Here is a 57,671-nt window from a genome sequence, read left to right as displayed (position 1 = left end):
TTCGTACTGGCTTGCCTTCAAACAGAATCGTGGTACAGCCATGAATCAGTGGTGCGTACACAATATAAGAATGCCCAACCACCCAACCCACATCAGAAGCCGCCCAAAACACACCATCTTGCGGCATATCGTAGATAGTGCTCATCGAGTATTTCATCGCGACCGCGTGACCGCCATTATCGCGGACAACCCCTTTCGGCTTCCCTGTCGTACCCGAGGTATAGAGGATATATAACGGGTCGGTTGCCAAAACAGGCACACACTCATGAGGCTCAATACCAGCCACCGCTTGTTGCCAATGCAAATCACGCTCTTTGTTTAACTCAGCAAGGCATTGCTCTCTTTGAAAAACTACGACTTTTTCAGGCTTCCAACGGCTATCCATGATCGCGCGGTCAACCATCGGTTTATAAGGTAGAACCTTGTTGATTTCGATACCACATGAGGCGGTGATCAAGACTTTGGGTTCGGCATCTTCAATTCGAACCGCAAGCTCATGCGGAGCAAATCCGCCGAACACCACAGAGTGCACTGCGCCTAGTCGTGCACAGGCTAGCATTGCCATTGCCGCTTCAGGAATCATTGGCATGTAGATAACCACACGATCTCCTTTGATTACACCCTGTTGAGCCAACATACCCGCTGTCTTAGCCACTTGTTCACGAAGCTCATTGTAGGTGTAAGACGACTTGATACCCGTGACTGGCGAATCATAGATCAGCGCGACCTTATCACCACGGCCATTTTTACAATGATAATCCAACGCCAACCAACAAGTATTCATCACCCCATCAGGAAACCAGCGTTCAATACCGTTATCGTCCGTTTGTAATATCGTTTTTGGAGACTCAAACCAATCAATGGCTTGTGATTGTGTTTCCCAAAATGAATTTGGGTCTTCCCTCGCCCATTGATACTCGGTGATGTAATCGGTTTTTCTGTTCATTCGATTCGTAGCAGACATAGTGCCTCCTCCATGATTTATCCATTTTCCAAGCGGCTAGTCTTTGGCAGTAACACTTGGTTGCACTCTTTTCTCAGCGTTGTTTTCGGAACATTTAACCGCTCACGACAATCGCTTTACTTGGGAAAAGGCACACGAATGGCACCTTCCATGATCACTCGGGCACTACGACTCATGATCGCCCTCTCAATTTTCCATCCGCTTTCTGTCTGCAAAGCTTTAGCACCCACCTTCAAGGTCCCTGATGGATGACCAAAGGTCACAAAGTCACGAGAGCTTCCTCCCGCAGCTAAATTCACTAAAGTTCCCGGGACACTTACGGCTGAAGCAATCGCAACCGCTGCTGTGCCCATCATGGCGTGATGCAGTTGCCCCATAGACAAAGCTCGTATCAGAACGTCAGTATCATCCGCAGCAACCAACTTGCCACTTGAAGCTTGATACGCTTGAGGCTTAGCAACAAAGGCGACTTTAGGTGTGTGTTGGCGAGATTCAGCTTGTTCTAACGAATCAATAAGCCCCATCGCAACTGCGCCATGTGCTCGGATGGATTCAAACAGTGCCAAGGCTTTTGCGTCACTGTTGATATCCGATTGAAGCTCAGTGCCTTGATATCCGACCGATTCCGCATCAACAAAAATGGTTGGTATTCCTGCATTGATGTATGTCGCTTTGATGCAACCTAGCTTTGGAACATCTAAGAAATCGACAACATTCCCTGTCGGAAACATTGAACCACTCGCATCAGCTGGATCAAGAAAATCAACCTGAATTTCAGCGGCGGGGAAAGTGACGCCATCGAGTTCAAAATCACCCAACTCTTGAACTTCACCATTAACGATGGGCACGTGAACAATGATGGTTTTCTCTATGTTCACTTGCCATACTCGCACCTCGACCACACCGTTTTCTGGAATACGACTTAAATCGACCAAACCACTGTGAATGGCGAACGGACCAATTGCCGCAGACAAGTTCCCACAGTTACCACTCCAATCGACAAACGGCTTGTCTATCGCCACTTGACCAAAGAGATAATCAACATCGTGATCGGCCTTACTGCTTTTCGAAACAATCACGGTTTTACTGGTACTGGATGTTGCACCACCCATACCATCGGTTTGCTTACCATAAGGATCTGGGCTGCCAATCACACGCAGAAGGAATTCGTCTCTCGCAGATCCCGCAACTTGCGCCGCTTCTGGCAAGTCATTCAAGCAAAAGAAAACACCTTTACTGGTCCCTCCACGCATATAAGTTGCCGGGACTTTTATCTGTTTAATGTCCATCACAGGCTCCTATTGCGCGAGAAAGTCTTTGGCAAAGCGTTGTAATACGCCACCAGCGCTGTACACACTTACTTCGTCTGCCGTATCCAATCTACAGGTCACTGGCACATCAAGTTTTTCACCGCTTTTACGAGTGATTACCAACGCCAAATCTGAACCCGCTTGGATGTCGCCATACACATCGTAAAGCTCAGTGCCATCGAGTTGTAAGGTGTTGCGATCCGTTCCCTCTTTGAATTGCAAAGGCAAAACGCCCATACCGACTAAATTGGTCCTGTGGATTCGCTCAAAGCCTTCAGCAACAATCACTTCAACACCCGCTAAGCGAACTCCTTTGGCCGCCCAATCGCGTGATGAGCCTTGCCCATAGTCTGCGCCAGCCACAACAATCAAAGGTTGTTTACGGTTCATGTAGGTCTCTATCGCTTCCCACATGCGAGTTACTTGTCCCTCAGGCTCAACTCGTGCTAATGAACCCTGTACCACGCTTCCTGATTCCTTGACCATTTCATTGAACAGTTTCGGGTTAGCAAAGGTCGCTCTTTGTGCCGTAAGATGATCGCCTCGGTGAGTCGCATACGAGTTAAAGTCCTCTTCTGGAACGTCCATTTTTGCGAGGTATTCACCTGCCGCACTTGAAGCTAGAATCGCATTTGATGGCGATAAGTGATCGGTGGTGATGTTGTCACCTAAGATCGCTAAAGGTCTCATACCAGAAAGGCTTCGCTCACCCGCCAACGCACCTTCCCAATAAGGTGGTCTGCGAATATAGGTACTTTGAGGTCGCCAGTCATAAAGCGGTTCAGTCGTTACCTGATCCTCATCTGGCTGGAACATTTTCACGTAGATTTGTTGGAATTGCTGAGGCTTAACATGTTCACCGACAACAGCATCGATCTCGGCATCGCTCGGCCACAAGTCACTTAAATAGATAGGGTTGCCATTGTTATCATTGCCTAAGCTGTCTTTCTCGATATCAAAGCGAATCGTGCCAGCTAAGGCGTAAGCAACTACCAATGGCGGTGAGGCTAAAAACGCTTGTTTCGCATAAGGATGGATTCGACCATCGAAGTTTCGATTCCCCGATAACACAGCGGTTGAATACAGGTCACGGTCGATGATCTCTTGTTGGATAGCAGGATCCAACGCCCCGCTCATACCATTACAGGTAGTACACGCATAACCGACGATACCGAAGCCTAGCTTTTCCAGCTCAGGTAGCAAACCTGCTGACTCGAGATAGAGTTTGGCAACTTTAGAACCTGGCGCAAATGACGTTTTCACCCACGGCTTGCGAACTAATCCAAGCTGATTGGCTTTCTTAGCCACCAATGCAGCGGCGACCACGTTTCTTGGATTACTGGTATTCGTACAAGAGGTAATCGCCGCAATGATTACGGCACCATCTGGCATTTGCTCGTCGCTGTACTGCTTAGCATGCTGCTCTTTCCAAGATGCTTGACTGATGCCTTGTTCAGCCAGCTCTCTGGTTGGCAAACGACGATGGGGATTGGATGGCCCTGCAAGATTGCGCTCGACCTTCGACAAATCAAACTCAAGTACGCGCTCATATTGAGCAGAATCGAGATCGTCAGCCCATAGCCCAGTTTGCTTAGCGTAGCGTTCAACTAATTCAACCTGCTCAGGTTCACGACCTGTAAGCTGAAGGTATTGAATGGTCTGCTCATCGATGTAAAACATCCCCGCAGTCGCGCCGTATTCTGGCGTCATGTTGGAGATGGTTGCGCGGTCACCAATGGTCAGTGCACGAGCCCCTTCACCAAAGAATTCTAAGTAACTCGAAACCACTCTCTCATTGCGAAGGAACTCTGTAATCGCAAGCACGATATCCGTTGCGGTTATCCCTTCTTGTCGTTGACCCGTCAGCTTAACGCCGACAATATCAGGCAAACGCATCATTGACGGACGACCGAGCATCACAGTCTCAGCTTCCAAGCCACCCACACCAATCGCAATCACGCCCAGAGCATCAACGTGCGGTGTATGGCTATCGGTACCGACACAGGTATCAGGAAACGCGATGCCTTCTTTAGATTGAATAACTGGAGACATTTTCTCCAAGTTAATCTGGTGCATGATCCCGTTACCAGCAGGGATCACACTCACGTTCTTAAACGCGGTTTTACACCATTCGATAAAGTGAAAACGGTCTTCGTTTCTGCGCTCTTCAATCGCGCGGTTTTTATCAAATGCTTCGTTATCAAACCCGGCATGTTCCACTGCCAAAGAGTGATCAACAATCAGTTGAGTTTCGACCACTGGGTTCACCTTGGCAGGGTCTCCGCCTTGGTCGGCAATAGCATCGCGTAAGCCAGCTAAATCAACTAAAGCGGTCTGACCTAGAATGTCATGACACACCACTCGCGCAGGATACCAAGGAAAATCTAAGTCGCTCTTGCGTTCAATGATCTGCTTTAAGCTGTCTTCAAGGGTTTCAGGATCACAGCGTCTTACTAATTGCTCTGCCAAAACTCGCGACGTATAAGGCAAGGTTTTATAAGCGCCCGGGGATATTGCTTCTACCGCTTCGCAAGCGTCGAAATATTCTAAACCCGTTCCCGGTAAAACCTTTCGATACTTGTTTTCATCAACCTCTTGGTTTCTTTCAAGTTTTACATCAGACATACATCCACCATTACCTGTTAAATTCTATTCGTTGTTTCTTGAGGCCTTGTCGTATGAAGACGGAAGTCACCTCAGACATAAGTCGGCTCGTTATAGAGGACTAACGTAGATGAATAGGTAGCCAGTCATGATGCTCTGGCCCTGTGTAGTCTGCACTTGGACGAATGATGCGATTGTTTTCTCTTTGTTCGAACACGTGTGCCGTCCAACCTGTGAGGCGGCTCATCACAAAGATTGGCGTAAACAGTTTAGTTGGGATGTCCATGAAGTGATAAGCCGACGCATGGAAGAAGTCAGCATTACAGAACAGTCCTTTCTCGCGTTTCATTACCGCTTCAACACGCTCAGAAACCGCGTAAAGCTGCTTATCTCCCACCTCTTGAGCTAGCTCTTTTGACCAACGCTTGATTAGAGCATTTCGTGGGTCGCTTTCACGATAAATGGCATGACCGAAGCCCATGATCTTGTCTTTGTTAGCAAGCATATTCATGATGTTCGTTTCCGCTTCATCGGCGGTTTGCCAATCTTGGATCATTTCCATCGCAGCTTCGTTTGCACCGCCATGTAAAGGGCCTCGCAACGTACCAATCGCTGCTGTGACACACGAGTGAATATCCGACAACGTTGATGCACACACACGAGCCGCAAAGGTTGAAGCATTAAACTCATGTTCCGCGTAAAGGGTCAGCGAGCAGTGCATCACCTTCTTATGAAGTTCACTAGGCGCTTTATCCGTTAGCATCTTCAGGAAGTAGCCACCTAAACACTCTTCACTTTGATCTTCAGTATCAATTCGCACACCATCATGGCTAAAGCGGTACCAATAACAAATAATGGCAGGGAAAAGCGCAAGCATGCGTTCGGTCGCAGACAGTTGTTCAGAAAAATCAGTCTCTTGCTCTAAATTACCTAGCATTGAACAACCCGTTCTCATGACATCCATAGGATGAGCGTCTGCTGGAATAAGCTCTAGTGCTGCTTTCAAAGGTTGAGGCAACCCGCGCAGACCAATCAACAACGTTTTGTAATCGTCTAGCTCTTTTTCACTGGGTAAATGACCTCTTAGTAGCAGATGCGCCACTTCTTCGAACTGAGCATGATTAGCAAGATCGGTAATATCATAACCACGGTAGGTTAAGCCGGTTCCTGATTTTCCTACCGTACATAGCGCCGTGGTTCCCGCACTTTGACCACGTAGACCAGCACCACCGATTGCAGGGGGGCTTAGGGGTGCACTTGCTGTTTTTGCGCTTTGTTGTTGGTTTTCTGTTGAAGCCTTATCGATAGCTGCTTTATCACTCAAAGATACAGACATGGTGAACTCCTTTTCTGTGTTAGCCGCCTGCACTCTTTGGTGCTACCTGTTTATGTGTCCGATGATCTTTATCATCGGTACTGGATATGGCGACTAACCATTTCACGTTATTGGATTAAGTTGATTTTTGATTAATTGAAACTGGTTTACCCTTCACTTGAAAACAACTGATCAAGCTTGTTCTCGTAGTCGTGGTAATTCAGATGTTCGTAAAGCTCTTTGCGAGTTTGCATGGAATCCAGCAGTGCTTCTTGATTGCCTTCAACTAACAAGTGTTTATAAACATTCTCCGCCGCTTTGTTCATCGCACGGAATGCACTGAGTGGATAAAGCACCATGTCGACACTCGATTGCGCCAGTTCTTTACAGTTGTAAAGTGGTGTTTGGCCGAATTCAGTGATGTTTGCGAGAACAGGCACGTGCTTACCCGTCGCTGATTTCAGCGCCGCCGAGAGCTTCACGTATTGGTCGAGTTGGTTCATCGCTTCAGGGAAAATCATGTCCGCACCCGCTTCAACACACGCAATCGCGCGTTCAATCGCTCTGTCTATGCCTTCCACGGCCAGTGCATCGGTACGAGCCATGATCACAAAGCTCTCATCGGTTCTCGCATCGGTTGCGGCTTTTACTCTGTCAACCATCTCTTGTGGGCTCACAATCGCTTTATTTGGTCGATGACCACAGCGTTTCTGAGCCACTTGGTCTTCCATGTGAATCGCAGCTGCGCCCGCTTTTTCCATAGCTCGAATGGTACGTGCAATATTAAATGCGCCACCAAAACCCGTATCGATATCCACCAGCAATGGCAGATCACATGCGTGAGTAATACGTTCAACATCGACCAACACATCGTTCAATGTGGTGATACCCAAATCAGGCAAACCGTAAGACGCATTGGCGATGCCTCCACCAGACAAATAGATCGCCTGATGCCCCAAGTTCTTTGCCATCATCGCGCAATACGGGTTCACCGTGCCGACGATCTGCAATGGGTCGTTGTCTTGCACAGCTTGTCGGAACTTTGCTCCCGCTGATAACTTCATAATGACGCTCCCTGTTAATTGTTTATTTGTAAGCCTATTAATCCATATGTTTGGATTGAATTTGTTGTTCGATAAGCATTCGACTACCTGATATATGTCGTCGCATCAGCATTTCTGCTAGCTCTTCATCACGGTTACGGATGGCTTGTAGGATATATTTATGTTCATCAAGCGCCTCTTTTGGTCGAGACTGCGCTCTAGGCGATTGGTAGCGATACATGCGTAATAAGTGATAAAGCTCATCACACAGTAGAGAAATGAGTTTGCTGTTGCGGCTGGCTTTAATGATTCGATAATGGAAGTCAAAATCGCCGTGTTGGTGGAAATAAGAAGAACCTTCTACTTCATCGATATGCTGAGAGTGTGTCGACAATAAGCCTTCAAGACCGATCAGTTCTTCTTGTGTGATATGTCTCGCTGCGAGTCGCGCAGCCATGCCTTCCAAAGCCTCTCGCACCGCGTAAAGCTCTAGCAGTTTTTCTGCCGAAAAAGTAATAACTCGTGCGCCGACATGAGGAATGCGTTCAATCAAGCCAAGCCCTTCAACACGCATTATCGCTTCACGTAGTGGACCTCGGCTTACCTCAAATCGTTTAGCCAGTTCAGGTTCCGAGATCTTACTGCCCGGTGGTAATTCACCGTTAACAATCGCCTCGACGAGATACTCAGTGAGGTTTTCTGATTTAGTGTTCTCTTTATCGTTCACACGTGTCTTCGTGTTTGCATTTAAGCTGAGATCTTTTATCGCAGTATTCATATTCACGCTGCTCACTTCTGATTGCTGAACCTTAATTGTCAACAATTCCATAACATGAACATAAAATACACGATTAAATTGTCGACAATCAAGCTAATTGTCGACAATTTAGACTAAGGTAGTATCTTTTATAGACGATGAAAACTTATCCCAAAGGACACCAAAAACAACTCAACCATATGTTATTTATCGACTTAATCAGAGTAAGAGTCACTAAACCCTTATCTACCCTAAAATCATTTGGAATCGATGTGTCGACAACTAGCTAAGCCAAGTTGCCAAACACCACTTAACCTATACCTGTCATCGAGTTCAACGATAAGCCTTATGTCTCTCAACGAATAAAGACATTAGCTCCCCGTCGTGAACTTTATGAACTTTATTCACCCAATGTTCTTTATCCTCAATATCGCCGCATTACAGACAATTCATTAACACATCGTTAACTTTAACCTTACCTGCTAAGCAATGTCCTACCCGTTTGTTTAGCAGCTATATATAAAACATAAGTTTCTCTCCATTGAAGAGATCCCCTACATAAGGAACGTGAACCATGTTCAAGGCACTGAAACCTACTCTTGCGGCTTCTATTATCGCAGCAACCTTTTCTTTCAACACTTTTGCTGCTGACGTAGAAAAAATCCACTTCCTAATCCCTGGCGGCGCTGGTGGCGGTTGGGATATGACAGCTCGTGGTACGGGTGATGTATTGGTGAAATCAGACATCGTAGAAAATGTCTCTTTCCAAAACCTTTCTGGTGGTGGTGGCGGTAAAGCGATTGCTCACCTAATCGAAACGGCTCAACGCCAAGAAGACACGCTAATGGTGAACTCAACGCCTATCGTTGTTCGTTCACTAACGGGGATCTTCCCACAATCTTTCCGTGACCTAACTCCTGTAGCAGCAACCATTGCCGATTACGGTGCAATCGTCGCGTCTGCGGATTCTAAGTACAACACTTGGGAAGACGTCGTTAAAGAATTCGAAAGCAACCCACGTAAAGTGAAAATTGCTGGTGGCTCAGCTCGTGGCAGCATGGACCACCTTGTGGTTGCGGCAGCGTTCAAAGGCGAAGGTTTTGATGCGAAGAAAGTGCGATACATTGCTTACGATGCAGGTGGTAAAGCAATGGCAGCTCTATTATCTGGCGAAACACAACTGCTTTCGACAGGCCTTGGTGAAGTGCTAGAAATGTCTAAATCAGGCCAAGTAAAAGTATTGGCAGTGACGGCGCCAAAGCGTCTTGACGCTGCACCTAACATCCCAACACTGACTGAGTACGGCAACGAAACCGTATTCGCTAACTGGCGTGGTTTCTTTGCGGCACCTGGCACAAGCCAAGCGAAGATCGACGAGTGGAATGTAGCGCTTGGCAAAATGTACAAAACCGATGAGTGGCAAGTGGTTCGTGACCGTAACGGTTGGATCGACAACTACAAAGCTGACAAAGATTTTTACGCCTTCCTAGAAGATCAAGAAAAACAGATGGGCGACCTAATGCGTGAGCTTGGTTTCTTGAAATAACCAACAACCATAGAGGGCTTATGTGCCCTCTTACTCTTTCCTTGTTTCGCCGTGCATGAGTTAACTTCAAACTCCTTTGTTTATTCGTAGACGTATTACTAACGCTTGCCGATTCGTTGTAAACGCAAGTGGCTGATAAACCAGTACCGTAATTCGCTTACCTTTGGTTAGTGATCCCAGACATTTCATTGACTCGCTCATGTACGGCTTTTTTACTTTTTATACCACCCCAAATGGAGTTGGATATGTCGGACTTACCAACCAAATTTTTCAGTAAGGAATCTTTGCTTTCAGGCGATCGTCTCGGAGCTTTGATCTTTATGCTGGCGTGCTTGTGCTACGGCTACCAAACCACGCTGATTCCTTTGTTTCCCGGTGACGAGTACGAACCCTTCACAGCAAGAACCTTACCTACCCTGTTGACGTTTATCGGCATTGGCCTCTCGTTGATCCTGCTAATAACAGGACAACCGGATAAGAAAGTCACATGTGACACAACGCCGCTGAACTGGAAACTGCTGATTGGCTTCTTAGTGTTAATGGCACTGTACGGTGTTGGGCTGACTTATCTTGGCTTTGTTTTAGCAACCAGCTTCTTCTTACTTGCAGGCTTTTACCTACTGGGTGAGCGTCGTAAATCTATCTTGTTTGGCGCGTCGTTTCCTTTCGTTATCGCGTTCTTTCTTCTTTTAACTCAAGGCTTAGATATCTACCTAGAGCCTGGTTTAATCTTCACTCTTTGGTAGGGATAACATTATGTTAGACGGAATTTTACAAGGACTTTCTACCGCTGTGATGCCAATGAACATCATGATGGTAATCGTGGGCTGTTTCGTAGGTACCTTCATCGGGATGCTTCCGGGGTTAGGTCCAATCTCAGCCATTGCTCTGATGATCCCTATCACTTACGGCCTAGACCCATCTTCTGGTCTTATTTTGATGGCCGGTGTTTACTACGGTGCGGTATTTGGTGGTTCAACATCATCCATCTTAATCAATGCTCCGGGTTGTTCTTCAACGGTAGTAACCGCGTTTGACGGCTACCCGATGGCTCAAAAAGGCCAAGCGGGTAAAGCTCTTGCACTCGCAGCTTACTCTTCTTTCACAGGCGGTACGCTTTCAGCAATCATGCTTTTGATTGCCGCACCGGCTCTAGCAAGCGTGTCATTGAGCTTCCAATCTTCAGACTACTTTGCATTGATGCTATTAGGCTTATCCGCTGTAGCGGCGTTTGCAGGCCCAGGTCAGGTAATCAAAGCGTGGATGATGACCATTCTTGGTTTAATGCTATCAACTGTTGGTATCGACAAAGGCGTTGGCGTTGAACGTTTCACTTTTGGCCTAACGGATCTGATGGATGGCTTCAGCTTCCTATTATTAGCGATGGCAACGTTCGCACTGGGTGAAACCTTGATGGGTATTCTAAAACCAGAGCAAGACACCAGCGCAGAAGAAAGCCAAAAGATGGCCGATATTGGTAGCATGAAGGTCACCAAAGAAGAATTCAAAGAAGTAGCGCCAGTTTCGATCCGCTCTTCTATTCTCGGTTTCTTTACCGGTATTCTACCGGGCGCAGGCGCGACTATCGCAGCTTTCTTAAGCTACGGCATGGAGCGTAGTCTAGCGCCAAAAGACAAGCAGAAAGAGTTCGGTAAAGGCAGTATCCGTGGTCTTGTTGCTCCTGAATCAGCAAACAACGCAGCTTCAAGTGGCTCATTCGTTCCGCTACTGACGCTAGGTATTCCGGGATCTGGTACCACTGCAATCATGCTAGGTGCATTGATCGCTTACGGCATCCAACCGGGCCCTCGCCTGTTCGTTGAACACCCAGATGTATTCTGGTCGGTGATTATCTCTATGTACTTTGGCAACATTGTATTGGTTATTCTGAACCTGCCTTTAATCCCTTATATTTCTAAACTGCTAGCGGTACCTAGAACGGTTCTACTGCCAATGATTATCTTCTTTTCAATCACTGGTGTGTACTTGGTGTCATTCAACACGATGGATGTGTTTGTGATGCTAATTGTGGCGATGGCAGCGATAGCGTTGAGGCTAGCCAACTTCCCATTGGCACCATTACTGTTAGGCTTCATATTGGGCGGCTTAATGGAAGAGAACTTAAGACGTGCATTGATGATCAGCGATGGTGAGCTGAACTTCTTATGGGAACGCCCTATTACGATGACCTTCACTATCTTGGCTGTATTGGTTCTTGCTAGTCCGATTCTAGTTAAGCTGTTCAAGAGCTTTAGAACAAAACCAGTAGAAGTGTAAAGCTTTACCGAATCAACTAAACCTCAACGAAAGGAGCCATTGGCTCCTTTTTTCAATTAGAGCCTCAATTCAAACCAGCGGTTAAAGATGGTAGCAAACTCACAAACCTATCTTTACAACACACATGGCGCTGATATTCATAACAAATTCAAGTAAGGTAACCAATTAGTTAACGTATTGGATTCTAAACTATGGATTGGTTGATTCTATTCTTGTCAGGCGTGATTGGCGGTGTGCTTAACTCCATTGCGGGTGGCGGCAGCTTTATCACCTTCCCTGCTCTATTGTTTGCTGGCGTTCCACCAATAGCAGCCAACGCGACTAATACCTTTGCTTCGTGTGCCGGATACATTAGCGGAGCCTACGCTCTGCGCCACGAAATTCAATCTGGTACCAAGCAGCTAAAACTGACCATTGCTTTATGTGTCATTGGCGGTGGTATCGGGGCTTTCTTGCTACTTCACACACCAGAAGCTCTGTTCACTCAATCCGTTCCTTGGCTGTTGCTGTTTGCAGCTTTGCTATTCACGTTTGGCGGCACGCTCAATAAATGGTTAAAGCAAGCCACAGCAAAACATAAGCATGCCACCAGCGCAGGTGCATTCTTTTCCGCTTTATTGCTTTTGATTGTTTGTATCTACGGTGGTTATTTTAATGCAGGTTTGGGCATTGTGACATTGAGCTACTTGGCGCTGGCTGGTTACACCAATATCAACGTGATGAATGGCATCAAACTGCTCGTGTCCGCGTGTGCTTCCCTCGCTGCGATCGTATTTTTTATCGTGAATGGCTCTATTGATTGGCCGTCAGGCATGGCCGTTTTGATGGGGACCTTGGTTGGTGGCTATTACTCAGCAAAAATCTCTCGCCGTATCCCACAACAATATGTTCGTAACACAGTAATCATCGCGAGTTTTTTAATCACCGCATATTTCTTTTATTCAAGTTAATTGGGGTTCAAACATTACATAGACTAAACAGAGGTCACCGGTAAAAATGACATCTGAGTTTATCTTTCACTACTTTATAGCTCATAAAACAACCACGCAATAATATGTGAAGCGAGTCTGCCAATTAGCAAATTTGAGAATAATTTAGACTCTTTTTAGCCTTTATTTTACTGAGAATGGGATAATTCTTATGTGGTACGTGATACTTCATAGGAGACGTTATGAACATTAAACTCGGTCATGTCATGTCATCAAGTCGCCTCATCTGCTTTGTCGCTTTTCTCACAGCAACATTCGCATGGATCTTAAATATGCCAGCTCTGTTTTCCGTGTCAGCACTATTTTTGATTATCAGTGCGATCGTTTATATCGCCGATCTTTGCAAGAATAAAAAGAAGAGACGCGATCGGTAATCTTCAACGGTTTCAAATTTAACTCATAAAAAAGGAGCACTTAGGCTCCTAATATATTCTGTGCTCATCACGTCGTCGAACTAGCGACGTCCGCTCTAACGGCGAAAGTTACGACCGTTGCCACCTCGGCGCTCTTTGAAAGCAGACGCGGCTTTAGCTTGTGACGCTTGAATAGACTCAACCGTCAACTCCATTGGTTCACGAGGTTCTAAACCGTGACGGAACGTACGTGAACGTGGTGGCATCTGATATTCGATATCAGACGCTTTAGGCATACGCTTAAAACGGTACAGGTAAAAGTTTTCTACCTTCTCACGAGCCCATTCTGTCTTCTTTAAATATTTAACAGCACTTGCTACCGTTGGTTTAGTGTTAAAGCAGTTCATGCGCATTGCCGCATCTAAAATTTCCCAACCATAATGATCGACTAATTCAGTGATCATGGTTTCAAGCTTTAAGCCGTGCAATGGGTTATTTTGTTGCAGTTCGATTCTTTCTTCTTCAGTCATAACATTACCTTTTTCAAGGCAACTAAAGGCCTTGAATTTACTCTAGAACACCGTCATCACTGACCATTTCTAGCTCAATCACTTGGGCATTACATCCATTGCCCTTATTTATGCCTTTATGATGGCATAAAGCATGCTCGTTATCCTATTTATCTTTAAAATTAATTTCGAATTGGTCATTTAACATTCGGGGTATCATCAACGGCCCTGCATCTCGGGTGTCCTCTTCGGTTCCGAAACCTCACCATTCAAATTAACAAAAATGCTCAAGCAACAAAAAAGGATGCCGATTAGCATCCTTTTGTTTTCTCTGTATCGCTGATAAGAACAATATTGTTCTTAACTGAATCTAACTAACGATTATACGTCGTAAGTTGTAGAAGCAGTATCGCCGCCTGTACCAGTCCAGTTTGTGTGGAAGAATTCACCACGTGGACGGTCAGTACGCTCGTAAGTGTGAGCACCGAAGTAGTCACGTTGAGCTTGTAGAAGGTTCGCTGGAAGACGGGCTGTAGTGTAGCCATCTAGGAACGTTAGTGCAGAAGTCATACATGGCATTGGGATGCCAGATTCCATAGACTTAGCTGCAACTTTACGCCAAGCGCTCATGCAGTTGTCTAGGATACCTTTGAAGTATGCATCTGAACCTAGGAAAGCGATCTCTGGGTTCGCTTCGTAAGCATCACGAATGTTGCCTAGGAATGCAGAACGGATGATACAACCGCCACGCCACATAAGTGCAACGTTACCGTAGTTTAAATCCCAGCCGTTTTCGTTCGACGCCTCACGCATTAGCATGAAACCTTGAGCGTAAGAGATGATCTTAGAAGCCAGTAGAGCCTGACGAATTGCATCAACCCACTCTTGCTTGTCACCTTCAACTGGAGCAACCGTCTTGCCGAACAGTTTCTCAGCTTCAACACGTTGGTCTTTAAGTGCAGACAGGCAACGAGAGAATACAGACTCAGTGATTAGAGTCAGTGGGATACCCATGTCTAGTGCGTTGATACCTGTCCATTTACCTGTGCCTTTTTGGCCAGCAGTGTCTAGGATCTTCTCAACTAGCGCTTCACCGTCTTCATCTTTGTAGCCAAGGATATCAGCAGTGATTTCTACTAGGTAGCTGTCTAGTTCAGTTTTGTTCCAGTCAGCAAATACAGCCTGCATTTCGTCGTGGTTCATACCTAGGCCATCTTTCATGAACTGGTATGCTTCAGTGATAAGCTGCATGTCACCGTATTCGATGCCATTGTGAACCATCTTAACGAAGTGACCAGCACCGTCGTTACCAACCCAATCACAACAAGGCTCACCCGCGTCAGTTTTCGCGGAAATACCTTGGAAGATAGGCTTAACCGCTTCCCAAGCTTCAGGAGAACCGCCGGGCATGATAGAAGGACCGAAACGAGCACCTTCTTCACCACCAGAAACGCCAGTACCGATGAAGTGGATGCCTTTCTCACGAAGAGCAGCAACACGACGGTTAGTGTCTGGGAAGTTAGTGTTACCGCCATCAATGATGATGTCGCCTTTGTCTAGAAGTGGTACAAGCTTGTCGATGAACGTATCTACAACGTCACCAGCACGAACCATAAGCATCACTTTACGTGGCGCTTCTAGCTTCTCAACTAGCTCTTCTAGAGAGTAAGCACCAACAATGTTAGTACCTTTAGCTGGGCCTTCTAGGAACTCGTCTACTTTAGCAGCAGTACGGTTATGAGCCACAACTTTGAAGCCGTGGTCGTTCATGTTTAGGATAAGGTTCTGACCCATTACTGCTAGGCCAATTACACCGATATCACCTTTCATTATTTTATCTCCTTGCGGCTATTCGCACTTATGCGATAGCACTTGCTGCACTTGAATCTAGGAACCACTCTGTTTCGCCAGCTTTAGACTGGATTTTCGCTGCCGGATAAGGCAATTCTGAAGCAGGAGTTGTATGAATTTCTTTAACGATCTCAACTTTACCTGCACCCAGTACTAGGAAACTGATTCGTTTTGCTGCTTCTAAAACTTTTGCCGTTTTAGAAACTCGGATTTGACCGGACTCAGGATGAGAAGCTAATAGAGAGAGTCTCTCGTCTTGGTAATCAGTTACACCCGGAAATAGCGAAGCTGTGTGGCCATCGGCACCAACACCTAACAGAATCCAATCGAAAATAGGCGTGCCGTTTTCACAAGGAATCACATCAGCCATTTCTTTAGCAAAGCGCTCGGCTTCAGCGTTAGGCTCATCTTCACCACGGATGCGGTGGATATTCTCTGCCGGAAGGTTCACGTTCGAAAACAGTAACGCATTCGCTTCACCGAAGTTGCTTTCAGCGTCATCTGGTGCCACGCAACGTTCATCGCCCCACCAAAAATGAAGGTTATTCCATTGAATACCTTCTGCGTATGGTGCTTGAGCTAACAGCTTAAAGAGCATTTTTGGCGTGCTGCCGCCCGACAATGAAATATGAACAGGTCTGCCCTGTTCACTGTAAGCTTTCATTTCGTTTGCTAGGTTTTCAACGACCAATTCTGGCGTTGCAAAGATCTTGTGATTGATCATAATTCGCAGTAATCCGTGTCTGTTAAGTTTTTGCATGGGAAACGCCATGCTCGGCCATCACGTTGCAGAAGCTCATCCGCCTCCTGTGGGCCCCAAGTACCACAAGCATAGCCAAACAGTGCTTGAGGATCTTGTTTGAAGTCTAAGATTGGTTGAACGTATTTCCAACATGCTTCTACCGCATCAGTACGTGCAAACAGAGTTGCATCACCGTTTAACGCATCAAGAAGCAGACGCTCATAAGCCGTTAGCATTTGAGTTTCAGGCAAGTCAGAGTAAGAGAAGTTCATCTTGACTTCTTTTGCCTTAAAGCCTGCACCAGGTTCTTTCAAACCAAAGCTCATCTGGATACCTTCATCCGGTTGGATACGGATAATCAGTTTGTTCTCTGGTGCATCTTGGCCAAATACTGGATGTGGTGTGTTCTTAAAGTGAATCACGATTTCAGTTACACGTGTAGGTAAACGTTTACCAGTACGTACGTAGAAAGGAACACCATTCCAACGCCAGTTATTGATGTGAGCTTTCAAGCCGATGTAAGTTTCAGTACGAGAGTCATCCGCAACACCTGGTTCTTCACGATAACCTAACAATTGCTGGCCGCGAACGTCTGATGCTGTGTATTGACCTAGGACCAAGTCTTTACGCAGATCATCTTCTTCTAGTGGTTTTAGACACTGAAGGACTTTAACCACTTCGTCACGAATAGAATCCGCATTGATTTGAGCTGGCGGCTCCATGCCTACCATTGCTAGTACTTGTAGCAGATGGTTTTGGAACATGTCGCGCACAGCCCCAGAGCTGTCGTAGTATCCGCCACGTTCTTCAACGCCTAGGAACTCAGCACCCGTGATTTCAACGTAATCAATGAAATTACGATTCCACAGTGGTTCAAACATCGCGTTTGAGAAACGAAGCACTAGAAGGTTTTGTACCGTTTCTTTACCAAGGTAATGGTCGATACGGTAGATCTGGTGTTCTTGGAAGTGATGATGGATCTCTTCATCCAACGCCTGAGCAGATGCTAGGTCGTAACCAAATGGCTTCTCAATGATAAGACGACGCCAGCCGTTCTTCTCATCGTTCAGGCCATGCGCAGCAAGGTTTGCTGGGATCACACCATATAAACTTGGCGGCGTTGCCAAATAGAACAGTGTGTTATGGTTTTCGAATTGGTAGTCTTGCTCAAGATTATCTAGACGTTGTGCTAAACGAGCGTAGTCGTCTACATCTGAAGTGTTGATCGCCTGGTAATGCAAATGCTCAATGAATGCATTTAGCGTCTCTGGTTCAGTTTTTTCCATTTCCTGAAGAGACTTCTTCAGCTTCTCACGGTAAGACTCGTCGCTGTACTCAGTACGGCTCACTCCAAGAATCGCAAAGGATTCAGGAAGTTGATTGCTAGCATACAGGTGGTATAAAGCAGGAATTAACTTACGATAAGTTAGATCTCCCGACGCACCAAAAATAACGATGCTGCTGTTTTCAGGTATTACCATCATCTTTCCTATAAAAACAAGGTTTTTAGTATTCGCCAAAGGTATCAGCGACATACAAAAATAGATAATAGGTCTTAACTATTACATCAATAGCAAGTGCCTATTACACTTGAGAATGCGTTTGGTAAACGAGGGTGAAAGCTATCACCTCTATTCGGGACAGTATTGTCTATGACTATTTGATTTACATCAACCACTGTGAAGGCAATCGATTAAATATTGGCTCACTTTGTCCGGAATATAAGCGATTATTGAGTTCGTAAAGCCCGTTGTGACGATAATTCCTCGTTCACGAACATTGTAGTTAATAAAGAATGGTATCTGGTCGGTGGAGTTAACTGCGGGATATCCGAAGAAAGCAAACAGCGCTTTACTCAACTGATTTCGCATTCTACGTTTAAATTAAGCGCTACCTTCAAGCAAACGAGAATCTTTTAAGCAGGAGGAGCTTTAAGTAGAAGGGAAGACTTTAAGTAAAGAGTACTACCTTCTAATTTTGCCCTATCGTTTCGCTCTATTATAGCACCTCTCAGGGCGACCGACGGTGCCATAGTTTAAGTCGGCAACCAACTCACCCGTCGTGATCAAAAACTCTAAGTAGCGTCTGGCTGTGGTTCGGCTTGCACCAATACGTTCACCCGCTTCGTCCGCCGTGATGTTGGTCGCGCTTACTTGCTGAAAAAGCGCTCTGATCTTATCCAACGTTACGCCATCAATTCCTTTGGGTAAGGTTGATACCTTTCCTGAGCCCGCTTTCGCATTGGCTTGCAGCATCTTATCAACCAAGCCTTGGTTCAAATCCGATACACTTTCAAACTCTTGCTGTCGCGATTGATACTTTTTCAGCGCCGCTTCTAAGCGAGGAAACATCACAGGTTTCAACAAATAATCTACCACTCCACCGCGCATTGCCTGTTGCAGAGTATCCACATCCCGAGCAGCAGTAATCAAGATAACGTCACAACCTTGATTGCTTCCTCTTACGTGATTCAGAATATCCAATCCACACCCATCAGGGAGATACACATCCAACAAAACCAAATCCGGCTTTAAGATATCCAATTGCATTAAGGCTTCAGACTGCGTGGTCGCAATCCCCACCACATCAAAGCCACCCATCTGTTCTAAATAACGATGGTGTAGCTCTGCAATCGCAATATCATCTTCAATGACCATGACTCTCGTGATTGCGCTCATTTATGTTCTTCCTTTAACCATGCTTTTTCCGTCACGATGATCTTCACAAGATCGCTTCGCGCTTAATTATTATTGTTCATCTTTTGGCAAATAAACCGTCATTCGTGTGCCAAAGTCGTGGTTGTCGACCATTTCAAGCTGACCTTGATATCGATCTGTCAGTTGCTTTATCAGATACAAACCAACACCGCGATTTTGCTTCGCTTTACTCGAGACGCCTTTTTCGGTGAGTGCTTTGGTCTCCAAGTCTTTCGGTAAACCACACCCTTTGTCTTCTACTTCTATGATAATTTCATTACCAAAATCACTGATTGAAACTTCAATAACCCGACGCGCTGGAGCAATTTGAGCCTCTTGCTTAATAGCCGTCATAGTGGCATCAAAGGCATTATCAATCAGGTTGCCTAGAATTGTGACAACGTCATCCGCGTTCAGCCAACTAGGCAGCGCTTCAAGCCTTGAGCCTTCTTCGACTTTGAGCTCTAAACCAATTTCCCTCGCGCGCTCCGTTTTCCCTAAGAGCATACCTGCAATAAGCGGGTCTTTAACGGTTTCACGCAAGAACTCGATCAAGCTTTGGTAGTGTGCGGTTTCTTGGCCAATCAGTTGCTGTACTGAATCCAACTCGCCCATCTGAATTAGGCCACTGATAGTGTTTAACTTATTTTGGTGTTCGTGCGTTTGCGAACGTAGCAAATCCGCATACTCTTTAGTTTGAGAAAGCTGATCAGTTAAATCATTAATCTCATCTCGTAATCGGAAACTGGACACCGCACCGACCACTTCACCGGCCACAGTAATTGGGCTACGGTTAGCAATAATTCGTTTGTTATTCAGGTATAATTCAACATCGTGGTCAATTTCTCCCGTTGATAAAAGTTTCTCCAAATCACTGCCAGCCAATACATCGGCAAGGCGCTGATTAAGGGATTTATCCCTGTCTATCGACAAAATATCGCAGGCACTTTTATTAATAGAACGCAAAATGCCGTGCTTATCGATACTCAGAATGCCCTCTTTCACGGTACTCATGGTTACATCTAACTCAACATACAATCGGCCTATCTCTTCAGGCTCAAAGCCTAAAATAGCGCGCTGAAAACGGCGAGAGACATAACTTGAAATCAAAGCGTTGACCGCAACCACCAACAAAGCCATCACGATCAAAAAGGCTAAATAAGGCTCAATCCTGTCTTGCAATGAATCCAATAAATAACCTACAGAAACCACGCCAATGACATTGCCTTGAGCATCTTTGACTGCAGATTTACCACGTACAGAAAAACCGAGTGAACCTTTAGCCGTCGACACATAAGACTCACCCAATACCAACGCTTTTTGGTTATCGCCACCACGCATTGGTTTACCGAGCCTGTCATCATAAGGGTGGATCAAGCGGATACCTTTATCATCTCCCACAACGATAAACGCCGCGCCAATCAGCTGAGTAAGGTTACGAAATTTAACTTGGGTTTCTTCAGACAGAACGTAGGGAACACCATTAGCATCCAACGTTCCATTTTCTTGAATAATACTGGTGACAAGTGGCGATTCGGATAGAAATTCAGCAACACCTAATGCTTTCAACCCCATCTCTTGCTCTTGAGATTGCTTGATATAATAAAAACCTGCAGCAGACAGTATCAAAAGTTCAACGAGCCCAGTGACCGTCATGATAATCAGCAACCTTTTTCTGAAGCTGATGCTACTCCATTTCATATAGAACGTCCCTAATACTTAGCCATTGATGTTAACACCAAGTTAATTCGATAGCCTTTGTACTTATACGAATTTGTGACTGTTACTCAACTAAATAATTGGGTTGGCTCTTAATTAGTAATCCCTTACGTTATGTCACTTAGGCTATTGTTCAATTTCAGAGCTGATTGACTCAAAAAATAAATAAACGAGTAAACATTGAGCTAGATCACTTAGCTTTTAGGTGTTTTTAGGTTGTTTAAAATAAATACAATTACAATAGTTGCATATGAAGAAATTTATTGTTGTTAAACTGTAAGTCTCCATTTTAAGACAGCTATCTAGGTCGCAATTTGGATTAACAGAAAGGCAACAATCATTGACCCGCTAGACGTGTCGTACAGTAAGAAACTTGTAATTTTGCTGTTGAGAAAGTTAAAAAAATGAGTGATGTCTCCAACCCTATTTGTTTGCCTCTACTTAAACAGTAGACAGGAATGAAAACTCAGAGGTGCTAGTGGAACATCAGCTAGACTCAGTTAACGACGAAAAAACACTAATAATAAGGGCATGTAAGCCAGTGGTGATGCCCAATGACAACGGGATAAAAAACATAACGTACAAACATTGTTGAAAAGGAAACCAGGCAATGAAACGCGATAATTTTGGAATTTGTCTAACTAAGACTATGCTATTCAAACACTTACAATCTACTTTCACTCATGTAAGAGCCTATGAGAAAGACGATGCATCCCCACGCGATCTCAAGGTATTGTTAGCATTTCCGCAAATGTCAGGCAAAGATTTATTACAAACAATGCAAGGGTCAAAGCAATTGGTATGGCGAGCCGATCACCATTGTCCAAGCTTTAAATAGACCACTTAATGCTGTAAAGACAACTATTTACAGAACTTAGAGTGCACGCTTCGGCGTGCTTTTTAAGTGTTATTTATCTTTGACATCTTCATCACTCTATCTTATTACACTTGATTGACGAGTTATGAGACTTCTGTTGGTGTGAGACAATCTATTCACAGATACAATCTATTCAAGACAAATAACTATCGCCCTGCTAACATTAGAGTTAATACTCTAATTGGTATTTAATTACAGATGACCAAACCAAAATTCCGATACCTTGCGATCGCCAGTATGCTTCTCAGCACTATGGCTTCACCAGGCTATGCAGCTTCGCTCACTTTTTCTGAAGCGTGGCAAATATTACAAGAAAACAATAACTCACTTGCGGCTCAACAAGCCAACGTTGAACGTTATCAACACCTTCAGAACTCAACGAGTAGCCTCAATCTTCCATCTATTACCTTAGGGGCTAACTACACGCACCTTGATAGTGATGTGACGATTAATGGTGAACAGTTTTCGGATAGTTTAAGTGGAGTTCCTTCAATTGGCTTTCCCATTCCCCCTCAAATTGTAAATACGCTGGGCGGTATCACCTCAACCATCACCGAACAAGACATCTTTAGCTCTTCGATTCGCGCTATTTGGCCTATTTTTACGGGCGGACGGATTACCGCCGCACAAAATGCAGCCGAAGGTAAAAGCGAAGAAGCGCAAAGTCAACTGTTGATGGAAAAGCAGGCGCGATACGAAGACCTAAGCAAATACTACTTCTCAGTGATCTTAGCGGAAGATGTAGTGAAAACGCGTCAAGCCGTAGAAGCAGGCTTAACTCAGCACCGAGATTTCGCTATCAAGATGGAACAACAAGGGCAAATTGCACGAGTAGAACGTCTACAAGCGGATGCTTCTTTAGATAAAGCGGTCGTTGAACGCACCAAGGCTGAGAATGATCTTAAGATTGCTCAGCTAGCACTGACTCAAATTCTTGGCCAAAGTCAACGCGTCGAACCTTCAGAGCAACTGTTTATCAACAAGAACCTACCTCATATGGATGTGTTCATTGATCAAACACTAATGACCTACCCCGGCCTTAAAATCCTTGATGCGAAAGAGAAACAAGCAAGTAGCTTAATTAAAGCGGAGAAAGGTAAATACTACCCTGATGTGTACCTTTACGGTGATTACAGCTTGTATGAGGATGACTCTCTAGCCAGCGAAATGAAGCCTGATTGGTTAGTTGGCATTGGGGTAAACGTTCCGTTACTGGATACCTCAGGGCGCTCAGACAAAGTAGCCGCTGCTCACAGCGCTGTTTCTCAGGTCCAATTCCTGAAGTCACAAGCTAAGCAAGACTTAACCGTGTTGGTTCAAAAGACTTACCTCGAAGCAAACCAAGCAATTGAAGAGGTTCAAGGACTGAATTCCAGCCTTTCATTGGCTCAAGAGAACCTATCCCTACGTAAAAAAGCCTTCACTCAAGGGCTCTCTAATTCGTTAGAGGTTGTTGATGCTGAACTCTATCTTGCGAGCATTAAAACCCAGCAATCTGCTGCGCGATTTAAATACCTCATTTCTCTCAACAAGCTTTTGGCGCTAACCAGCGAAATGAACGCTTACTCGAGTTACTCAACTTCTTCTTTTTCGTCTGATTTCGATTCAAAAACAGACACCGATAGCCAGTCAAAAGGATAATTCATGAAACCTATTAAGCCCCTTCTTCTATCTTTAGTTGGTATCGGAATTATTGGCTGGGTCGGATACAGTTTTTACCAAGCGTATCAGCCTCAACCCGTTAAGCTTCAAGGACAAATCGATGCACAGCAATACAGTATCTCTTCTAAAGTGCCCGGCCGAATAGACCAAGTCTTTGTACGCAAGGGCGATTCAGTGGAAAAAGGAGAATTGATCTTCTCTCTTCTTAGCCCAGAAATTGATGCAAAATTAGAACAAGCAAAAGCGGGACAGAAAGCGGCAGGTGCATTGGCTAAAGAAGCCGAGAATGGTGCGCGTAGCCAACAAATCCAAGCTGCGAAAGACCAATGGTTGAAAGCCAAAGCTGCTGCAAACCTAATGAACAAAACCTACCAACGAGTGAATAATCTTTACAACGATGGTGTGGTTGCCGAGCAGAAGCGTGATGAAGCCAAAACACAGTGGCAAGCGGCGAAGTACACCGAAAGTGCCGCTTTCCAAATGTACCAATTGGCGCAAGAAGGTGCTCGCGACGAAACCAAAGTGGCAGCCGCTCAAAAAGCGTTAATGGCGGCAGGTGCGGTAGCGGAAGTTGAGGCTTACGCGAAAGACACACAGATCCACAGCTGGTTTAGTGGTGAAGTGGCCCAAGTACTATTGAGCAGTGGTGAATTAGCGCCACAAGGTTTCCCCGTTGTCACCGTTATCGATACTCAAGACGCCTGGGCTGTGTTCAATGTTCGTGAAGACATGTTGAAGCACTTTGAGAAAGGCACTCAATTTGAAGCCTACCTTCCTGCTCTAGATAAATCACTAACCTTTAAAGTGACTCATATTGCCGTCATGGGTGATTTCGCGACTTGGCGCTCAACCGATGCAGCGCAAGGCTTTGACTTACGTACATTCGAAGTAGAAGCACGCCCTGTCGACACCGACGAAACACTGCGTATGGGCATGAGCCTTGTGGTTGAGCTTTAGGTGGCGTATGTCTGCTAACTCTCACTCATCAGATCACCATAAAGTGACGAGTATATTACTTAGGCAGTGGGCGATAGTCAGCAAAGACAAGTGGTTGTTGTCGTGCCTAACGTGGATACCTTTGCTTCTTGCTGCCAGCATTTGGCTAATTTTCTCACAAGGCATCGCTCGTGACTTACCCGTTGCGGTGGTTGATCTTGAACATAGTCAAATTTCGCAACAGTTCACGCGCTTAGTTGATGCCTCCCCGACGCTGCAAGTGAGTCAGAAATACAGCTCAGTGAGCGAAGCAGCTAAGGCGATGATCAAACGCGATATCTATGGCTATGTTGTCATCCCTAGACACTTTGACCGAGATATTTACTTAGGGTTAAACCCGCAAGTATCGGTGTTCTACAACAGCCAATTTATTTTGATCGGCAAACTGGTTAACTCGGCTCTGCTGCAGGTTCAAGGCACATTTAACGCGCAACTCGAAGTGGTGAAACAACTTTCGCATGGTGATACCACAGTGCAATCCGCATTAGGCCAAGCAGTAACAGTGCAAAGCCAGATCACGCCACTGTTCAACAAGAACAGCAGTTATGCTCAGTTCTTGGTGTCTGCGGTTATTCCTGCACTATGGCAGATCATGATTGTGGTGGGCACGATATTGGTTTTGACGGCGAACGTTAGAGCTTGTGGGCTTCACGCTTGGTTATCCAGCGCCCCTGTGAAGTCACTTGCATCAACATTAACGCCCTACCTTGTCTTGTTTTTGATGTTTGGTATCGCGTTTAGCTTTTGGTTCTATGTGCTCTTAGACTGGCCATTTAACGGCAGCTTTGTGGCATTGACCATCGCCCAACTGCTTACTGTGATTAGTTGTATCATCATGGGTTGTTTGTTTTTCTTCTTAACACTTGATCCTGCAAGGGCAATGAGTTTCGCTGGCGCATTTACGGCACCAAGTTTTGCATTCATGGGGATTACCTTTCCGGTGACAGACATGAACACGGTAGCTCAAATTTGGAGAAGCTTATTGCCTGTGAGTCATTACATCGAAGTACAAACAGGACAGTCTAGCTATGGCGTGAGCGCAGCACAGTCGCTGATCAGCCTCTCTTCCATGTTGTGGTACGCGGTTCCTGCTTTCGTGGTGATGTTGTTAATTAAGAAACACTTGGCTCAATCGGCTCTGTCTGCACAAACGGATCTAACAGCCCAAGCTGCTCTATCTGCAAAAGCGACGCCGTCAACACAAGCAACACTGCAAGAGAAACCAGAAGCATCAGCACAACAAGGAGTAAAACGATGAGCTTTACTCAACTGCTCAAGCAAGAACTCTTAGCGGTACTTCGCAACCCTGTTGTATTGCTCACCGTGTTCGGTGGTGTGGTCTTCTATTCCTTTTTGTATCCGTTGCCTTACGCTAATCAAGTACCTCAACAATTGAAAGCGTCGGTGGTGAACTTGGATAAGAGCAAAAGCAGCTACCAGTTAGAAAGAATGGTCGATGCGACCTCTCAAATCGATTTGGTTCGTCGAGATTCCACCATCGAAGATGCGAAACAAGCCGTGCTGAACCAAGAGATTGGCGGGTTCATCGTCATCCCAGAAGATTTCTATAAAGATCTACTTCTTGGAAATAGCCCTACGCTCTCTTATGCAGGCGATGCATCTTACTTCTTGGTATACGGAACCATTGTTGAGGGGTTAGCCAAAGCCGGAGGCACGTTAGCTGCACAAGTTAAGGTCAGTCATTTGTTAGTCGAAGGTGTGCCTTTAGAATCGGCAGCCAAAAGTTACAGTGCATTTAGCTTAAACCTAAAGCCAACCTTCAATAGTCGCATGGGATACATCGATTATGTTGTTCCTGCGGTCTTTGTGTTGATCCTACAACAAACCTTAGCTATGGCTTCTGGTTTAGTTGGCGCAACACAAAACGCTCAATCGACATTTGGTTATTGGAGTAAAATGCCACCAGCTAAGCTGATCCTTGCTCGTTGTTGTACCTTAGTCGGCGTTTATTACTTGTTGTCCATGTACTACTTCGGAGCCAGTTTCTCGATGTATGGGATTAACTTGCTCGCCTCTATGACTCAAATTCTAACTCTGCTGCTGCCTTTCTTACTGGCAAGCTGTTTGATCGGAATTTTTATTGGTGAGCTAGTGCCAAGAAGAGAGTTAGTCACTGTCGTGGTGTTGATCAGTTCGATGCCACTTATCTTCTCCTCTGGATTTATCTGGCCTGTTGAAATGATGCCTCAGTGGTTAGTACTGTTATCACAGCTATTCCCAAGTACACCGGCGATTCAAGGTTTCTTGGCTCTTAATCAGATGGGCGCTTCATGGCAAGAAGTAGCACCTCAATGGACGCTGTTATGGGGACAAGTTGTTCTATGGGGTTGGTTGCTGGCACTTAAACTCTACCACAAATCCAGCAAAAGCACGGTTGGCAACAGCAATAGTCATCGAGCCGTTTAGTTTTATGTTCTAGCGGAAAGTACTCATGCTTTCCGCTCATCAAAAAAGCTCTGATAAAGGGCTTTTTTAATATCCTCAGATCCGAATACACCTTCAGCCTTCGAATGTTTAAACACCTCGAAAACATATCGAGTACTCGAACTCCCCTACGTTCCCTCTATGTCCCTACAACCCATCACTCTGAATTCTCCTTCACCCGCCCCTAAAACAACTACTGCATATACTTTTCTCAGCCTAAAAAGCACCGACTTATTCCAAAATGATGACAAAACCCGAACAGTTGTAAATTTATTGTAAAAATTTCTTTGTTGTCATTATTTTTATGTATAGGATTATCAATAGGGCTTGGTAGGCCGAATACCATAGTCTTATTGGTGCACATACCAAAAGGATATCCATATAAAGCAAGATCAGTACTTATATTTATTTCGTTTTTCGACCTAGCTACAGCCGTTTATGTTGCCGTCAAATGAAGTAGATAAACCACTGAGATATACAAATCAAATAGAAAACAAACACAACAGCAACAAACATAATTTATTAAAAAGACAGGGAAAACCATGAAAAACATACGTGAATTATTTTTTGGGTTTATATTATTGTTTAGTTCCAGTGCATTTGCAGAAGAAGGATCATTTAACCAAGCTATCAGCAACTTAAGTCAAAATGTTGATGGATTTTTCAACGAATACACAGGTTGGTTCGTTGGACTAATATTTAAAAGCGTACCGGTAGGTGAAGCAAGCTTCCCAATTATTGTAGGCTGGCTACTGCTCGCTGCGATCATCTTTACTGTTTACTTTGGCTTTGTTCAATTTAAACGTGTAGGGATGGCAATAGATATTATCAAAGGCAAGTACACCGATCCTAACTCTAAACACGAAGGGGAAGTTTCTCACTTTCAAGCGTTAACAACTGCGCTTTCTGGTACTGTTGGGCTTGGTAATATTGCCGGTGTGGGTGCTGCACTCGCGATTGGTGGTCCTGGCGCGACATTCTGGATGATCTTGTGTGGCCTTCTGGGTATGGCTTCTAAGTTCTGTGAGTGTACCTTAGGTGTGAAATACCGAACTATCCTACCTTCAGGCGTTGTTTCGGGTGGTCCAATGTACTACCTAAGCCAAGGTCTTGGTGAAAGAGGTTTAGGCGGACTAGGTAAAGCGCTCGCTATTGGTTTCGCATTAATGTGTATTTTGGGCTCATTGGGCGGCGGTAACATGTTCCAAGCTAACCAAGCACACGCCATGTTAACTTACGCATTTGATGTACCAAGTGAATACGGTGTGATCACTGGCCTTGTACTTGCCTCTTTAGTTTTCTCTGTGATTGTTGGTGGTATGCCTTCTATCGCATCGGTTACGGAAAAAGTTGTTCCTTGGATGGCTGCTCTGTATATCGGTATGGCTCTGATTGTTATCGGTTCTAACCTTGATCAAGTTGGCCCTGCGTTCAGCGCAATCTTTACAGGTGCATTTACTGGTGAAGGTGTTGTTGGTGGATTCATTGGTGCGTTAATTCAAGGCTTGAAACGTGCAACGTTCTCGAACGAAGCAGGTGTAGGTTCAGCAGCTATCGCTCACTCAGCAGTAAAAACAAAAGAGCCAATCACCGAAGGTCTAGTATCCCTATTAGAACCGTTCGTTGATACAGTAATCATTTGTACAATGACTGCATTGGTTATCACTATCGCTGGCTTAAACGTAGGTCCGTTCGATGGTTCTGGTTTAACGGGTGTAACGCTGACTGCAGCATCGTTTACTGAAACGGCAGAAGTATTCAAATATACACTCGCTCTCGCGGTAATCATGTTTGCATTTTCTACCATGATCTCTTGGTCGTACTACGGTCTTAAAGCTTGGACTTACCTATTTGGTGAAGGCAAAACAACGGAGCTGATTTTCAAAGTGATGTTCTGTGTGTTTGTTGTTATTGGTGCCACGATTCAATTTGGTGCGGTAATCGACTTCTCTGATGCGGCTATCTTTGCGATGTCTATCTTCAACATTCTTGGTCTGTACTTCTTGATGCCAGTTGTGAAGAAAGAACTGCAATCGTTTGTTGCTCGTGTGAAATCAGGCGAAATCAAAACGTATGAGAAATAATGTTTAGTGGAATGAGGTTGCTCTAGTAGCTAACTGGACTCTAAGAAACGATACAGCTCTAAAAACGAAACTGTTCTAAAAATTTTTGTAAGACCCTTTGCTTGAGAAAGCGTAAACAGGACTGCAACTTATCCAAAATCCCTACTAGCTTGGCTTGTGGGGATTTTTTATGTCTGAATGATTAGGCGAGTAACTATCCTCAATGCCCTGCTCACTCTTTTCGCCCTTTTCACTATCGTGTTCAACGTCGACACGACGAATCAACTCTTCTACTTCGATCATCTCTTTTTGCGCTAATGGCGAACAACAATCATCGAAACAATAAGCTATGGTGCAGTTCTCACAAAGATACTCTGGCATCACCCCATCCCTTGTCGTCAAAGCAGCCAAATACGAGCGAGCAATCGACTTCGTGTTCATCCTGAACAACACTATTATGCAGCGACTCTGAGCTGAAAATATGTATGCAAAGTCATTTAATAGACAATAAGTAACATATCATTGTGGATATACGTATCTATTCACAAATATCTAAGCAAACAATGAAAACACGCAAATAATCAATAATGACAAAGCACTGGAGCTATGCTCCCGAGAAAACGCAAAACGCCCACATCACGTGTGTGATGTGGGCGTTTCAATATTTACTACAAAACTAACGTTAGGTTGGTAAAGCCTACGGCTTATAGACCCATCTCTTCAGTTAATGTTTTGATTTGTTTGAGGTCCATAGTGTGAACTTGAATCATTTGTCTGATATCACTCAATCGAGAGTTAGCGTTATCTTGTTTCTCACAAGCATTTGATTTTGAATCCCATGATGTGCCATCTAAAAACACGTCACACGCCTTTTTTAAAGAGCCAAGTTTCTGTTCAAGTTCATCTCTTTCTTTCTCAAGCTTTTCAAGTTCTTGAGAAATTTGTAATTCTTTACGGAACAATTCACGAGAGCGTTCAAACAAAGTCGACTGCATATCCGCCTGACGGTTTAGCTTCAGGTTGTCCTGTTTAGTTTTGTCTAGCGTTTGCTTTTGTTCGTTTAACTGTTGTTCTAGCGAGTAGTTCGCTTTCTCTAAAACTGCAGATTGTTTCGCTAAGTCTTGGACCTCTTTTTGATGCTCTTCAGCCTGTTTGACTAGCGCGGCTTCTACTTTTGCATCGACCTCGGTATCGACTTTTGCCACCTTCGCTTCCACTGACGTCATCAATTCCGTTTTACTGTCGCGCAATTCTTGATATCGGGTTTCAAGTACCTGATAAGTGGATTCCCACTTCGAAGCCGTCACAGTAGAACCGATTAAGCCACCTAGCGCTAAACCTATAACCGCAGCAATGCCGATATAAAGCTGACTGCGCTTATCACGTTCTTCAATAACAACCACTTCATCTTGTTCGCTTTGTCCAGATTGCTGGTTCACTAGCGGGTACTCCCAAAATATGTTTAACATTACGCGGTCACTGATGTTCAAGATTCAGTTAAACCTATCACCTAAGCCTTGAATACATCACCTAAGTTCATGTCCACTCGCTCGCTGTCGTTTGAACACCGCTCATTTAAAAACGCAGTAGAAACCACCGCGCCTAACGAGTTAACTCCGAAATCATCAAGCTGGCTGTATACAAAAGGAAGCTGCTAACGATAACTATCACTACCCCTTTTTGCACCTTTTCGTTAGTCCGATAACGAAACAGTACAAATGCCAAAGCTAATAAAAAAACAATCGCTATTAGTCGAGTCATAACTCCTCCTTGTTTCTCTATTTTATACCATTTAAATAAGCAAGTTACGTCAGAGTCACGTTGTTTGATCATTTAGTTGAACAACATTTGTGCAAACAGATATTTTGTAGCTGACATCACATTTTATATGATCTAGGATACGCCTACAGATTACCTGATTATTTAGGTAATTGTTCCAATGAAGACTGCAGGAGAGTGGTTTTTAACTAAACTTTAACATTTAGTTAGATTGACCCGCCGAAGAAGTAAATCTTTCAGGTGCTTTATGCTGGTTAACCCCAGAAAAGTGAGGACTGTCGTTGGAGGAACCTCTGGAGAGAGCCGTACTACTTTGTTGTAGAAAGCGGCCGCCGAAGGAGCAAGCTTAGTGCCCGTAACTTATCTATAAGTGATTCGCTAAGTGAAACTCTCAGGCAAAAGGACAGAGGAGTGGAAAGCAACAAACCTTAATTAACAATAGAATTCTATCTAGAAATCCGTATGTATTAAGTGGTGCTATCGATCCCTGTGATCTGCGCTGCCTTCCCTCTTCTCCTTAAATTTTTAATTTATTAAGGGGAATCTATGAACCACCTACAAGCTACACTACAAACCATCAACCAATTCGTTTGGGGACCACCACTGCTTATTCTGCTAGTGGGGACAGGTATCTACTTTACTTTTCGCTTAGGCTTGCTCCAGTTTAGACACCTCCCAACGGCACTAAAAATGGTGTTCAGCAAAGACAAATCGGGTACGGGTGATGTATCAAGTTTCGCCGCTTTGTGTACTGCGCTTTCAGCGACCATTGGTACAGGTAACATCGTTGGTGTAGCGACCGCAATTAAGATTGGTGGCCCTGGTGCCCTATTCTGGATGTGGCTTGCTGCTGTATTTGGTATGGCGACTAAATATGCAGAATGTCTACTTGCCGTTAAATACCGCAGAACCGATAGTAATGGTGAAATGGTTGGCGGCCCAATGTACTACCTTCAATACGGTGTCGGCTCAAGAGTCTTAGCGGTGATGTTCGCTGTGTTCGCTTTGGGTGTTGCCTGCTTCGGTATTGGTACCTTCCCACAAGTCAACGCAATCTTAGACGCAACTCACATCTCATTTGGCGCTTCGCGTGAGATGTCTGCGGTTGTTCTTACGATATTGGTGGCAGTTGTAACCCTTGGTGGTATCCAATCTATCGCTAAAGTGGCAGGGAAAGTTGTCCCTACTATGGCGGTTATGTACGTCGTCGCGTGTTTAAGCGTTCTGATTTCAAATGCAGATCAACTACTGAATGCCATTACCCTTGTTGTTACCTCTGCGTTTACTAACACAGCAGCAACAGGAGGTTTCTTTGGTGCGAGCATCATGCTTGCCATCCAATCAGGTATTGCTCGTGGTGTGTTCTCTAATGAATCTGGCTTGGGTAGTGCGCCAATGGCTGCGGCTGCGGCAAAAACAAATTCATGCGTGAAGCAAGGACTTGTCTCTATGACGGGTACCTTCTTTGACACCATCATCATCTGTACAATGACAGGTTTAGCACTGATCTTAACTGGCGCTTGGCAGACTGATCTCTCTGGTGCTGCAATGACCACTCATGCATTCGCTGTAGGTTTGAACGCAGACACCCTTGGCCCAATGCTGGTTTCTGTTGGCTTAATCTTCTTTGCGTTTACAACAATTTTAGGTTGGAACTACTACGGTGAGCGCTGCGTTGTATTTTTGTTGGGTACTAAAGCCGTTCTACCTTACAAGATAATCTTCATCGCGTTGGTGGCTTCTGGGGCATTCTTAAAGCTCGACATGATCTGGATAATGGCAGATATCGTGAATGGCCTAATGGCAATTCCGAACCTAATCGGACTTATTTTACTACGCCATGTTGTTGTCGAAGAAACGAAGCTCTTCTTCAAGCCTCTAACTTCTTCAAATGATAGCGAAGCAGTTAGAGTATAACCTAAATTGATTGAACACAAAGCCCGCACTCACTTCAAGTGCGGGCTTTTTTATATTCACTCGAAAGTTAAACTGACTAAGTTATGACTACCGAATATCCATAAATAAATACAATATTTATTCGGGTACGGTTCCAATTAAATATTAGACAAAGATTAATAAAAATCCACTAATATAAAACTCACTAATAAAATAAACTCTTAATTAGACATTGCTTACTTTTAAAAAATTGTGACTAAGTGTCAGTATTTTTGTCAAAAACGAATAAACTGCACTTTTGTTTTAACCGCTCAAAAACACACACCAATAAAATATGTGACTTTAATTCATATATTAGTCCGTTTATAGTCATCTACACTGTTGAGAGAATTATAATAAAAATAAAACGTTGGCTATATGATCAGATTCGACCCTATTAAAAACCGTATTTATAACGACGAACGTTCTATTAAAATAGGATATCGTGAGACTTGTGTTTTAGAGTTATTACTTAAAAATTCGCCCGAGATTGTAAGTAAACAGGATATTATTAGCTTCGCATGGGGAAGCGAGTTCATAGGGGATACATCACTTGCAAAGTGTATCAGCTTACTTCGCCAAGGGTTCGTTAAGCTTGGCATCAGAGAAACCCCCATCGTCACGGTGCCGAAGGTCGGTTACCGCCTTATTGATGAGTGTGTGTTTATCGACTCGCAGCCACAAAGCGAAGCCACTATTCTTTTCAATCCAGTGAGCGACCAAATTCCACTCGACCATAGTAGCATTGCTTCCTCCATTCCAGGCGACCATAAACCTGAATCCAAATCGAGTTTACCTGCTGCGCAACAAGTCAGCTTATACAAAAACAGACTGTGTTACTTCACAACCGCTTGTTTACTGATGGCGTCGGCGCTATTGGCTTTTGCTAAGATCAATGATGAGACCCTCAGTGATCTCACCCCCGTTAACCGACTCAGTGAACAATGGGTCGGTCAGATACAAGTTCTCCAGGATCCAGAGATGGTCCTAAGTCCAGAACTGGAGGCTATTCTCTATAAACATCAATGTGATTGTGTAGCATACATAAGCGATGAACCTGACTATTCTGAGCTCTCCATACTCAACAAAGCAACGCGTCAATCCGTCAATATCTTTTACACCGCAACGCAATTGGATCAAGCGAGTGCAGAGATAGCGTTATTCCTAGAAAGAGGCCAATTATGATGCCATTTATAGCTCTGTTTTCCTCGTTAACGTTATTCATTGGTATATGGAGTATCCCTTCCTCTCCACCACAAGAGGAGCGCCATTATCAACATAGCGTAGTGGATCTCATACTCGATGGAAATGTACTACGTACCGATGGACTCACCAAAATAAGTGATAACAAGGTTCTACACCTTATATCCGTTCAAGATGACAACGTGCCCGACCCTATTGTTCTTCGCTTTAAAGGAGAAGCAGGTCCTTCTCAATCACTTTTCTTTTCAATATCAGGCACTATCGACTTAGTTTCCGTACAAAAAATAAGTAAAACAATGAATGACAGCTTGTTGTCACCCTACCTACTCATCAACAATGACCCATTAACACTCAAGGTTGATATCTTAAGTTCGAACGATTTATTTGCCATAATCCGCACATGTAATACAGGGCGAACACAACTACTAGCTAAACGATAATCTAAATTGATGGAGTAAATTAACTACCATTTTCTCATATTTAATAAATTGGATAACCATCTATATTACCCATACAAACGGTTGGTTATCTTATTTATTCATCCTATAACTAATATATTCTTTTCGTCGACCTAAACACTTCAAATAGCACCCTCAATGTCAGTTGCTCACTAACATCAAGAAATATTGACGTTCGAGTATCAAAAAATATTTCCTCATTTCATAAAAACAGCTTGAACTCCATCAAATAATTTCCTTTACGTTGCATAGCATTTCATTAATAAAACAAAATCAACATTACAAGTCATTGAATTAAAGTGGAAAATTAATTCAACCCTTTTCAGTATCTATCTATTTATCAACATGAAAAAGTGAACTTGTCTTGTTAACTGCACGGCACAAAAAACATTATCAAAATAGAAAAATTACAAATGAGGGAATTGTTCATGATCCGAATAAACAGAAATCTCTTAGCAACCGCAGTGTTGTCTGTTCTATCAACCGGTGTAAACGCAAAGATTTACCCAGACCAAATCGTGTTTGACCAACTTGGTGAAGATGTATGTCGCTCTGGTTATCGTCCTATAGACCGTTATGAAGCCGAAGAGCAGAAGAGTGCTTTGGTCGCTCGTATGGGCACTTGGCAGATCACAGGCTTAAAAGGAAACTGGGTAATCATGGGGCCTGGTTATCATGGCGAAATTAAGCAATCAAGCAGTGGGTCAACGTTCTGTTACCCAAACAACGACCAATCTGAAATCCCTAACTATTCCGCCAAATCGGTTCAGGAAGGCAGCGAAATCGATGTTCAGTATGAATTAGTGAACAACCGTAACGACTTTGTTCGCCCATTAAGCTATTTAGCCCACAACCTAGGTTACGCATGGGTTGGCGGTAATAACAGTCAGTATGTTGGCGAAGACATGACGATAAAGCGCTCTGGCGACAGTTGGGTGATACAAGGAAATAACAATGGATCTTGTAGCGGTTATCGTTGTGGTGAAAAAACCAAAATCACCGTCGACAACTTTGCCTACACCGTTAACGATGACAACTTTTGGCATGGTGATGTTGTCGAATCAGACCGTGAATTAGTGAAGACCGTTTACGCTACCGCAAGAAACAACAGTAATATCGCCCAACAAGTGGTTGTCGATCTGAAAGTAGACGAATCAACAAACTGGTCGAAAACGAACAGCTATGGATTCTCGCAAAGCGTTCAAACAGAAAATACGTTTAAGTGGCCTCTTGTTGGCGAAACTAAACTCACTATTAAGTTTGAAGCCAACCAAAGCTTCTCTAAATCCAATGGTGGTTCTACTAGTGAACAAGTGACACTTCAAGCGCGTCCTATGGTTCCAGCAAACTCAGAGCTTCCGATTCGAGTTGAATTGTATCGTTCAAGCATCTCCTACCCTTATCGATTCAACGCCGACATTAGTTACGATGTTGAGTTTAATGGCTTCCTTCGCTGGGGTGGCAACGCATGGCACACACACCCGGACAACCGCCCTTACAAAGCCCACACCTTCACTATGGGGCGCGGCAGTGATAAATCTGCAGACATTCGCTACCAATGGGATCACCGATACATTCCAGGTGAAACAAAATGGTGGGATTGGGGCTGGGCGATTAAAGAAGCTGGACTATCAAGCATGCAATACGCGACTGGCGGAAGCTTGCGCCCATTCCACTCTTATGTGTCTGGTGATTTCTACGCTGAATCTCAATTTGCAGGAACTATCGAAATTGGACAAGCAACACCAATCACTAACAATCTACGCAGCAAAAGAAGTACTGATTCCGTCAACGAATCTACTGAGCGCATTGGCGATATCGAAGTTACCACCAACTTCAATGCAGATGAGTTGAGTGACTTAGGTTTTGAAGGTGCTGAGATGAACATTAGCGTCGTTGAATAACTACGTTGTTTAATAAGATCGGTACAAAGATCTACCAGTAATAAAGCACAAAGCCCACGACACGTCGTTAATGCCAATCGTTTAAGAAGACTTGAACGATCCTGCAGTTAGAAGATAATCCCCATCAACAACGTTGATGGGGATTTTTATACCATTTAAATAAGTAATTTACGTCAGTGTCTCATTGTTTGATCATTTAGTTGAGCAACATTTGCGCAAGCACCAGTTTGAAGACTCAGATTTTAACGACAAAGATTTTAGAGGTAGATATTTTGGAGACCAATGTTTTAGAGGCAAAACTTTATCGCTACGCCATATTTCTATGATCAACGATACGAACATGGCTCAACAGCCACAGATCAACAGCAATAACCAATAACCAATAACCAATAACCAGATTGTCCCGATAAAAACTGTGGGCTGTTGATGGGAGAGAGGGAGGGATAACTAGGAAGGAGCGATAAGTGAACAAAGAGCGATGGATAGAGCCGTTCATCGGTGCCAAATGAATAGGCTCATGCCCTTTGCTTATCACAAAGAAGCTCACTCAGTGACTAACTAAGCCAAGGTATATGGTATAAGAGCAGAAAAGTGGCAAGCAATCTGCCTTTGGTGCAACAATCTAAATGTCATTGCTACTCACACTATTTCGTCCATTACTTTTTGACAGGTATAACGCTTCATCAACCAAGGCCACCAGTTTCGACTTCAACTCCTTGAGTATTGGTAGCGTTACCTTCGATTGAATTGTCGTAGCACCAATTGATAACGTCACCACCGAACGTGACGCATTGGCAGCATGACGTAACCCGAAAGACTCAACAGAAGACCTCAACCTTTCGGCGACCACCTTACCTCCATACCTATCAGTTTCAGGTAAAATAATGGCAAATTCGTCACCACCAAACCTGGCTGGACAGTCTAATGGTCGCATCGATACTTTTTTGATTTCATTCGCCACAAATTGAATGCAAAAATCTCCTTGTTGGTGGCCAAACTGATCATTAAACTTCTTAAATTCATCAATATCGATCATTAACAAGGTTAAGGGTTGATGCGTCCTAACTGACTGTTTCAGTAGCACAGAGAGTTGCTCATCAAATGCGCGTCGATTATGTAACGTAGATAAACTGTCGATACGAGCTTGATAGTGCAGCAGATCGATCGCGTGTTGATAGTTTAAATGGATTTGCACTCGCGCAAGAACCACAGACGGATTCAACGGCTTTAAAATAAAGTCTGCTGCTCCTGCCTCAAATACGGTTTCTTCAAAGCCTTCATCAATCGCACTGGTAATGAACAATATAGGAATATTAGCAAGCCGTGCTTGATTCGAAGATTTCAATTGCTCACAGATATCGACCCCACTCATGTCCGGTAGCATGATATCGAGCAGGATTATATCGGGTTGCAGCTCATCAATGGCTTCGAACGCCTGCGCGCCATTCGAAGCAAAACGAACATTCCCTAAATGTCGCAGCACTTTATGCAGTGCTCTAATGACGCTGCTATCATCATCAACAATCAAAATGTTCGTCGAATAACTTGGGTCAATGAGCTCGCTAGCGTACATTAGTCACTCCTTTGCTGGTCAAGTAAGTGGTTGAGTATCTGGCTTACTTTTTGAAAGTCTAGCGTTGACATGCTTTCTTGTAATGCCTTGAAATCCTTATCAAGCAGAGTAGTTCGCAAACTCGCTTCCTGCAACTCAAGCTGTTCAATAACCTCAAGATCTTTATTGTTAAGTAGAGTAATAATTTGCTTCAATACATCAATAGGAATAGGCTCTGAGGCTTCCTGAGCAACCTGAACCGAGACTGATTTTCGCTCTGAAAGTGTGTGACTTGCAGCGTGTTTCAACTGATGTAGAGCATCAGAGAGGGAGGATAATGTTTGGTTAGCATTTTGATTAGAGCGTAGTAAAGTCTCCGCCTCACTAGACAATTTATGTATTTGTTCTGCCCCAATCATCCCAGATGCGCTGCGTAATTTATGCACTTGAGCCGCAATGGTAAGTCGAACATTATCATCACTACTATTGTCAAAATCAGAAAAGTCGTTACTCATTAAATTACGGTGTTCAGACAACAACAGTTCCAGCGTGTTAAAGAACAGCGTTTGATCCCCCATTAACAACTTTTGAGCTTGAGTCTTATTAAGACCATCGATAGTCGGCCAGTCGTCATTAACCTCAGGATTAACCTCAATCGACTCAATCGCAAGCTCTTGCCCTTTTGCGTTTTTCATGACTTTTCTAATTAAACTCACCATCTTGGCAGGCTCAATCGGTTTAGTAATAAAATCGTTCATCCCAGAGTCAAGCGCCCTATTTTTCTCCTCTAACAAGGCCCCAGCGGTGAGCGCAATAATAGGAAGTTCATTGGCGCTTTGATGTTTCCGAATCATTTGTGTAGCTTCCAGCCCATCGATATCTGGCATTTGCACATCCATCAAGATTAAATCAAACGCATGATCTTGGTTTGCCACTAGGCGGATTGCTTCTCGACCACTCTGTGCACAGGTGACATTGGCACCGTTCTTACTCAAAATATGAGTGACAACCACAAGGTTTAAGCGGACATCATCGACTGCAAGCACATTCAGTTCAGGTAACCATTTGGTCTGGCTGTGCTCATCATATCTTGTTTCGTTTGTTAACAGATAACTTGAGGATTTACTGACAATACTATTGAGTGCATCAAACAATTCTGACGTATCAATCGGTTTAGCTAAGAACATGTCGACGAGTGGCTCTGATGCGGCATCACCGCATTCACTTCCTGAAACCAACAACACAGAAGGAAATACTTCACTTTCAAACTCTTTTGCCAAGCGTTTCACCGCCTCTAAACAGTCTTCCTTGCCTAAATATCTATCAACAATCAGGGCATCTGGAAGGCGTAAATTCTGTTCACGCCGAGAAAGTAATAACTCAACTAAAGAGTTATTACTTTCAACCAATTGTGTCCGCCAACCAAGTGATCGAGACATAGAACAGAGCTGCTTAGCGTCTTTAGGGTTATCCTCTGCGATAACCACATAAAAATTAGACTTACTTTCTTGTGCGTCTTCTTCATCCTCAGAAACGGTAGTGAAAGGCAACTCGACACAAAACGTAGAACCTATATTCACTTCACTGGTTAAGCTTACCTGACCACCGAATAACTTGGTGAGGTTATACACAATCGAAAGCCCCAGTCCTGTGCCACCATAATTTCGAGTCGTTGAGCTATCCGCCTGATTAAATGGTATAAATAGGTGTTCTTGGCTCTCTTTTTTTATACCAACACCCGTATCGGTAACAGAGAATTTCACCATGACCTGGCCATCATTATCTTGTGAACCACGTACGACCTCAACAGCGAGGCTTATCGAGCCGATTTGAGTGAACTTGAGTGCATTGCCAAGCAGATTAACCAATATTTGTCTTAGGCGGGTACTGTCTGTTTTTAGCCACAATGGGAGATCTGGGTCTATTTCTAAAATAAAGCCTAGCGCTTTATCTTCGGCTTGAATCGAAAAAACGCTGGCAATTTCTTCAATCAGCTCTTTGATATTGGTTGGATACTGTTCCAACGTCATTTCACTTGCTTCAATTTTCGACAGATCCAGTACATCATTGACAATCCCCAACAATGATTTGCCTGATATCTGAATTTTTTTCACTAATTGCAGCTGGGTATCCGTCAGATCTTGATCAGAGAGAATATCGGATAAACCGATCACGGCATTGAGGGGGGTACGAATTTCATGGCTGGTATTCGCTAAAAAAGCGCTCTTAGCTTCCGTTGCTTGCTGAGCTTGTTTCAGAGCAATTCTTAACTGCTCCTCAATCATTAACCGCTCTTCCATGCTACGGACTGAGGCGATGACCAATTTGCCATCATCTATATCGATGTAACTCAAGCTTATATCGACAGGAAACTCACTGCCATCACTGCGCAGGCCAAACAAGACCCTACCCTCTTCTCCCATAACGCGTTTAGTCGGTGCAGACATAAACTTATCAACGTGCTTGTGATGGTTGTGTTGATATCGTTTAGGGATCACTTTATCTAAGCTATGCCCCTCTAGTTGGTTTCGCGCATAACCGAACAAGAGCTCTGCTTTTGCATTAACCAACACGATGATACCCGACTCATCGACAATTAAATTCGCATCGGGCCCTGACTCTAGTATCGCTTTGAAACGTTCCGTTTCGCGTATTCTATTTTGTTCATCTTGAAGGGTGTGCGCTTCTCTCAACTGCTTTTGACGAGCCAGCCAAAACCAATAATTAGCGGCCAATCCAAGGCCACCGACCCCCATCAAAATCGCCAAACACGCGACTAAATCAAACGTGATATCAATAAATACAGGCAGTTGATCATAAGTACTGTATATATGCAGCTCTCTTTCAACAGGCTCAGCCTGCAGCAAAAACGATCGATGCTTAGACCAAACTCTTCCGCTCTCGCTATCTAAATTTTGTATTGCAGGTGTTTCAATCGCTTGCCAAGTTGGTAGTGGTGAAAATTGGTCACCCCAAGCATAACCAGAAGTGTAATCAAACGAAAACTCTACAGACTCATCAGGGTGAGCCACAAACTGGCGATCAGTGTTAGTAACATACACATATAACTCGTCAATGGTGGTTCTCGTCGCCTCTTCTAACAAACGGCTAACACTTATATTAAGTATCACAATCGCTATCGGTGCTCCATCCTCATCCATGATTGGGGTTGAAAAGCGCCACATCGGCCGGTGCGGGTACTCAATAGTGCCCCACTCTCTATTCAAGTTCATTTCAGATTGGTAAACCTTGCCCTCACCCGCCGCGAGCGTTTGAGTAATATAAGGCTCATCTTTCTTGCTTTGTAAATCCTCCCCTTCAAAAATCTTGAAACCATCCCCTTGCCGCTGAATTTTAACCACTTCTTTCCAACCATCTTTTTGTGAAATCAAGCGCACTTGGTGAACATACGGCATGGCGCGTAAGTAAGCTTCAAAAACATGCGTAAGTTCAGAAGTATGGTTATTCGTCGTCACCTCTCCCTGGGGTTTTTGCAATGCCTCAAAAATAGATGGTGCATTCGCTAGAAATAACGTGTCTTGATAGTAGGTTGATGCAGCTTGATCTATTTTTTTAAGTGCTTGTTGACTACTGCTCTCTAATGCCATTTCCACTGCATTCTTGTGGTCATTTAAGTTAGACGCCGCATAAACTAAGAAAAGCAACGAAAAGATCAATGCCACATAACGAAATGATTGATTACATTGTGGAGTTTTAAGGTATTGATGAAGGCTCAAGTCCGCTTCCGAAATGTTCGGCTTAAGACTCGTACTATCATCCTTATCATTTCTGATATTCACAAGAAACTGTAGAAGTAGCGTAATCACCAGACCAATAATACTCACATAGCTCATAGACCATAAAGGTAACCCACTAACATACTTTCGGTTGGGCTTGATTTGCATCACCCATGTTTGCCCTAATACTTCAATGCTGCGTGAGACGGCATGAGTATTGGTATGATCTGACCGTTGTGATGAGTAAAAAGGGTCGCTCTCATTATCCACTGACAAGCTAAACCAAGCTTGATCAATCACATCCGTCATTCCTTCTAGCACATTATCGATAATAAGGGGGGCATAAGCCCAGCCGGCGACGACCTGCTCGCGAGCATCCTCACTACCAAGATGAGTCTCTTCGAAAACAGGAAGTAGTATCAGCGCACCACTTTGAGCTTTCCGATTGGCTTGCACTAAGGTGATTGGCGCGGTTAGATACACTCTATTTTCTCGCGCCGAAGCAATCGCAGCACTGCGTCTGTTGTTTTCAGAACCAATATCCAGCCCTATGGCTTGTTGGTTGACTTTCTCGGGGAAAATATATTGAATAACAAACCGATCACCACGCGTTGGATTAAGCTCGCGGATTTTAAAATTTGGTGAACCATCACCACGCATACGCTCAACAAATTGGGACTCTTGCTCTCTCGATACCTTTTTGATAAAGCCAAAGCCGTTTGCGCCAGGAAATTCGAGGTCGAGGTCGCGAGTGTTGCTGTAATTAACAAACTTCTCCCGAGTTAAACTATCAACACCTGCTGTAACCACAGCCCCTCTTGCCCCACGAAGCCCATATTGGAACAATTGAAACTTTTCGAGAATAAGGCTTTCTGCTTGTGCAGCAAGATCCAATGTATAAGTATTAATTTGCCTTTGATTGTGTAAGTTGGTGACCCATACCGCTGACAGCGTCAAAATAATGCCCAGCACGGAAATAAAGCCAAAACCGAAATAGTGTCGTAAATTGTTCAATATCTAAGCCTCTAAATAGCTTTCACGTAAGTCTTTCGCGGAAATCGGCTTGGTAAAGTAATACCCTTGCAGCATCGATACACCGAGCTTTGCTAACCGTTTGGCTTGCTCGGGGGTTTCGACGCCTTCAGCAACTGAGCGGAAACCCATGCTTTGAGATAGATTAATGATGGTGGTGACCAGCGTTTCATTGAATTCATCTCCATCAAGCTCTGAAACAAAAGATTTATCAATTTTCAATACATCGACTGGTAGGTTTTTCAGGTAACTCAAGCAAGAATACCCGGTACCAAAATCATCAATCGAAATCGTCATCCCAATTTCACGCAGCGCAACCATATCTTGGATTATTTGATCATTCTGTCTGAGCATAAGCCCTTCAGTGACTTCCAATTCAATATACTGCGGCGGAACACCGTAATTTTCGATAACTGAAAGTAGGAATGCAGTGAAGTTAGGCGCACAAAACTGAACCGGGGAGATATTGATACAAACACGTAACTCAGCCCCACCTTTTAACCACTCACTCAATTGACCAATGACTTGCTCAATCATCTTTTCTCCGAGCGGAATAATTAAATGCGTCTCTTCGGCTAACTCAATAAACATATCAGGTAGAATCAATGTATCCGATTCATCCGTTAACCTCATCAGCGCTTCTACGGCTTCAAGTTGATGAGTTTCTGCGTTCACAATCGGTTGATAGAGAGCAATCACGTTATTTTCAGTAATGGCGCGTTTGGCCAGCATATAAAGGTGGCTTCTTGATTGAAATTTCTGCTCCATGTCATATGAATGGAAGCATATCCCTTGATGAGATGAATCTTGTTTGGCTTTATGTAGAGCAGTATGAGCACTCGAAATAAGCTTTTGTGCATCTGCGCCATCTTCAGGATAGATACTGAGCCCCATACTAATGGTAAAACCGTTCAGTTCTGGGTGCTCAAGCGAATATTCCATGAGGCACTCTTTATATTGCATTGCCAGAAGTGCCAGTTCACTTTGGTAACTCAGCGCAGGAACGAGGATCATAAATTCATCCGCATTATGCCGACTCAGGGTTTCTTTATCTGTTGCTTGAGTTTTAAGACGCGCCGCTATTTTCTTAAGCAGTATATCGCCAACCTCAAAACCGAATTCTTCGTTAATAAATTTAAACCTGTTGATATCTAAGAGAATAATACCAACCCCGCTATCGTCTCGTTGACTCTGAATGATTTCAGTGGATAACTTATCCATCAACAAAAATCGATTCGGCAAGTTGGTTAATTGGTCATATTGAAGTGCCTGTGACATCTTAAGCGCCATGGCTTGAGATTCATTAATATCAACAAAAACAATCACTGCGCCCATGATCTGCTTGTCATCAGAGAGCAGAGGTGCAGCGCTATCTTCAACTGAAATCCATTGGCCACTTTTCTTCTGCATCTGACAGTTTAGAGCCATTCCTACCTTTCTTTCTTCACTGATGGCGAGTCGAACAGGGTTAATGTGTGGCGGCCCATTATCACCAATTCGTAACGGCATCACCTTTTCGATCGATTGACCAATCGCTACATTGGCGCTGGTTCCAATCATTAGCTCTGCGGCAGGGTTCATGTAGGTCACGAAGCATTCACGGTCAGTGGTAATCACCGCATCCCCAATCGACTCTAAGGTCACTCTGGCATGCTGAGAGACTTCGATCAGCGTTCGTTCTTTCTCTTTGAGGCGTAGCTGAGTGATAACCCTTGCGGCAACCAATTCTGGGACTAGAGGTTTAGAGATAAAATCCACCGCGCCGCCTCTTAAGCAACGGAGTTGATCCTCAGTAGAGTCAAATGAGGTGATAAAGATAACGGGAATATCACGAGTTTTCTCATCAGCTTTAAGAAGCTCTAATACTTGATAGCCATTGAGATCTGGCATATCAATATCAAGTAAAATAACATCTGGCTTTACACTAACAGCCTGTTCAAACGCCTTGACTCCACTTTGCTCAAAAAATACCTGACCAAGCTCTTTTAATACTTTATGCAAAACTTTAATTTGGCTTGCATCGTCATCAATGAGCAAGATCCTTTGCGCATTAGTGTTTGAAGAAAACATCGCATCTCCTTGTGCAATCATGGATATAGAGACATAACACGCGTTAAACCTCGCCAATAGCTAACACTTATAGTTAAAGCTTAACACCAATACAACATATTGCATGCTAAAACACAGCAAACACACAGAAAATCAACATATTTAAGAAGAGGTGTGCCGAACCATTTTATTAAATGATGATTAGCCCTCACTGTAGCCTGAAAGACAAAGTTCAAACGGCAAAGACAAAAAAGCCCACGCATTTGTGGGCTGTATTTATCTGTTTCTATTTCTTAGGCTATCCCCATCAAAAAACCGCACATAACGGCAAATCAACGACGTTGAGGCTAGATTCCTTATACTGGCTTTTCCATCAGAAGCTTAACACCCAGCCCCACCAGCACCATGCCCGTCACGCCTTCCATCCACTTCATAAAACTCGCGTTCTTGAGCAAGTTTTTAGCGGAATTAAGAGCACCAGCCAAACCACACTGCCACACCATCGCAATAATAAAGTGTACCGAAGCCATCAACATAGATTGCAATAAAGGCGAACCTTCAGGGTTTACAAATTGAGGTAAAAAGGCCAGATAGAAAACTGCTGTTTTTGGGTTAAGAACGTTAGACAGAAAGCCTTCACGTAAAGAACGCTTTGCACTGTAAGCCTGCTGAGCTTGTTCTCCGACCTTCAAACCGCCACCGTTTTTCATCAACGCTCGCAAACTGCTTAAGCCAAGCCAGATGAGGTAAACCGCACCTACCATCTTAACCGCTTGAAAGAGTTCAGCGGATTGGGCGAGGATTGCAGATATACCCACAGCAGAGAAAAGCGCGTGTACATACAAGCCGCTACAAATACCAAAGCTCGTCATACAACCGTCAGCTAAGCCAGAGCGGCTAGTATTGCGAATCACCAAAGCCGTATCTAAGCCCGGCGTTAGCGTTAAAATAGTGATGGCAATTAGAAATGCCTCAAAGTTCAAAATATCCATATCATTGTCATTTTTGTTCAGCGATCTATCATCAATACCGTGTATCTGAACAATTCGCAAGTAACAATTGCCACCAGCTATACAACTCACTGATTTTGTGCACAATAGAACAGTTTAATTTGTTAAGAAATAGTAAATTCAAGGCATCGTACCGCCTCATGCTTTTCTCGCTATATCTTCGACTGCGAAGGTCGGCGTCATTAAAAAGCAAAGCCATAATCAAAGTACACGAGATGAACCTTAACGCTGACGCAGCCCTAAGGATCATTTAAAGAAACCAAATTAAGAGTAGTCAAATGAGCGCATTCAAAAAACTAGTCGAACACTCTCAAAAATGTTCACGCTTTCAACACCTAGCTTCTATTTGTGGTTGGGACCAAGCTTCAATGATGCCAGCAGGTGGTAACCAAGCTCGTAGTGAAGCGATGGCCGAGCTTTCTGTTCATATTCACGGCTTAATGACTCAACCACAGCTTGGCGATTGGATTGCAGACGCTGAAAATGAAGCGCTGAACACTGAGCAACAATCGTCACTTCGTGAAATAAAACGCCAGTGGCAACAAGCAAACCTACTTCCAGAAAAACTGGTTGAAGCGAAATCTCTAGCGGGTTCAAAATGTGAACATGCGTGGCGTAGCCAACGCGGTAACAACGACTGGGTTGGGTTCGAAAAGAACTGGCGTGAAGTGGTTGAGCTTTCTCGTGAAGAAGCGCAGATTCGCGCAGATGCAGCCAATCTAACGCCTTATGATGCGATGCTGGATATTTACGAACCGGGCACTAGCTCTGCTTCACTTGATACCCTATTTGCAGACGTTAAAACTTGGCTTCCAGGTTTAATTAATGAAGTGATCGAAAAACAATCGAGCGAGCAATTTAACGCACCATCAGGTATCTATTCGACCGAGAAACAGAAAGCACTGGGTTTAGAAGTCATGAAGCTGCTTCAGTTCGATTTTGAACACGGCCGACTAGATGAAAGTGTTCACCCATTCTGTGGCGGCGTCCCTTCAGACGTGCGTATCACAACCCGATACGACGAAGCTGAATTCGTTCAATCATTGATGGGGATCGTCCACGAAACTGGCCACGCACGTTACGAACAAGGCTTACCAAAACATCTAGCTGGCCAACCAGCAGGTGAAGCGCGCTCTATGGGTATCCATGAATCTCAGTCTTTGTTCTTTGAGATGCAGGTTGGCCGTAGTGACCCGTTCATCGGACACTTAGCGAACTTGGCTGGTCAACAATTCTCAGGCTCAGAGTTTGAGAAAGAGAACTTCCAAAAGATCTACACTCGCGTGAAGAAAGACTTCATCCGTGTGGATGCTGATGAACTGACCTACCCTGCGCACGTGATTTTACGTTACGAGATTGAGCGTGACTTAATCAACGGTAAGATCAAACACACCGACGTGCCAGAACTTTGGAGTACCAAGATGCAGTCATACCTTGGCTTAAGCACCCAAGGCAATTTCACTAATGGCTGTATGCAGGATATTCACTGGACAGATGGCGCATTCGGTTACTTCCCATCTTACACACTAGGTGCGATGTACGCGGCTCAGTTTATGGCTTCAATGAAGAAAACGGTTGATGTGAACTCAGTAATTGAAAGTGGTGACCTATCGCCTATCTTCACTTGGTTAGAATCGAATATTTGGAGCAAAGGCAGCCTGCTGGCCACTGATGATTTAGTGAGAGGTGCGACAGGTGAAACACTTAACGCTGCATACTTTAAAAAGCACCTAGAAGAGCGCTATCTATAATCACTTGATACTAAGCCTTCCTATTGTTATTTGAAGGAAGGCTTAGTCTTCACTGATATAGAGCTTTGTCCCAATGGTAATAGCCGCAGATTATCTGTAATGTTTATCAAACTTAGGTTGTGGGATAAAGTCATTATAATATAGTTACTTACGTGAAAACTTCCCTTTTTTTAAATACCTTCCATAAAAATAATTTCAATTTATTTTACTTTTCTGCATCCAAATACCTTGTTCGATTGTAGTACCTAGTAACAGCAGGAAAAAGCTGTTTTTCAAATTCAAAATCGACTGATAAAAAGGGATACGACAGTGAAAAAACAATACATATTGAAAGCATTAAAAATCACCGCAACATCAGCTCTAATGGCTATGGCTGCTCAATCCTATGCTGGTACCTTTTCTCAAGACAACCTACCAAGTGAAGTGCGTGTGCCGGAGGGTAACAAAGTCGCCATGTTTACTGTTGCGGAAGGTAATATCACATGGGAGTGCAAAGTAGACAGTTCAAATGACAAGAGTGCAAAATGGGCATTTGCTGGTCCTCGAGCCATTTTAAGTGATAATAAAGGCAACCATTTAGTCTCTTATTTTGGTCCTCCTGCAACATGGGAATCTCTTGATGGTTCATCTATTACCGGTAAACAACTGGCCGTTTCCCCTTCAGATAAAGGCAGTATTCCGATGCAGTTAGTCAAAGCAAATGAGTCTATGCGTTCAGGTACATTAAAAGATGTCACTTATATACAGCGTATTAATTTAAAGGGCGGTGCTGCTCCAATGACAGGTTGTACTATGGATAAACTTGGTCATAAAGTCGTGGTTAACTACTCTGGTGAGTATCTATTCTGGAAACAAAAGTGATCGCATTACCGCCACCGTACACGAGAATAAACACTGACTAAATAATGACTTAAAACGTCCAGTTACGTATACTGGACGTTTTATAAACAGGTATATCGTGTGTCAATATCGACAGAGTTCGACTATGAAAGTGTTCTAATTCACTGCGCTCAAGGCGATCGCCAAGCCTTAAGACAGTTATATGAACAGGAAGCATCAAGATTACTCACTGTAGTGCTGAGGATTTTGCAAAACCGTGCTTTATCCGAAGACGTTGTGCATGACGCCTTTATAAAAATTTGGAAAAATGCAAACTCCTACCATCAAGAGCTAGGGTCCGCACGTGGTTGGATATATACGTTAACCCGTAATTTAGCGTTAAATGCACTTAAACACTCCAACCGCCAAATCTTATCAGAACCAGATTTGTTACTCGCTCTATGTGATAGTCAAGTATTGGACTTAGCAGAGCAGCCAGATGGTATTTCTGAACTTTCAGAAGATCCTTTGGCACAAACGTCTCTACAAACATGTTTGGAATATTTAGAACCGGAACGCAAATTGTGTATATTGCACGCTTATGTTGATGGCTACACCCAAGACGAAATTTCTCAATTGCTTAACAAACCCCTTGGTACCGTAAAATCATGGATTAAGCGCAGCTTGAATGCTTTAAAGGGGTGTCTGCAATGAAAAAAGATACGCAACAAATTCCTATCAACGATGATAATTTAGCCGGCCAATATGTGCTTGGCACACTGACAGAAGAAGAACGATATAATTTTGAACAACGTTTAGCTGACAGTACCGAATTGCAACAAGCGGTTAATCAATGGCAAACCCATTTTTTGTCTATTACTGATAGATTAGAGCCAAAAGTCGCCTCTCAACCTTTATCTGCACGTATTGAGCGCAGCATAGATGAACTTGAAGAATCTTCTAAACCGGTAACGCAATCAAGACCTGAACCACAAAGCCATTTCTGGCAAAGTCTCGGTTTATGGCGGGCTATCTCAATGGCGTGTCTTGTACTAGCTATGGTACTAGGTTTTAAATTACAGACCCTTGAACCAATGCAGAGCACACCGACTTATATCGCGGTGTTAGTACAACCAGAAAACAAAAACCCAAGTTGGGTAATTCAAACCACTCATGCCAATCATATGCAACTAGTGCCCCTAGGTGCAGTGAGAATACCAGAAGGCAAAGCATTACAATTTTGGACAAAAGCCGATGATTGGGATGCACCTGTTTCACTAGGATTAGTCAGAGAAGGCGAAACGCTTAATCTAAATATTAGTGAATTACCGCCACTAACAGAAAACCAATTGTTCGAACTAACTTTAGAGCAAGAAACAGGCTCTTCTACAGGTCGCCCAACTGGCCCTATTACCTCAATTGGTCGCGGCCTTTCGATATAGTGAGCAGATAATTTAAAGACCATTCCCTATAGAATGAATAGAAAGAAGGCTGAGCAGGTTACTGACTCAGCCTTTTTTGACGGCAGATAAAAATCAGCCACGTTCTATCTATTCAGAACTTCATAGACCTCAGTCGCCTTTCAACATATCTAAAAATATCTGTCTCGACTCGGGTGTGTTGTCTCTGTGGGTTTCGTACTTTATATGTGCCTCGGCATCGGCAGACTGAGATAATTTGATACTCCAAAGTGCTATCAATTGGTTCGGTACAATTGAATATCGAACGTCGATAACACGCAGATCATCCATTGGATCTTGTGCCACGTAACCATTTGAGAACCAGCGAAAACGCTCAATGTCTTTTGCTTGTTGTGAATTAGGATCGAGCCAAGGGAAATCTTGACTCACATTCAGTTTAGCTACTGAGTCTCCAGGATAAGTTCTAACGGATTTGCCGGCTCGAACAGCATCTACGTAGTATCGAGATTCTGTTTCGTACACCACTTTCCACACCAAGATATTCGCAAAGCTTGGTTTTGCCTCTAATCGGATCGGCGTGTGTTGTCTTTCTTGCGCTAATTGCCAGCCTATGGCTTCTGCCCTATCCCTTTGTATCATTCCTAACGTCGGATAAATCAAAGCCCACAGAAACGCGATGCGAGCCAGCAAAGGGATTCGTTTCCATGTTGCAAACACAAGCAATATTAAAATGGGAAGTGTATAGACAGGATCGATAATCGAAATGGTATTCCAAGCATAACGCTCATTGGTAAGCGGCCAAAACAACTGAGTGCCATACGTAGTACAAGAATCTAATAAAGCATGTGTGCCATAGCCTAACGCGCAATACAGCCAGCTCTGTTTAAACGAGAGACCGCGCCTTTTAGCAATCAAAAGATGTAAAACCAGAGCGCAGATCAAGCTGCCAATAGGGATAAACAGAAGTGAGTGAGTAAATTGTCGATGGAACTCCAATGCCAGTAAAGGATCACTCTCCGATCGAATAAACGCATCTAAATCTGGGGCCATTCCAGAGAGTAAACCTAGACCCCCAGCGACCACTAAATGTTGTTTTTTACTCGCCGCTTGTGACAAAGAAGCACCTAGCACACCCTGCGTTAACGGATCCATAAATCACTCACTTTTAGCATTCCATTGATCTGAACAAGTACATTTAGCTATAGCAGTGAATCCAGTTAAACAACAATATTTTGTCAATATACTCATAGACATAATCGTATAAATGTAGACTGGCAAACAAAAAAAGCAGCCTGATGACTGCTACTTTCTATTGTTATTATTGGAGCTACCCACTGATAGCTGCAACATAGGCAGCCGAACAACCAAAACTTAGCGAGCGACCATACTTACAGCGATAACAACCAACAGTACTGAAAAGATCTTCTTAATTATTGGAACTGGCAAGTGGTTTGTCGCTTTTGCGCCTAACGGAGCCGTGAACCAAGAGGTGCACACAATACCCAGTAACGCTGGTAAATAAACAAAACCTGCAAATCCATCGGTTAAAGCAAATTGGCTACTGCCCGCAGTGATATAACCGATAGAACCAAACAATGCGATTACAATGCCACACGCAGACGCACAGCCGATCGCCTTTTTCATATCGACCGAAAAGAACGTTAATAGTGGAACTAACAACGCACCGCCACCAATCCCTATCATGGCAGACAACCCGCCAGTAATGGTTGTTAAAACGGTTAATACCCCTTTATTCGGTAGTTTTCGTTCGTTAGGCGTGCCGCTTTTACTGCTTAAGAACATCTTAATCGCGATAAGAACTACGCTCACAGCAAACACGATACGAACGACCTTTTCCGGCAATAACGCCGCCATAAAACCACTAACCAAAGCACCAAGGGCAACACCCAGCATGATCCAAGGTGCCAGATCCCAAGGCACGTTGCCATTCTTGTGGTGAGCGAGCGCAGAAGACGTTGAAGTAAATAGAATCGAGGCCAACGAGGTCGCAATCGCAGCAACAACAACTTGGTCGGACGGCAGAACTTCTAAGTAAAGTAAAATGCTGCTTAACACAGGAACAATGATCAGCCCTCCGCCAATACCCAAAAGCCCGGCAAGAAAACCAACACCACTGCCTAGTAACGCACAGTAGAAAATCAAAAACAGCAATTCACTCATTTCATCCATCTCTTATTAAATTAATTTACCTTAAATAACACCACTATTAATGCGGTTATATTTCCATTAAGCTATATTAATATAACTGACACCGACTTAAACATTCAAACATATAGATCATGAATATTCCTCATGATGAATGTGAAGTAATACCATTATTAATCCCACACCTATCCACGTATAAAAACCTTAAGCGATTAACTTTATACGACATTAATTCTACTAAGTATTAATTTCAGAAAGCATAGCCTTCGATTCTTAATCCGGTCACAAGCAAAAAATAAAAGCAGTTTTAATACTAAAGACCGAGAGAACCAGACAACGAATTGGGATACTAGACCAGCATGAATAAAGAATTTAATTTTACGATCAAAAGCATTAGCCTCGACGAAAACTACCAGCCTGCAGACAGCACGCGTATCACAACCAACTTTGCGAATTTGGCGAGAGGTGACAGCCGTCAAGCGAACTTGCGTAATGCACTACAAATGATCGATAACAGTTTCAACGCCTTAGCACATTGGGACAACCCTAAGGGCGACCGCTATTCTGTGGAGCTTGAAATCATTTCTGTTGATATGGATATTGAAAGTAACGGTCAAGCATTCCCTTCAATTGAAGTGCTGAAAACCAATATTTTAGACCGTAAAACCGACGAGCGTATTGAAGGCATTATCGGAAATAACTTTTCTTCTTATGTTCGAGATTATGACTTTAGCGTTCTTCTGTTGGAGTATAATAAAGACCAAGATAAATTCAGTATTCCAGAAGGTTTTGGTGATTTACACGGTAAGCTTTTTAAACATTTCGTTAACTCTGAAGCTTACAAACAGAATTTCAAGAAGCCACCTGTTATTTGTTTAAGTGTTTCAGATAATAAAACCTATTACCGTACTGAAAATCAACACCCTGTATTAGGCTTTGAATACCAACCTAATGAATCTTCTTTAACTGAGCAATACTTCAAGAAGATGGGATTACAGGTTCGTTATTTCATGCCGCCAAATACTGTCGCTCCTCTGGCTTTCTATTTCTTTGGTGATCTGCTGAACGATTACTCTAACCTAGAGCTTATCAGCACCATCAGCACCATGGGTACTTTCCAGAAAATCTACCGACCTGAGATTTACAACGCGAACGCGGTTGCAGGTAACTGTTACCAACCAAACTTGAAAAACTTGGACCATTCACTGACTCAGATCGTGTATGACCGAGAAGAACGCGGCAAGTTAGCTATTGAGCAAGGTAAATTCGCAGAAGAACATTTCATTAAGCCATATCAATCGGTTCTTGAGAACTGGTTTGCCAATTACGCGCTTTAATCAATTTATTAGGCGCTTTAATCCATTAATTACGCGCTTTGGGCAATCTAAGGATAGGCAAAATTAATTATGAAAACACTATTACCGACTTCAACAGCAGGCAGCTTACCTAAGCCGTCTTGGCTAGCACAACCAGAAACACTTTGGTCTCCATGGAAACTGGAAGGCGACGAATTAACAGATGGCAAGCAGGATGCCCTACGTGTGTCTCTGCATGAGCAACAGCAAGCCGGCATTGATATCGTGAGTGATGGCGAACAGACCCGCCAGCACTTTGTGACGACCTTCATTGAACACCTAAATGGTGTCGATTTCGAGAAGCGCGAAACGGTTAAGATCCGCGACCGCTACGATGCAAGTGTACCGACTGTTGTTGGCCCAGTTTCTCGTCAGAAATCGGTGTTTGTTGAAGATGCGAAGTTCTTACGTCAGCAAACCGATCAACCTATTAAGTGGGCTCTGCCTGGGCCAATGACCATGATCGATACACTTTACGATGCGCATTATCAAAGCCGCGAAAAACTCGCTTGGGAATTTGCGAAGATCCTAAATCAAGAAGCAAAAGAGCTTGAAGCCGCTGGCGTTGATATTATTCAGTTCGATGAACCAGCATTTAATGTGTTCTTTGATGACGTAAATGATTGGGGCATTGCTTGCTTAGAAAGAGCCATTGAAGGGCTAAAGTGCGAGACCGCGGTACATATTTGCTATGGTTACGGCATCAAAGCCAATACTGATTGGAAAAAGACATTAGGCACGGAGTGGCGCCAATACGAAGAAGTCTTCCCTAAGTTGCAGCAATCGAATATCGATATCATCTCTTTAGAATGTCACAACTCTCATGTACCACTTGAACTACTTGAGCTGGTTCGAGGCAAGAAAGTGATGGTCGGTGCAATTGATGTGGCAACCGATTCGATTGAAACACCAGAAGAAGTCGCCAGCACTCTTAGAGAAACACTTAAGTATGTTGATGCAGACAAGCTCTACCCTTGCACCAATTGCGGTATGGCTCCCCTACCTCGCCAAATAGCATCGGCTAAACTCAATGCGTTAAGTGCTGGTGCAGAGATTGTTCGAAAAGAGCTATCAGCGTAACCCTCTATACGTATATCCAAAACTAATCCTCAAAGCTAAACCTAGCTCTTGAAGCTTAAACCAGTTATCACAGCCTAAGTCGCATATCAGCGCTTAGGCTTTCTTTTTCCTACACATCACTTTACTCAGAGAAACTGTCTATGTCGATGCGGTTATCTATTTAGCAAGCTCTTCATTCATCGAAGAAAACAGTCATCTTCTTCAAAGTTATTAGTGCCTTATTAAGCCCCAAGAAGCGGTAGATGCTTTCGTTTTTGATAAGTTAAAGCAAGCTCCAAGCACTGTTTGATTGCTACCTCAGGCATGGGCTCAGATAAATGCAATACAATTGCCCTATTACCTTGAAACTGCAGTGTATCTCCATGTAACTCTCGAAATGTATCAACGAGCTTAGTTTGGCAGTTGAAAAATAAAGAGTAGTTATTCGGCGATTTCAATTTCCAATCAATTCGAATTGGGCTGCCCGCTTTAACACTGTAACTAGGCTCTCCCCACTTAAGAGACTCTTCAACTTCCCCTAACTTCAATTCACAGGACAGATCAAGAATGAGAGAGCGCAACTCTTCTAGTCGAATTCGAGCGTTCTCCGGATATTCTTCAAAACGATTTTTGACTAGCTTGTCCACTGAAACCTCCGATGAACCTAACAAATGGCGTAACTATTGTGTCAATGGTTTGGACGCTCTACTAACATGAACTAAACTTAGTAGCTTGATTAATGGCTTAATGATTAACTGCGCACTACCCACTATAAATAACCAAGTACCACTTTCAATAAGAGACTCATTTAAAAAGAAAAAACTACCGATCAAAAACCAAACAGCTATTAACAAATCATTGAATGCACCTAAAGCCTCATAACGACGCTGAATCACTATATGTTTCTTACCGATATCTACATCCAATTCAACACCTTGATTCACAAACTCTCCTTAGGTCGAACTATGATTAAAACTATAAATGGATATCAGACTGATGCTCCACTTGTCAACATAACGCTGCTAAAGTATGAACAAGCAATACCTGAGTCGCTGCAACCATAGGGTGACCGCAACCACCGAAACCACACAGTGACAATGCCATACATTCCAGATCACTTTAAAATTACTTGTTTGAATAATAAGAACTCCACACGGGTAAATCAGATACATCCGTAATTGAAACTTGCTTATTCTCCAAAAACGGATAACTGAAACCGGATAGCTTAATACGTTTCTGAAATATTATACTTTTGCATAAAGGTGTTAGAGCTCAAACACCCTACTAGATTTCCCAAAGTGATCGAAAAAGCAATAATAAAAATCACTGCTTTTGAGATATTTCCGGTAAAAATATTGCTTCCAAATAGGTAAGCCATTACTGAGCAAACAAATAATACAAAGGCATATTTATTCACGAGGAAAAACCATGGGATTTCAAATGCCCAAAGTTCACTGCGATCCTTAAAGGTAAACAAACCACCCATAACATAGGTTAGCGCACCGAAGATAGCTATGATAACCACGGTGAATATATAAGGAAAAAATGGTTTATCTACCAAAAGGTAATATCCCATACGCCAAGTAAAAAAGAATGAAACGATCCAAAAAATCACTACTGGACCAATTAGTAACCCCATATCTCCTCCTTGAATTTAATGAGTAACATGTATTCTCCCTCTTAAGGACCTTCCACATTTGTGTGGTATTTAACAACACCGAGACACTATGTCTGATTAGCCTGAGCTCTGCTGTATCGAACTCGCTAAAACCATCATAGTCATCCTACTGTATAGCAGAATGTTGAAGTCTCTATTATATAGAAATTCAATTATTCAGAAAGACAGGCCTAAAGCTTTTAAAGCTTCCTCACATTGAGCTGCATTTTCAAATTGAATTCCAGTAATACCAACAGCGTTTGCGCCCATAACATTACACGGCATGTCATCTATAAATACGGTTTCCGAAGCATCTAATCTATGCTGCATAAGTAATGATTGATAGATTTCTGCTTGAGGTTTGAGTAGCCCTAACTCCGCAGACACTATTGCTCCGTCAAATAAAGGCCAAAACGTGTATGTAGACTTAAGATGGGAAACAATTTCGTGAACATTATCTGTTAACGCATAAACGTTGTAACCGGCTAATTTAACACGCTGCAGAAGATCAATAGAGCCGAAAATAAGGATTTGTGTTTGTTTGACGTAGTAAAATAATCGCTCACATTCCAAGTCTGATAAATTAAGAAACTGCTGATACTGCACTTTAGCATCAGACTCTGAGATTAAACCTTTATTTAAATCGAGCCAAGTTTCAGACTGAAAAATAGCCTTAACCAATACCTCAGGAGCTTTAACCTCACCAAATGTGAGCTTCACTATTTCCAAAGGAGCCCAACGGACAATCACGTTACCAATATCAAAGACTACATTTCTAATGCTTCCTGAGCTCATAGTTTCTCCTTTAACAGATCTAATTCGCACTTCTTTTTAGTAACAGGAAATATAACCATTCTCTTCTAACACTAATTAACTCATAAAACTGAGAGCTATGTTTAACAACCGTTATTAAACCTCAACATTGATAGAATTAACATCTCTCACCACTACGAAAATGTCATTATTATTAACTTTGTAATTTAATACAAACGAAAAAAACACACTCCTCAATAGGCAAGACTAATACATAAAATTAAAACAGAATAAATTATAGGAACTATCGTAATTTCAGGTATTTATAATAAAAGTTTAAAATAAAATAATTATCGACATAAGAATCAATAATGTTTTTTGTATATTATAGTTTACATACTATAAAATTTAATCTTCCTGAAAAACTTGCCATAAATCCACACGCTCTCCCAATCTTGATTCTCAACACATGGCATTAATGTGTTGCATATAGGCTTCCTATAAAGTCGTTGGGAAGAAGGAGTTTATATTTATATCAGGAACGAAAAATGAACCAAAAACGTCAATTAAGCTGGAAAATAGCAGCTATTCTAGGTACCTCTTTCGGCTTTACAGCGCATGCTGCAGAAATGGTAAGAGTGGATAATGATACATTGCTACAACAAAGTATCCTCGCTCAATCGAATAGTGTCGCCCCACTAGAGTTGGGTTTTTCTGAAGTAAAACGGGTAGTGTTACCCAATGGAAAAACAAAAGTCCGTTACCAACAAACACACTTAGGTTTACCCGTTTTTGATACCTCGGTTGTGGCAACACTCTCTAAAAACCAGCCGACTAAAGTCTTCGGTTCAATGGCACAAGGAATCAGTGGTGACCTATCTAGCATCACCCCCAAACTAAATAAAAAGCAAGCTATTGCCGCTGCACTTTCAGCTCATAAAACCTTAGTAGTCGATAACATTTCTGTTGAAAACAAAAATGCAAAACTGATGGTGAGACTAGATGAGAACCAAATCGCTCAGATGGTTTACTTGGTCGACTTCTTCGTAGCCTCCGATCACCCTGAGCGCCCTTTTTACTTCATTGACGCTATCACTGGAGAAGTCCTCCAAAAATGGGACGGATTAAACCATGCCAAAGCTCTGGGAACCGGTCCAGGTGGCAACATAAAAACGGCTCGATATGAATATGGAAGCGACTTTACGGGATTTTCCATAGACAAAACGGGCACCACTTGTACTTTGGAAAACTCCGCGGTTAAAACGGTCAACTTAAATAACGGAACCTCTGGTAACTCGGCATTCAGTTACAAC

At 43.5% G+C, this 57,671-nt stretch carries 46 protein-coding genes and 1 riboswitch (2 of these 47 cut by a window edge); of the genes, 22 read left to right on the top strand and 24 right to left on the bottom strand.

Going from position 1 to position 57,671, the window contains the following annotated elements; translation table 11 throughout:
* From WR49_RS02035 to WR49_RS02010, 6 genes are all read right to left on the bottom strand, one after another.
* Window positions 1–964: the 5' portion of a propionyl-CoA synthetase gene (locus WR49_RS02035; protein WP_046222890.1), read on the bottom strand. It extends 941 nt beyond the left edge of the window; only the first 964 of its 1,905 coding nucleotides appear in the window; it begins with the start codon at window positions 962–964; its stop codon lies beyond the left edge, outside the window.
* 116 nt (window positions 965–1,080) lie between these two features.
* Window positions 1,081–2,253: a 2-methylaconitate cis-trans isomerase PrpF gene (gene prpF / locus WR49_RS02030; protein ID WP_046222889.1), complete on the bottom strand. Its 1,173-nt coding sequence runs from the start codon at window positions 2,251–2,253 to the stop codon at window positions 1,081–1,083.
* Between the two features lie 9 nt (window positions 2,254–2,262).
* Complete coding sequence (acnD, locus tag WR49_RS02025; RefSeq protein ID WP_046222888.1) at window positions 2,263–4,899, bottom strand: Fe/S-dependent 2-methylisocitrate dehydratase AcnD; 2,637 nt, start codon at window positions 4,897–4,899, stop codon at window positions 2,263–2,265.
* Between the two features lie 100 nt (window positions 4,900–4,999).
* Window positions 5,000–6,214, bottom strand: a complete 1,215-nt coding sequence (gene prpC / locus WR49_RS02020) for a bifunctional 2-methylcitrate synthase/citrate synthase (protein ID WP_046222887.1) — start codon at window positions 6,212–6,214, stop codon at window positions 5,000–5,002.
* A 146-nt stretch (window positions 6,215–6,360) separates the two neighbouring features.
* Window positions 6,361–7,257: a methylisocitrate lyase gene (gene prpB, locus WR49_RS02015; RefSeq protein ID WP_046222886.1), complete on the bottom strand. Its 897-nt coding sequence runs from the start codon at window positions 7,255–7,257 to the stop codon at window positions 6,361–6,363.
* Window positions 7,258–7,294: 37 nt separating this feature from the next.
* Window positions 7,295–8,014, bottom strand: coding sequence for a GntR family transcriptional regulator (locus tag WR49_RS02010; protein WP_029626809.1), 720 nt, complete (start codon window positions 8,012–8,014; stop codon window positions 7,295–7,297).
* A gap of 553 nt (window positions 8,015–8,567) precedes the next feature.
* Between WR49_RS02010 and WR49_RS02005 the strand changes: the two genes are divergently transcribed.
* From WR49_RS02005 to WR49_RS01985, 5 genes are all read left to right on the top strand, one after another.
* Complete coding sequence (locus WR49_RS02005) at window positions 8,568–9,539, top strand: tripartite tricarboxylate transporter substrate binding protein (RefSeq protein WP_009846588.1); 972 nt, start codon at window positions 8,568–8,570, stop codon at window positions 9,537–9,539.
* A gap of 245 nt (window positions 9,540–9,784) precedes the next feature.
* The gene (locus tag WR49_RS02000; protein WP_046222885.1) at window positions 9,785–10,285 is read left to right on the top strand and encodes a tripartite tricarboxylate transporter TctB family protein; all 501 of its coding nucleotides are present in this window, start codon (window positions 9,785–9,787) and stop codon (window positions 10,283–10,285) included.
* Window positions 10,286–10,295: 10 nt separating this feature from the next.
* The gene (locus WR49_RS01995) at window positions 10,296–11,816 is read left to right on the top strand and encodes a tripartite tricarboxylate transporter permease (RefSeq protein WP_046222884.1); all 1,521 of its coding nucleotides are present in this window, start codon (window positions 10,296–10,298) and stop codon (window positions 11,814–11,816) included.
* A gap of 191 nt (window positions 11,817–12,007) precedes the next feature.
* Window positions 12,008–12,766, top strand: a complete 759-nt coding sequence (locus tag WR49_RS01990; protein WP_017063809.1) for a sulfite exporter TauE/SafE family protein — start codon at window positions 12,008–12,010, stop codon at window positions 12,764–12,766.
* Between the two features lie 221 nt (window positions 12,767–12,987).
* Complete coding sequence (locus tag WR49_RS01985) at window positions 12,988–13,179, top strand: hypothetical protein (RefSeq protein WP_017055243.1); 192 nt, start codon at window positions 12,988–12,990, stop codon at window positions 13,177–13,179.
* Between the two features lie 95 nt (window positions 13,180–13,274).
* Here the strand turns inward: WR49_RS01985 and WR49_RS01980 are convergent, their stop codons facing one another.
* The 6 genes from WR49_RS01980 to WR49_RS01955 all read right to left on the bottom strand — a co-directional run bounded on the left by WR49_RS01980 (window position 13,275) and on the right by WR49_RS01955 (window position 20,657).
* Window positions 13,275–13,688: a VF530 family DNA-binding protein gene (locus WR49_RS01980; RefSeq protein WP_017055242.1), complete on the bottom strand. Its 414-nt coding sequence runs from the start codon at window positions 13,686–13,688 to the stop codon at window positions 13,275–13,277.
* 360 nt (window positions 13,689–14,048) lie between these two features.
* Window positions 14,049–15,497 carry a decarboxylating NADP(+)-dependent phosphogluconate dehydrogenase gene (gene gnd / locus WR49_RS01975; RefSeq protein ID WP_017055241.1) on the bottom strand — a complete coding sequence of 483 codons (1,449 nt, stop codon included), beginning with the start codon at window positions 15,495–15,497 and terminating at the stop codon, window positions 14,049–14,051.
* A gap of 28 nt (window positions 15,498–15,525) precedes the next feature.
* On the bottom strand, window positions 15,526–16,242 hold the full coding sequence (gene pgl / locus WR49_RS01970) for a 6-phosphogluconolactonase (protein ID WP_017055240.1): 717 nt from the start codon (window positions 16,240–16,242) through the stop codon (window positions 15,526–15,528).
* Window positions 16,239–17,741, bottom strand: coding sequence for a glucose-6-phosphate dehydrogenase (gene zwf / locus WR49_RS01965; RefSeq protein ID WP_017055239.1), 1,503 nt, complete (start codon window positions 17,739–17,741; stop codon window positions 16,239–16,241). Before zwf ends, pgl begins: the two co-directional genes overlap by 4 nt.
* Before the next feature lie 501 nt (window positions 17,742–18,242).
* Window positions 18,243–18,938, bottom strand: coding sequence for a response regulator (locus WR49_RS01960; RefSeq protein ID WP_017055238.1), 696 nt, complete (start codon window positions 18,936–18,938; stop codon window positions 18,243–18,245).
* Window positions 18,939–19,007: 69 nt separating this feature from the next.
* On the bottom strand, window positions 19,008–20,657 hold the full coding sequence (locus WR49_RS01955; RefSeq protein WP_032547857.1) for an ATP-binding protein: 1,650 nt from the start codon (window positions 20,655–20,657) through the stop codon (window positions 19,008–19,010).
* Window positions 20,658–21,285: 628 nt separating this feature from the next.
* Here WR49_RS01955 and WR49_RS01950 point away from each other — a divergent pair.
* The 6 genes from WR49_RS01950 to WR49_RS01925 all read left to right on the top strand — a co-directional run bounded on the left by WR49_RS01950 (window position 21,286) and on the right by WR49_RS01925 (window position 28,739).
* Complete coding sequence (locus WR49_RS01950) at window positions 21,286–21,513, top strand: hypothetical protein (protein WP_017055236.1); 228 nt, start codon at window positions 21,286–21,288, stop codon at window positions 21,511–21,513.
* A gap of 237 nt (window positions 21,514–21,750) precedes the next feature.
* On the top strand, window positions 21,751–23,193 hold the full coding sequence (locus tag WR49_RS01945) for a TolC family protein (protein WP_046222883.1): 1,443 nt from the start codon (window positions 21,751–21,753) through the stop codon (window positions 23,191–23,193).
* A gap of 3 nt (window positions 23,194–23,196) precedes the next feature.
* Window positions 23,197–24,171 carry an HlyD family secretion protein gene (locus WR49_RS01940; RefSeq protein WP_017055234.1) on the top strand — a complete coding sequence of 325 codons (975 nt, stop codon included), beginning with the start codon at window positions 23,197–23,199 and terminating at the stop codon, window positions 24,169–24,171.
* Between the two features lie 7 nt (window positions 24,172–24,178).
* Entirely contained in the window at window positions 24,179–25,468 is a 1,290-nt protein-coding gene (locus WR49_RS01935) for an ABC transporter permease (protein ID WP_046222882.1), read from the top strand.
* Complete coding sequence (locus WR49_RS01930) at window positions 25,465–26,637, top strand: ABC transporter permease (protein WP_046222881.1); 1,173 nt, start codon at window positions 25,465–25,467, stop codon at window positions 26,635–26,637. Before WR49_RS01935 ends, WR49_RS01930 begins: the two co-directional genes overlap by 4 nt.
* 560 nt (window positions 26,638–27,197) lie before the next feature.
* Window positions 27,198–28,739, top strand: coding sequence for an alanine/glycine:cation symporter family protein (locus WR49_RS01925; RefSeq protein WP_046222880.1), 1,542 nt, complete (start codon window positions 27,198–27,200; stop codon window positions 28,737–28,739).
* A 144-nt stretch (window positions 28,740–28,883) separates the two neighbouring features.
* Here the strand turns inward: WR49_RS01925 and WR49_RS01920 are convergent, their stop codons facing one another.
* Both WR49_RS01920 and WR49_RS01915 read right to left on the bottom strand, forming a co-directional pair.
* On the bottom strand, window positions 28,884–29,159 hold the full coding sequence (locus tag WR49_RS01920) for a hypothetical protein (RefSeq protein ID WP_231574680.1): 276 nt from the start codon (window positions 29,157–29,159) through the stop codon (window positions 28,884–28,886).
* 263 nt (window positions 29,160–29,422) lie between these two features.
* Complete coding sequence (locus WR49_RS01915) at window positions 29,423–30,157, bottom strand: chromosome segregation ATPase (RefSeq protein ID WP_017055229.1); 735 nt, start codon at window positions 30,155–30,157, stop codon at window positions 29,423–29,425.
* A gap of 623 nt (window positions 30,158–30,780) precedes the next feature.
* Window positions 30,781–30,914, top strand: a riboswitch (glycine riboswitch).
* 129 nt (window positions 30,915–31,043) lie between these two features.
* Here WR49_RS01915 and WR49_RS01905 point away from each other — a divergent pair.
* From WR49_RS01905 to WR49_RS01890, 4 genes are all read left to right on the top strand, one after another.
* The gene (locus tag WR49_RS01905) at window positions 31,044–32,414 is read left to right on the top strand and encodes an alanine/glycine:cation symporter family protein (RefSeq protein ID WP_017055228.1); all 1,371 of its coding nucleotides are present in this window, start codon (window positions 31,044–31,046) and stop codon (window positions 32,412–32,414) included.
* Between the two features lie 396 nt (window positions 32,415–32,810).
* Entirely contained in the window at window positions 32,811–33,617 is an 807-nt protein-coding gene (locus WR49_RS01900; protein ID WP_046222878.1) for a winged helix-turn-helix domain-containing protein, read from the top strand.
* Window positions 33,614–34,075: a hypothetical protein gene (locus tag WR49_RS01895; RefSeq protein ID WP_017055226.1), complete on the top strand. Its 462-nt coding sequence runs from the start codon at window positions 33,614–33,616 to the stop codon at window positions 34,073–34,075. The genes WR49_RS01900 and WR49_RS01895 overlap by 4 nt, the downstream gene beginning before the upstream one ends.
* 446 nt (window positions 34,076–34,521) lie before the next feature.
* Entirely contained in the window at window positions 34,522–35,997 is a 1,476-nt protein-coding gene (locus tag WR49_RS01890) for an aerolysin family beta-barrel pore-forming toxin (RefSeq protein WP_046222877.1), read from the top strand.
* A 622-nt stretch (window positions 35,998–36,619) separates the two neighbouring features.
* On the opposite strand, the gene WR49_RS01885 is transcribed toward WR49_RS01890, so the two are convergent.
* From WR49_RS01885 to WR49_RS01870, 4 genes are all read right to left on the bottom strand, one after another.
* Window positions 36,620–37,570, bottom strand: a complete 951-nt coding sequence (locus WR49_RS01885) for a diguanylate cyclase domain-containing protein (RefSeq protein ID WP_046222876.1) — start codon at window positions 37,568–37,570, stop codon at window positions 36,620–36,622.
* Window positions 37,570–42,300, bottom strand: coding sequence for a CHASE domain-containing protein (locus tag WR49_RS01880; protein ID WP_052715018.1), 4,731 nt, complete (start codon window positions 42,298–42,300; stop codon window positions 37,570–37,572). Before WR49_RS01880 ends, WR49_RS01885 begins: the two co-directional genes overlap by 1 nt.
* Before the next feature lie 3 nt (window positions 42,301–42,303).
* On the bottom strand, window positions 42,304–44,388 hold the full coding sequence (locus WR49_RS01875; protein WP_046222874.1) for a GGDEF/EAL domain-containing response regulator: 2,085 nt from the start codon (window positions 44,386–44,388) through the stop codon (window positions 42,304–42,306).
* A gap of 335 nt (window positions 44,389–44,723) precedes the next feature.
* Window positions 44,724–45,359, bottom strand: a complete 636-nt coding sequence (locus WR49_RS01870) for a LysE family translocator (RefSeq protein WP_046222873.1) — start codon at window positions 45,357–45,359, stop codon at window positions 44,724–44,726.
* Window positions 45,360–45,655: 296 nt separating this feature from the next.
* On the opposite strand from WR49_RS01870, the gene WR49_RS01865 reads away from it, so the two are divergent.
* The 4 genes from WR49_RS01865 to WR49_RS01850 all read left to right on the top strand — a co-directional run bounded on the left by WR49_RS01865 (window position 45,656) and on the right by WR49_RS01850 (window position 49,389).
* Window positions 45,656–47,128, top strand: coding sequence for a carboxypeptidase M32 (locus WR49_RS01865; protein ID WP_046222872.1), 1,473 nt, complete (start codon window positions 45,656–45,658; stop codon window positions 47,126–47,128).
* A 309-nt stretch (window positions 47,129–47,437) separates the two neighbouring features.
* Window positions 47,438–47,989, top strand: a complete 552-nt coding sequence (locus WR49_RS01860; RefSeq protein WP_017055222.1) for a DUF3455 domain-containing protein — start codon at window positions 47,438–47,440, stop codon at window positions 47,987–47,989.
* A 99-nt stretch (window positions 47,990–48,088) separates the two neighbouring features.
* Window positions 48,089–48,661, top strand: a complete 573-nt coding sequence (locus WR49_RS01855) for a sigma-70 family RNA polymerase sigma factor (RefSeq protein WP_046222871.1) — start codon at window positions 48,089–48,091, stop codon at window positions 48,659–48,661.
* Entirely contained in the window at window positions 48,658–49,389 is a 732-nt protein-coding gene (locus WR49_RS01850) for an anti-sigma factor (protein WP_046222870.1), read from the top strand. The genes WR49_RS01855 and WR49_RS01850 overlap by 4 nt, the downstream gene beginning before the upstream one ends.
* 129 nt (window positions 49,390–49,518) lie before the next feature.
* Here the strand turns inward: WR49_RS01850 and WR49_RS01845 are convergent, their stop codons facing one another.
* A complete protein-coding gene (locus tag WR49_RS01845; RefSeq protein ID WP_046222869.1) occupies window positions 49,519–50,520 on the bottom strand; it encodes a metal-dependent hydrolase in 1,002 nt (333 codons plus the stop codon).
* A gap of 219 nt (window positions 50,521–50,739) precedes the next feature.
* Window positions 50,740–51,549: a sulfite exporter TauE/SafE family protein gene (locus WR49_RS01840; RefSeq protein WP_046222899.1), complete on the bottom strand. Its 810-nt coding sequence runs from the start codon at window positions 51,547–51,549 to the stop codon at window positions 50,740–50,742.
* A 344-nt stretch (window positions 51,550–51,893) separates the two neighbouring features.
* Between WR49_RS01840 and WR49_RS01835 the strand changes: the two genes are divergently transcribed.
* Both WR49_RS01835 and WR49_RS01830 read left to right on the top strand, forming a co-directional pair.
* Window positions 51,894–52,871 (top strand): DUF1852 domain-containing protein, encoded by a 978-nt coding sequence (locus tag WR49_RS01835; protein ID WP_046222868.1) that lies wholly within the window; start codon window positions 51,894–51,896, stop codon window positions 52,869–52,871.
* Window positions 52,872–52,940: 69 nt separating this feature from the next.
* Entirely contained in the window at window positions 52,941–53,969 is a 1,029-nt protein-coding gene (locus WR49_RS01830; protein WP_017055216.1) for a methionine synthase, read from the top strand.
* 221 nt (window positions 53,970–54,190) lie between these two features.
* On the opposite strand, the gene WR49_RS01825 is transcribed toward WR49_RS01830, so the two are convergent.
* The 4 genes from WR49_RS01825 to WR49_RS01810 form a co-directional block, all read right to left on the bottom strand.
* Window positions 54,191–54,595 (bottom strand): DUF1801 domain-containing protein, encoded by a 405-nt coding sequence (locus WR49_RS01825; protein ID WP_017055215.1) that lies wholly within the window; start codon window positions 54,593–54,595, stop codon window positions 54,191–54,193.
* Between the two features lie 33 nt (window positions 54,596–54,628).
* Window positions 54,629–54,892, bottom strand: a complete 264-nt coding sequence (locus WR49_RS01820; protein ID WP_046222867.1) for a YrhK family protein — start codon at window positions 54,890–54,892, stop codon at window positions 54,629–54,631.
* Between the two features lie 281 nt (window positions 54,893–55,173).
* Window positions 55,174–55,587 (bottom strand): hypothetical protein, encoded by a 414-nt coding sequence (locus WR49_RS01815; protein WP_017055212.1) that lies wholly within the window; start codon window positions 55,585–55,587, stop codon window positions 55,174–55,176.
* A gap of 195 nt (window positions 55,588–55,782) precedes the next feature.
* Complete coding sequence (locus WR49_RS01810) at window positions 55,783–56,400, bottom strand: HAD family hydrolase (protein WP_046222866.1); 618 nt, start codon at window positions 56,398–56,400, stop codon at window positions 55,783–55,785.
* 506 nt (window positions 56,401–56,906) lie between these two features.
* Here WR49_RS01810 and WR49_RS01805 point away from each other — a divergent pair.
* Window positions 56,907–57,671 carry the 5' portion of a M4 family metallopeptidase gene (locus WR49_RS01805; RefSeq protein WP_046222865.1) on the top strand. The gene runs 1,059 nt beyond the window's last position, so the window shows 765 of its 1,824 coding nt (coding positions 1–765); its start codon is at window positions 56,907–56,909; its stop codon lies beyond the right edge, outside the window.

Source organism: Vibrio sp. ECSMB14106 (assembly GCF_000972265.1).
Taxonomy (GTDB): Bacteria; Pseudomonadota; Gammaproteobacteria; order Enterobacterales; family Vibrionaceae; genus Vibrio; species Vibrio kanaloae.
This window is presented reverse-complemented; position numbering and strand designations above follow the sequence as displayed.

Excerpts from the sequence above, each read along its gene's own strand:
- prpF (WP_046222889.1), bottom strand. The coding sequence starts at position 2,253 with ATGGACATTAAACAGATAAAAGTCCCGGCAACTTATATGCGTGGAGGG.
- acnD (WP_046222888.1), bottom strand. The coding sequence starts at position 4,899 with ATGTCTGATGTAAAACTTGAAAGAAACCAAGAGGTTGATGAAAACAAG.
- prpC (WP_046222887.1), bottom strand. The coding sequence starts at position 6,214 with ATGTCTGTATCTTTGAGTGATAAAGCAGCTATCGATAAGGCTTCAACA.
- prpB (WP_046222886.1), bottom strand. The coding sequence starts at position 7,257 with ATGAAGTTATCAGCGGGAGCAAAGTTCCGACAAGCTGTGCAAGACAAC.
- WR49_RS02010 (WP_029626809.1), bottom strand. The coding sequence starts at position 8,014 with ATGAATACTGCGATAAAAGATCTCAGCTTAAATGCAAACACGAAGACA.
- WR49_RS02005 (WP_009846588.1), top strand. The coding sequence starts at position 8,568 with ATGTTCAAGGCACTGAAACCTACTCTTGCGGCTTCTATTATCGCAGCA.
- WR49_RS02000 (WP_046222885.1), top strand. The coding sequence starts at position 9,785 with ATGTCGGACTTACCAACCAAATTTTTCAGTAAGGAATCTTTGCTTTCA.
- WR49_RS01995 (WP_046222884.1), top strand. The coding sequence starts at position 10,296 with ATGTTAGACGGAATTTTACAAGGACTTTCTACCGCTGTGATGCCAATG.
- WR49_RS01990 (WP_017063809.1), top strand. The coding sequence starts at position 12,008 with ATGGATTGGTTGATTCTATTCTTGTCAGGCGTGATTGGCGGTGTGCTT.
- WR49_RS01985 (WP_017055243.1), top strand. The coding sequence starts at position 12,988 with ATGAACATTAAACTCGGTCATGTCATGTCATCAAGTCGCCTCATCTGC.
- WR49_RS01980 (WP_017055242.1), bottom strand. The coding sequence starts at position 13,688 with ATGACTGAAGAAGAAAGAATCGAACTGCAACAAAATAACCCATTGCAC.
- gnd (WP_017055241.1), bottom strand. The coding sequence starts at position 15,497 with ATGAAAGGTGATATCGGTGTAATTGGCCTAGCAGTAATGGGTCAGAAC.
- pgl (WP_017055240.1), bottom strand. The coding sequence starts at position 16,242 with ATGATCAATCACAAGATCTTTGCAACGCCAGAATTGGTCGTTGAAAAC.
- zwf (WP_017055239.1), bottom strand. The coding sequence starts at position 17,741 with ATGGTAATACCTGAAAACAGCAGCATCGTTATTTTTGGTGCGTCGGGA.
- WR49_RS01960 (WP_017055238.1), bottom strand. The coding sequence starts at position 18,938 with ATGAGCGCAATCACGAGAGTCATGGTCATTGAAGATGATATTGCGATT.
- WR49_RS01955 (WP_032547857.1), bottom strand. The coding sequence starts at position 20,657 with ATGAAATGGAGTAGCATCAGCTTCAGAAAAAGGTTGCTGATTATCATG.
- WR49_RS01950 (WP_017055236.1), top strand. The coding sequence starts at position 21,286 with ATGAAACGCGATAATTTTGGAATTTGTCTAACTAAGACTATGCTATTC.
- WR49_RS01945 (WP_046222883.1), top strand. The coding sequence starts at position 21,751 with ATGACCAAACCAAAATTCCGATACCTTGCGATCGCCAGTATGCTTCTC.
- WR49_RS01940 (WP_017055234.1), top strand. The coding sequence starts at position 23,197 with ATGAAACCTATTAAGCCCCTTCTTCTATCTTTAGTTGGTATCGGAATT.
- WR49_RS01935 (WP_046222882.1), top strand. The coding sequence starts at position 24,179 with ATGTCTGCTAACTCTCACTCATCAGATCACCATAAAGTGACGAGTATA.
- WR49_RS01930 (WP_046222881.1), top strand. The coding sequence starts at position 25,465 with ATGAGCTTTACTCAACTGCTCAAGCAAGAACTCTTAGCGGTACTTCGC.
- WR49_RS01925 (WP_046222880.1), top strand. The coding sequence starts at position 27,198 with ATGAAAAACATACGTGAATTATTTTTTGGGTTTATATTATTGTTTAGT.
- WR49_RS01920 (WP_231574680.1), bottom strand. The coding sequence starts at position 29,159 with ATGAACACGAAGTCGATTGCTCGCTCGTATTTGGCTGCTTTGACGACA.
- WR49_RS01905 (WP_017055228.1), top strand. The coding sequence starts at position 31,044 with ATGAACCACCTACAAGCTACACTACAAACCATCAACCAATTCGTTTGG.
- WR49_RS01900 (WP_046222878.1), top strand. The coding sequence starts at position 32,811 with ATGATCAGATTCGACCCTATTAAAAACCGTATTTATAACGACGAACGT.
- WR49_RS01895 (WP_017055226.1), top strand. The coding sequence starts at position 33,614 with ATGATGCCATTTATAGCTCTGTTTTCCTCGTTAACGTTATTCATTGGT.
- WR49_RS01890 (WP_046222877.1), top strand. The coding sequence starts at position 34,522 with ATGATCCGAATAAACAGAAATCTCTTAGCAACCGCAGTGTTGTCTGTT.
- WR49_RS01885 (WP_046222876.1), bottom strand. The coding sequence starts at position 37,570 with ATGTACGCTAGCGAGCTCATTGACCCAAGTTATTCGACGAACATTTTG.
- WR49_RS01875 (WP_046222874.1), bottom strand. The coding sequence starts at position 44,388 with ATGTTTTCTTCAAACACTAATGCGCAAAGGATCTTGCTCATTGATGAC.
- WR49_RS01870 (WP_046222873.1), bottom strand. The coding sequence starts at position 45,359 with ATGGATATTTTGAACTTTGAGGCATTTCTAATTGCCATCACTATTTTA.
- WR49_RS01865 (WP_046222872.1), top strand. The coding sequence starts at position 45,656 with ATGAGCGCATTCAAAAAACTAGTCGAACACTCTCAAAAATGTTCACGC.
- WR49_RS01850 (WP_046222870.1), top strand. The coding sequence starts at position 48,658 with ATGAAAAAAGATACGCAACAAATTCCTATCAACGATGATAATTTAGCC.
- WR49_RS01845 (WP_046222869.1), bottom strand. The coding sequence starts at position 50,520 with ATGGATCCGTTAACGCAGGGTGTGCTAGGTGCTTCTTTGTCACAAGCG.
- WR49_RS01840 (WP_046222899.1), bottom strand. The coding sequence starts at position 51,549 with ATGAGTGAATTGCTGTTTTTGATTTTCTACTGTGCGTTACTAGGCAGT.
- WR49_RS01835 (WP_046222868.1), top strand. The coding sequence starts at position 51,894 with ATGAATAAAGAATTTAATTTTACGATCAAAAGCATTAGCCTCGACGAA.
- WR49_RS01830 (WP_017055216.1), top strand. The coding sequence starts at position 52,941 with ATGAAAACACTATTACCGACTTCAACAGCAGGCAGCTTACCTAAGCCG.
- WR49_RS01815 (WP_017055212.1), bottom strand. The coding sequence starts at position 55,587 with ATGGGGTTACTAATTGGTCCAGTAGTGATTTTTTGGATCGTTTCATTC.
- WR49_RS01810 (WP_046222866.1), bottom strand. The coding sequence starts at position 56,400 with ATGAGCTCAGGAAGCATTAGAAATGTAGTCTTTGATATTGGTAACGTG.